Annotated in this window: 55 protein-coding genes and 1 pseudogene (2 of these 56 only partly in view); 27 read left to right on the plus strand and 29 right to left on the minus strand. The window is 65.2% G+C overall.

Features of this window, described 5'->3' with window-relative positions:
• The 3 genes from KHP16_RS21600 to KHP16_RS21610 form a co-directional block, all read right to left on the minus strand.
• Window positions 1-2519: the 5' portion of an ABC transporter transmembrane domain-containing protein gene (locus KHP16_RS21600; protein ID WP_115954481.1), read on the minus strand. The gene continues 223 nt to the left of window position 1, outside the view; 2519 of the gene's 2742 nt are visible here — the first part of the coding sequence; it begins with the start codon at window positions 2517-2519; its stop codon lies beyond the left edge, outside the window.
• Between the two features lie 132 nt (window positions 2520-2651).
• Entirely contained in the window at window positions 2652-3329 is a 678-nt protein-coding gene (locus KHP16_RS21605) for a recombinase family protein (protein WP_167468488.1), read from the minus strand.
• A gap of 496 nt (window positions 3330-3825) precedes the next feature.
• Entirely contained in the window at window positions 3826-7905 is a 4080-nt protein-coding gene (locus KHP16_RS21610; RefSeq protein WP_211961097.1) for a CheR family methyltransferase, read from the minus strand.
• A gap of 223 nt (window positions 7906-8128) precedes the next feature.
• On the opposite strand from KHP16_RS21610, the gene KHP16_RS21615 reads away from it, so the two are divergent.
• Entirely contained in the window at window positions 8129-8386 is a 258-nt protein-coding gene (locus KHP16_RS21615) for a hypothetical protein (RefSeq protein ID WP_109583875.1), read from the plus strand.
• Between the two features lie 11 nt (window positions 8387-8397).
• Here the strand turns inward: KHP16_RS21615 and KHP16_RS21620 are convergent, their stop codons facing one another.
• From KHP16_RS21620 to KHP16_RS21635, 4 genes are all read right to left on the minus strand, one after another.
• Window positions 8398-8634: a hypothetical protein gene (locus tag KHP16_RS21620; protein WP_211961098.1), complete on the minus strand. Its 237-nt coding sequence runs from the start codon at window positions 8632-8634 to the stop codon at window positions 8398-8400.
• Window positions 8635-8756: 122 nt separating this feature from the next.
• Window positions 8757-9758 carry a chemotaxis protein CheB gene (locus KHP16_RS21625; protein ID WP_211961099.1) on the minus strand — a complete coding sequence of 334 codons (1002 nt, stop codon included), beginning with the start codon at window positions 9756-9758 and terminating at the stop codon, window positions 8757-8759.
• Window positions 9759-9822: 64 nt separating this feature from the next.
• Window positions 9823-10029, minus strand: a complete 207-nt coding sequence (locus KHP16_RS21630; protein ID WP_146208453.1) for a hypothetical protein — start codon at window positions 10027-10029, stop codon at window positions 9823-9825.
• A gap of 71 nt (window positions 10030-10100) precedes the next feature.
• On the minus strand, window positions 10101-10808 hold the full coding sequence (locus tag KHP16_RS21635; protein ID WP_211961100.1) for a GntR family transcriptional regulator: 708 nt from the start codon (window positions 10806-10808) through the stop codon (window positions 10101-10103).
• A 210-nt stretch (window positions 10809-11018) separates the two neighbouring features.
• On the opposite strand from KHP16_RS21635, the gene KHP16_RS21640 reads away from it, so the two are divergent.
• From KHP16_RS21640 to KHP16_RS21660, 5 genes are all read left to right on the plus strand, one after another.
• The gene (locus tag KHP16_RS21640; protein ID WP_115954244.1) at window positions 11019-12317 is read left to right on the plus strand and encodes an MFS transporter; all 1299 of its coding nucleotides are present in this window, start codon (window positions 11019-11021) and stop codon (window positions 12315-12317) included.
• A 13-nt stretch (window positions 12318-12330) separates the two neighbouring features.
• A complete protein-coding gene (locus KHP16_RS21645; RefSeq protein WP_115954243.1) occupies window positions 12331-13524 on the plus strand; it encodes a serine hydrolase domain-containing protein in 1194 nt (397 codons plus the stop codon).
• Window positions 13525-13590: 66 nt separating this feature from the next.
• Window positions 13591-14319 carry a maleate cis-trans isomerase family protein gene (locus KHP16_RS21650; protein WP_211961101.1) on the plus strand — a complete coding sequence of 243 codons (729 nt, stop codon included), beginning with the start codon at window positions 13591-13593 and terminating at the stop codon, window positions 14317-14319.
• Window positions 14320-14337: 18 nt separating this feature from the next.
• Window positions 14338-15768, plus strand: a complete 1431-nt coding sequence (hydA, locus tag KHP16_RS21655; RefSeq protein WP_211961102.1) for a dihydropyrimidinase — start codon at window positions 14338-14340, stop codon at window positions 15766-15768.
• A 3-nt stretch (window positions 15769-15771) separates the two neighbouring features.
• Entirely contained in the window at window positions 15772-16530 is a 759-nt protein-coding gene (locus tag KHP16_RS21660) for an aspartate/glutamate racemase family protein (protein ID WP_109583868.1), read from the plus strand.
• Between the two features lie 43 nt (window positions 16531-16573).
• Here KHP16_RS21660 and KHP16_RS21665 read toward each other — a convergent pair whose 3' ends face one another.
• The gene (locus KHP16_RS21665; protein ID WP_109583867.1) at window positions 16574-16810 is read right to left on the minus strand and encodes a hypothetical protein; all 237 of its coding nucleotides are present in this window, start codon (window positions 16808-16810) and stop codon (window positions 16574-16576) included.
• Between the two features lie 189 nt (window positions 16811-16999).
• Here KHP16_RS21665 and KHP16_RS21670 point away from each other — a divergent pair, with 189 nt between their 5' ends.
• Window positions 17000-18382, plus strand: a complete 1383-nt coding sequence (locus KHP16_RS21670) for an NAD-dependent succinate-semialdehyde dehydrogenase (protein ID WP_211961103.1) — start codon at window positions 17000-17002, stop codon at window positions 18380-18382.
• Between the two features lie 28 nt (window positions 18383-18410).
• Here the strand turns inward: KHP16_RS21670 and KHP16_RS21675 are convergent, their stop codons facing one another.
• Window positions 18411-19706: an FAD-dependent oxidoreductase gene (locus tag KHP16_RS21675; protein ID WP_211961104.1), complete on the minus strand. Its 1296-nt coding sequence runs from the start codon at window positions 19704-19706 to the stop codon at window positions 18411-18413.
• Window positions 19707-19809: 103 nt separating this feature from the next.
• Here KHP16_RS21675 and KHP16_RS21680 point away from each other — a divergent pair, with 103 nt between their 5' ends.
• Window positions 19810-20451, plus strand: coding sequence for a helix-turn-helix domain-containing protein (locus tag KHP16_RS21680; protein WP_211961105.1), 642 nt, complete (start codon window positions 19810-19812; stop codon window positions 20449-20451).
• Between the two features lie 30 nt (window positions 20452-20481).
• Here KHP16_RS21680 and KHP16_RS21685 read toward each other — a convergent pair whose 3' ends face one another.
• Together KHP16_RS21685 and KHP16_RS21690 are read right to left on the minus strand one after the other, a co-directional pair.
• Window positions 20482-20742 (minus strand): hypothetical protein, encoded by a 261-nt coding sequence (locus tag KHP16_RS21685; protein ID WP_244835940.1) that lies wholly within the window; start codon window positions 20740-20742, stop codon window positions 20482-20484.
• Window positions 20743-20752: 10 nt separating this feature from the next.
• Entirely contained in the window at window positions 20753-21022 is a 270-nt protein-coding gene (locus KHP16_RS21690; RefSeq protein WP_109583865.1) for a GTP cyclohydrolase, read from the minus strand.
• 90 nt (window positions 21023-21112) lie between these two features.
• Here KHP16_RS21690 and KHP16_RS21695 point away from each other — a divergent pair, with 90 nt between their 5' ends.
• Window positions 21113-21565, plus strand: coding sequence for a YaiI/YqxD family protein (locus tag KHP16_RS21695; protein WP_109583864.1), 453 nt, complete (start codon window positions 21113-21115; stop codon window positions 21563-21565).
• A 25-nt stretch (window positions 21566-21590) separates the two neighbouring features.
• Here the strand turns inward: KHP16_RS21695 and KHP16_RS21700 are convergent, their stop codons facing one another.
• From KHP16_RS21700 to argC, 7 genes are all read right to left on the minus strand, one after another.
• Window positions 21591-21878 (minus strand): hypothetical protein, encoded by a 288-nt coding sequence (locus KHP16_RS21700; protein ID WP_109584393.1) that lies wholly within the window; start codon window positions 21876-21878, stop codon window positions 21591-21593.
• Window positions 21879-21967: 89 nt separating this feature from the next.
• On the minus strand, window positions 21968-22399 hold the full coding sequence (locus KHP16_RS21705) for a hypothetical protein (RefSeq protein WP_179594162.1): 432 nt from the start codon (window positions 22397-22399) through the stop codon (window positions 21968-21970).
• 121 nt (window positions 22400-22520) lie between these two features.
• Window positions 22521-23168 carry a DUF6988 family protein gene (locus KHP16_RS21710; protein WP_211961106.1) on the minus strand — a complete coding sequence of 216 codons (648 nt, stop codon included), beginning with the start codon at window positions 23166-23168 and terminating at the stop codon, window positions 22521-22523.
• 119 nt (window positions 23169-23287) lie between these two features.
• Window positions 23288-23701 carry a Fic family protein gene (locus tag KHP16_RS21715; protein WP_244214742.1) on the minus strand — a complete coding sequence of 138 codons (414 nt, stop codon included), beginning with the start codon at window positions 23699-23701 and terminating at the stop codon, window positions 23288-23290.
• A 128-nt stretch (window positions 23702-23829) separates the two neighbouring features.
• On the minus strand, window positions 23830-24738 hold the full coding sequence (locus tag KHP16_RS21720) for a hypothetical protein (protein ID WP_211961107.1): 909 nt from the start codon (window positions 24736-24738) through the stop codon (window positions 23830-23832).
• A gap of 291 nt (window positions 24739-25029) precedes the next feature.
• Window positions 25030-25266: a hypothetical protein gene (locus KHP16_RS21725; protein WP_147452858.1), complete on the minus strand. Its 237-nt coding sequence runs from the start codon at window positions 25264-25266 to the stop codon at window positions 25030-25032.
• A gap of 74 nt (window positions 25267-25340) precedes the next feature.
• Complete coding sequence (gene argC, locus KHP16_RS21730) at window positions 25341-26315, minus strand: N-acetyl-gamma-glutamyl-phosphate reductase (protein ID WP_211961108.1); 975 nt, start codon at window positions 26313-26315, stop codon at window positions 25341-25343.
• 144 nt (window positions 26316-26459) lie between these two features.
• On the opposite strand from argC, the gene KHP16_RS21735 reads away from it, so the two are divergent.
• Window positions 26460-27344: a LysR family transcriptional regulator gene (locus KHP16_RS21735; protein ID WP_115954233.1), complete on the plus strand. Its 885-nt coding sequence runs from the start codon at window positions 26460-26462 to the stop codon at window positions 27342-27344.
• A gap of 4 nt (window positions 27345-27348) precedes the next feature.
• Here KHP16_RS21735 and KHP16_RS21740 read toward each other — a convergent pair whose 3' ends face one another.
• Window positions 27349-27876 (minus strand): metal-dependent hydrolase, encoded by a 528-nt coding sequence (locus KHP16_RS21740; protein WP_211961109.1) that lies wholly within the window; start codon window positions 27874-27876, stop codon window positions 27349-27351.
• Between the two features lie 113 nt (window positions 27877-27989).
• Window positions 27990-28979, minus strand: coding sequence for a Bug family tripartite tricarboxylate transporter substrate binding protein (locus KHP16_RS21745; protein WP_211961110.1), 990 nt, complete (start codon window positions 28977-28979; stop codon window positions 27990-27992).
• Window positions 28980-29328: 349 nt separating this feature from the next.
• On the opposite strand from KHP16_RS21745, the gene KHP16_RS21750 reads away from it, so the two are divergent.
• Complete coding sequence (locus KHP16_RS21750; RefSeq protein WP_211961111.1) at window positions 29329-31176, plus strand: CocE/NonD family hydrolase; 1848 nt, start codon at window positions 29329-29331, stop codon at window positions 31174-31176.
• Between the two features lie 71 nt (window positions 31177-31247).
• Window positions 31248-32195, plus strand: coding sequence for a LysR substrate-binding domain-containing protein (locus KHP16_RS21755; RefSeq protein ID WP_211961112.1), 948 nt, complete (start codon window positions 31248-31250; stop codon window positions 32193-32195).
• On the opposite strand, the gene KHP16_RS21760 is transcribed toward KHP16_RS21755, so the two are convergent.
• Window positions 32192-33019, minus strand: a complete 828-nt coding sequence (locus KHP16_RS21760) for a FadR/GntR family transcriptional regulator (RefSeq protein WP_115954232.1) — start codon at window positions 33017-33019, stop codon at window positions 32192-32194. The two genes, KHP16_RS21755 and KHP16_RS21760, sit on opposite strands and share 4 nt — an antisense overlap.
• A 118-nt stretch (window positions 33020-33137) precedes the next feature.
• Here KHP16_RS21760 and KHP16_RS21765 point away from each other — a divergent pair, with 118 nt between their 5' ends.
• The 4 genes from KHP16_RS21765 (at window position 33138) to KHP16_RS21780 (ending at window position 37711) form a co-directional block, all read left to right on the plus strand.
• Complete coding sequence (locus KHP16_RS21765; protein WP_244835941.1) at window positions 33138-34157, plus strand: 2-hydroxyacid dehydrogenase; 1020 nt, start codon at window positions 33138-33140, stop codon at window positions 34155-34157.
• An 84-nt stretch (window positions 34158-34241) separates the two neighbouring features.
• The gene (locus KHP16_RS21770) at window positions 34242-35702 is read left to right on the plus strand and encodes an NAD-dependent succinate-semialdehyde dehydrogenase (RefSeq protein ID WP_115954231.1); all 1461 of its coding nucleotides are present in this window, start codon (window positions 34242-34244) and stop codon (window positions 35700-35702) included.
• A 34-nt stretch (window positions 35703-35736) separates the two neighbouring features.
• The gene (locus KHP16_RS21775) at window positions 35737-36618 is read left to right on the plus strand and encodes an NAD(P)-dependent oxidoreductase (protein WP_208648281.1); all 882 of its coding nucleotides are present in this window, start codon (window positions 35737-35739) and stop codon (window positions 36616-36618) included.
• Window positions 36619-36634: 16 nt separating this feature from the next.
• Window positions 36635-37711 (plus strand): tartrate dehydrogenase, encoded by a 1077-nt coding sequence (locus tag KHP16_RS21780; protein ID WP_121492317.1) that lies wholly within the window; start codon window positions 36635-36637, stop codon window positions 37709-37711.
• Window positions 37712-37831: 120 nt separating this feature from the next.
• Here the strand turns inward: KHP16_RS21780 and KHP16_RS21785 are convergent, their stop codons facing one another.
• Window positions 37832-38278 (minus strand): carboxymuconolactone decarboxylase family protein, encoded by a 447-nt coding sequence (locus tag KHP16_RS21785; protein ID WP_109583853.1) that lies wholly within the window; start codon window positions 38276-38278, stop codon window positions 37832-37834.
• Window positions 38279-38544: 266 nt separating this feature from the next.
• Here KHP16_RS21785 and KHP16_RS21790 point away from each other — a divergent pair, with 266 nt between their 5' ends.
• The 5 genes and pseudogenes from KHP16_RS21790 to KHP16_RS21810 all read left to right on the plus strand — a co-directional run bounded on the left by KHP16_RS21790 (window position 38545) and on the right by KHP16_RS21810 (window position 42974).
• A complete protein-coding gene (locus tag KHP16_RS21790; RefSeq protein ID WP_244214740.1) occupies window positions 38545-38907 on the plus strand; it encodes a hypothetical protein in 363 nt (120 codons plus the stop codon).
• A 118-nt stretch (window positions 38908-39025) separates the two neighbouring features.
• Window positions 39026-39598 (plus strand): annotated as a pseudogene (locus KHP16_RS21795) (J domain-containing protein).
• A gap of 96 nt (window positions 39599-39694) precedes the next feature.
• Window positions 39695-41209 (plus strand): MFS transporter, encoded by a 1515-nt coding sequence (locus tag KHP16_RS21800; RefSeq protein WP_244835942.1) that lies wholly within the window; start codon window positions 39695-39697, stop codon window positions 41207-41209.
• Window positions 41210-41288: 79 nt separating this feature from the next.
• Window positions 41289-41771, plus strand: a complete 483-nt coding sequence (locus tag KHP16_RS21805; RefSeq protein WP_211961113.1) for a hypothetical protein — start codon at window positions 41289-41291, stop codon at window positions 41769-41771.
• Window positions 41772-41837: 66 nt separating this feature from the next.
• The gene (locus KHP16_RS21810) at window positions 41838-42974 is read left to right on the plus strand and encodes a 3-deoxy-7-phosphoheptulonate synthase (protein ID WP_109583848.1); all 1137 of its coding nucleotides are present in this window, start codon (window positions 41838-41840) and stop codon (window positions 42972-42974) included.
• Window positions 42975-43042: 68 nt separating this feature from the next.
• On the opposite strand, the gene KHP16_RS21815 is transcribed toward KHP16_RS21810, so the two are convergent.
• The 4 genes from KHP16_RS21815 to KHP16_RS21830 all read right to left on the minus strand — a co-directional run bounded on the left by KHP16_RS21815 (window position 43043) and on the right by KHP16_RS21830 (window position 48973).
• Window positions 43043-43993, minus strand: coding sequence for an AraC family transcriptional regulator (locus KHP16_RS21815; RefSeq protein WP_109583847.1), 951 nt, complete (start codon window positions 43991-43993; stop codon window positions 43043-43045).
• A gap of 137 nt (window positions 43994-44130) precedes the next feature.
• Entirely contained in the window at window positions 44131-46128 is a 1998-nt protein-coding gene (locus KHP16_RS21820; protein WP_109583846.1) for a PhoX family protein, read from the minus strand.
• A 383-nt stretch (window positions 46129-46511) separates the two neighbouring features.
• Window positions 46512-48398 (minus strand): PhoX family protein, encoded by a 1887-nt coding sequence (locus tag KHP16_RS21825; RefSeq protein ID WP_121492311.1) that lies wholly within the window; start codon window positions 48396-48398, stop codon window positions 46512-46514.
• 125 nt (window positions 48399-48523) lie between these two features.
• Complete coding sequence (locus KHP16_RS21830; RefSeq protein ID WP_109583844.1) at window positions 48524-48973, minus strand: MarR family winged helix-turn-helix transcriptional regulator; 450 nt, start codon at window positions 48971-48973, stop codon at window positions 48524-48526.
• Window positions 48974-49114: 141 nt separating this feature from the next.
• On the opposite strand from KHP16_RS21830, the gene KHP16_RS21835 reads away from it, so the two are divergent.
• On the plus strand, window positions 49115-49903 hold the full coding sequence (locus KHP16_RS21835; RefSeq protein ID WP_109583843.1) for an alpha/beta fold hydrolase: 789 nt from the start codon (window positions 49115-49117) through the stop codon (window positions 49901-49903).
• A 72-nt stretch (window positions 49904-49975) separates the two neighbouring features.
• On the opposite strand, the gene KHP16_RS21840 is transcribed toward KHP16_RS21835, so the two are convergent.
• Entirely contained in the window at window positions 49976-50437 is a 462-nt protein-coding gene (locus KHP16_RS21840) for an Lrp/AsnC family transcriptional regulator (RefSeq protein ID WP_109583842.1), read from the minus strand.
• 632 nt (window positions 50438-51069) lie between these two features.
• Here KHP16_RS21840 and KHP16_RS21845 point away from each other — a divergent pair.
• The 4 genes from KHP16_RS21845 (at window position 51070) to KHP16_RS21860 (ending at window position 54415) form a co-directional block, all read left to right on the plus strand.
• Window positions 51070-52497, plus strand: coding sequence for an L-lactate MFS transporter (locus KHP16_RS21845; protein WP_109583841.1), 1428 nt, complete (start codon window positions 51070-51072; stop codon window positions 52495-52497).
• 39 nt (window positions 52498-52536) lie between these two features.
• Window positions 52537-52659, plus strand: a complete 123-nt coding sequence (locus KHP16_RS21850; RefSeq protein ID WP_109583840.1) for an MFS transporter small subunit — start codon at window positions 52537-52539, stop codon at window positions 52657-52659.
• A gap of 126 nt (window positions 52660-52785) precedes the next feature.
• Window positions 52786-53577, plus strand: a complete 792-nt coding sequence (locus KHP16_RS21855) for an SDR family NAD(P)-dependent oxidoreductase (RefSeq protein WP_115954220.1) — start codon at window positions 52786-52788, stop codon at window positions 53575-53577.
• Between the two features lie 10 nt (window positions 53578-53587).
• Window positions 53588-54415, plus strand: coding sequence for a cytochrome c (locus KHP16_RS21860; protein WP_244835943.1), 828 nt, complete (start codon window positions 53588-53590; stop codon window positions 54413-54415).
• Window positions 54416-54421: 6 nt separating this feature from the next.
• Here KHP16_RS21860 and KHP16_RS21865 read toward each other — a convergent pair whose 3' ends face one another.
• The gene (locus KHP16_RS21865) at window positions 54422-55540 is read right to left on the minus strand and encodes a succinylglutamate desuccinylase/aspartoacylase family protein (protein WP_211961114.1); all 1119 of its coding nucleotides are present in this window, start codon (window positions 55538-55540) and stop codon (window positions 54422-54424) included.
• Between the two features lie 81 nt (window positions 55541-55621).
• Between KHP16_RS21865 and KHP16_RS21870 the strand changes: the two genes are divergently transcribed.
• The gene (locus KHP16_RS21870; protein ID WP_211961177.1) at window positions 55622-56047 is read left to right on the plus strand and encodes an Lrp/AsnC family transcriptional regulator; all 426 of its coding nucleotides are present in this window, start codon (window positions 55622-55624) and stop codon (window positions 56045-56047) included.
• 17 nt (window positions 56048-56064) lie between these two features.
• Here the strand turns inward: KHP16_RS21870 and KHP16_RS21875 are convergent, their stop codons facing one another.
• Window positions 56065-56487: the end of a GntR family transcriptional regulator gene (locus KHP16_RS21875; protein ID WP_109584390.1), read on the minus strand. It continues 519 nt past the right edge of the window; 423 of the gene's 942 nt are visible here — the last part of the coding sequence; the start codon falls outside the window, past its right edge — the gene reads right to left on this strand; it ends in the stop codon at window positions 56065-56067.

Genomic DNA, 56487 nt, shown 5'->3' on the forward strand with positions numbered 1-56487 from the left:
TCGTCGTCGAGGGCGATGTCGCAGATCAGCGCGTCGGGCCACTCGTTGATGGATGTGCGTTCCAGCGCTTCGCGCAAGGTCTGCCCGCGCGCGAACGCGGCCACGCGCGCGCCGAGGTCTTCCAGTGCCTCGGTAAGGACTTCCCGCGTCGGCGCGTCGTCGTCGAGCACCATCACGTATAGCCCGCTCAATGCATTGGGTTCGATCGGCACGATTTCCGCATGGTTGCTCGCTGGCGCGGACTCCGCCAGGGATTCCCGCACTGGCCGCAGCGGCATCGTCACGTGCCAGGACTCCGTACCCTGCGACGCGTCCACCCGCGTGCCGAGCGTCACGCCCGACTCCGCGAGCCATCCACCCAGCCGCTGGACCGTGGTGGCTGACGTCGCCTGCCCCGCTTCCGACATCGGCGCGATCAGCGTCAGGGCGGCATCGCCATTAGACCGCTCCAGCCGCAGCTCCACGCGCCCGCCCGGCGCGGCGGCGCCGATCGCCAGCTCGCACAGTTCCCATATCGCCTTCTGCAACACGCCGGGGTCGCCTGTCACGCGCAGCTCCGCTTCGCCCAGCACGGTGAACAGATGCACGCCATGGGCGGCGATGTTCTCGCGCAGGCCATCGACCACGCTCGCGACAATGGTTTCCAGCCGCACGGGCTGCAGGGCGAGGCGTTCCTCCGTGCGCTCGAGCTCGCGCTGCTGCTGTTGCAGCCGCCACATCTGCGCATACACGCCACCGCGCGCCAGCAGCGTCTGGTGGGTACCCATCTCCACCACGCGTCCGTGCTCCATCACGAGTATGTGATCGGCATCGACTACTGTCGATAACCGGTGCGCGATGATCAGCGCGGTGCGCCCTCTCGCCACGGCCGACAGTTCCTGCTGGATCGCGCGTTCGGCACGCGTATCGAGCGCCGACGTCGCCTCGTCGAACACCACGATCTGCGGCTTCTTGAGTAGCGCCCGCGCGATGGCCACCCGCTGGCGCTCGCCGCCGGAGAGCCGGACTCCGCGCTCGCCGACGGGCGTGTCGTAACCTTCGGGCAGGCGGTCGATAAACGCGTCGAGCTGCGCGGCGCGGGCCGCGGCGACCACGTCCGCGCGCGTGGCGCCGGCGCAGCCATAGGCGATGTTGTACGCGATCGTATCGTTGAACAGGATCGTATCCTGCGGCACGATACCGATCGCCTCGCGCAGGCTCGCCTGCGTGACGAGCCGCAGGTCCTGGCCGTCGATCGCGATACTGCCCGAGTCCGGCTGATACAGCCGGAACAGCAGCCTTGCAAGCGTCGACTTTCCCGAGCCGCTGCCGCCGACCACGGCAATCGTCTGACCGGCGCCGACACGGAAGCTCACATCCCATAACGTCTGGCGGCTTGGGTCATAGCTGAAGTTCACATGCTCGAAGGCGACCTCGCCGCCCCGCACGTGCAACGGGCGCGCCCCGGGCGCGTCGTCATCTTCCCCGGCCCGGCCTTTGGCATCGAGCAAGTCGAACAGCCGCTCGACATTCGTCATGGCGTCGTTGGACTCACGGAAGATGAAGCCCAGCGTATTGAGCGGCAGTACCACCTGGATCACGTAAGCGTTGATGAGCACCAGATCGCCGACCGTCAGCGTGCCCTGCACCACACGCTGGACGCCCAGCAGCATCACCGCCGCAACGCCGAGCGCAATGCAGACGCTCTGCCCGATATGCAATGTGGAGAGCGCATATTGATTCTCGACGCTGACCCCCACCCACCGCTCCAGCAGCGTGCCGAGCCGCCGGGTCTCGAACGACTCGCGCGCGAAGTACTTCACGGTGTCGTAATTGAGCAGGCTATCGACAATGCGGCTGTTCGTCTGCGCCTCGACGGCATTGACCTTGCGCTGCACGCGCATCCGCCGCTGCGTGAAGATGTACGTGTAGCCCGTGTACAAGGCGAATACCACGAGGATGATCGCGGCGAATTGTCCGCCATAGGCGGCGATCATGATGATCAGCACGGATGCGATCTCGAGCAGCGTCGGCACGATGGTGAAGACCGCGACGCCCAGCAGGAAGCCGATGGCCGCCGTCCCCTTCTCGAGATCGCGGATCACGCCACCGGTCTCCCGCCGCGAGTGAAAACGCGCGCCCAGGCTATGCAGGTGCGCGAACGTGCGTCCCATGAAGGCGGCCACGGTACTTTGCGCGACATGCGCGAAGACCACATCCCGTAGCTCATTGAACGCATTGCCAAGCAGGCGCAGCACGGCATACGCAAGCACCAGGAATACCGGCATGGTCGCCACGAGATGGACCAGCGGACCCATGCGCGCGCCGCTGTTGGGTCCCGTCAACGACTGCGTCGCCGTCACCTCGTCCACGATCAGCTTGAGCACGAGTGGGACGGCAACCGTCGCGGCCTTGGCCAGCAGCAACAGCGCGATGGCCGCGCCTACGCGCAGACGGTACTGCCATGCGGTGCGCCAGAGTTCGGCGGCGATTCGCTTGACATCGGGGCGACGGCCTTCGGCGGGCTGCGGACTGGACATCGGCGTCAGGAATATTTGCAGCATCGCGTAAAACCGCGTTACGCATGTTGCCTGCTGCACAGGGATCGGAATGCGGGTCAGTGTGACCCGCGCGTTCCGTCCGCCGACGCGAATGTCATGCCAGCGAGTGCGTTACCTGCGGTCTCCGGCGTCGCGAATGCGCATGATCGTCTGCCGCGATACGGAGAACCTTCGCGCGAGTTCGCTGACGGAGGTGCCCCGCTGCAACGCTTCCCGGATGACAACGTGCGAATTCGCTTCGACCGAAGGCCGACGGCCGAGCCGCCGCCCCAGACCGGCGGCCATGGCGGCACTCTCCTTCATCCGGGTACTCCGCGACTGGCGTTCGAGGCGGCTGATAGCGCGCAACGCCAGCGAGGCTTCCGTATCGGCCGCCGTAAGGTCGCAGTCGCCCAGCTCCATGCATCGGAGATGCACACCGAGCGCGCGGAGGCGATCGATCGTGGCCAGCACGTCGTTGACGTTGCGGCCCACGCTCGACAGGCGCAGCGTGACGATGGTGTCGCCCGCGCGCACGCGCTGAAGCATGCGGCGCAATTCCGGGCGGTCGAGCGCCGCCACCATGGGTCCGCTTTGCTCCCACCACGCCCGGCCGAGGTCCAGCACCATGCCTGCCTGGTCAAATGCGCGAATTTCAGATTCGAACTGGACAAAATCTGCCGCGTCGTTGGTATAGATGAACGTCGCTGACATCGCTCCATCCCAAGTTGAATTGGCCGTTTCAGACGTGTCCAGAATATTACTATTATCGACGTCATCTCGGCATGGCACCACACTGGCAAAGTCCATACCATCATTTCCGGGACGACTGTTCCCACGCAGGTCGCGAGACGACAGACACGGACGAGGAGATGCGGCCATGACGGTTCAACACTATTGCGGACATGAAGTGCAGGGCTTTGCGCGCCTGTTTGCGGATAACACTTTCCAGGCCATGGGATGTGTCATGCGGGACGGCGATACCCTTGCCACCTCGGGGCCATTGGGCCTTTTTCATACGCGCGAGCGTGCGCTGGCCGAAGGACTGGCGTGGGGCAAGGTGTGGGTGGATCAGCATCGGCCCGCACCAAAGCCACTGCTCCCCACCGCCGCGCCAAAGCGAGCGCCGCCTGGCAAGCCACCCGCGGGGTCTTCCGGACATGTCCGCTGAGGGCGCGTTTCGAACGGCAGTCCCTCCGAAAGCGCGCACTACCATCGAATTCTGACGGCGTTTCCCTGCGTCGTTCAGACTAGAGTGCTTACGATTACCCGCCCCCGTGGCGGGTTTTTTTTCAACCTCTTGTCTTTATCCGGTCTGTGACTGCTGTTTCAGTTTCGCGACCGTCGTTAGCAACGCATCAAGCATGATCGGCTTGGACAGATGAGCATCGAAGCCCGCGCGCAGCGCGGCATCGATGTCTTCCTGACGGCCGAAGCCGCTCATCGCCACCGCATGGATACCGGCGAGATGCCCGCGGTCGCGCACCGCGCGCAACAGCTGATACCCATCCATGCCAGGCATGCCGAGGTCCGAGAGCAGCAGATCGGGCCGCTGCTTCTCCATCGCGGAGAGCGCTGCGTCGCCGCTCATCGCGGCGTCCACTTGCGCGCCCTCGGATTCCAGCAGCAGCCGGAAGGTCTCGACCGTCATGGCATCGTCATCGACGAGCATGACCCGCATGCCGTCAAGCAGCGACCCCGGGACCGAAACGGACTCCGTGCCGCCGATACGCGCGGTGCCGCGCGGCAACTCGACAGTGAAGGTGGCGCCTTTCCCTGGCCCGTCGGACGCCGCGCGTACCGAACCGCCCTGCAGCGTCACGAGTTCCTTGACCAGCGACAGGCCAATACCGAGACCGCCCGTCCGGCGTCCCGCGGAAAACCCTCCCTGATGGAACATGTCGAAGATGAACGGTAATGTCTGCGCGTCGATGCCGGCGCCTGTGTCGCTTACGGTCAGGCGCGCGAGGGCGTTCTCGGTCTCGACCTTCACCGTGATCTCTCCGCTGGCCTCGGTAAACTTCGCCGCATTGCTCAGCAGATTCCACACCACCTGTTCCAGGCGCGTCAGGTCCCCATGCACCCAGACAGGCTCGGCCGGCACCGTGCAATGCAATGCCAGACCTCGTGCACCCGCGTCCTGCGCCATCGCTTCGCAGACGCGGCCGACCACCGCCGCGAGGTCCACCATCTCGCGCACGATCGAAAGCTTGCCTGTTCGTACGCGCGACATGTCGAGCAGGTCGTCGATGATCTGCGCCTGGCTCATCACGGTGCGGCGGATGGTGTTGGTCGCCCGTTCGATCACGGGATTGCGGCGCGCCTCCGCGGAGCGCGCAATCAGTTCGCTGCTCGCGCTGATGAGATTCAGCGGATGCTTGAGTTCATGGGAGACAACCGCGAGGAACTCGTCGCGGCGGAATTGCTCCTGCTGCCATTTGACGTGGTCCGCGCGCGGCGCACCGGCCGGCAACACTTCGTCCAGATCCCGCGCGATCTTGGCGAAGCCGATCACGCCGCTCTGGTCCAGGCGGGACAACACGCCGCTGGAACGAAAACGCTTGCCATCGCGGCGCACATGCCACCGGTCTTCCTCGACGCGGCCGTACTTGCGCGCCTGCGCCATCTCCTGTGCCGGCACGCCGCGCTCGCGATCTTCGGGCGTGAACAGCACATCGGCCGTATTACCGAGCATCTCGTGTTCCGTGTAGCCGAAGATGCGGCTCGCGCCGATGTTCCAGCTGGTGACGCGGCCATCGTCGTCGAACGTGATGATGGCGTAGTCGCGCGTGCTTTCCGCCACGATATTCATACGGCGTTCGCCTTCGCGCAGGCGCTCTTCCGCGGCACGCCGCGACGTGATGTCGATAAACGAGAGCACCGCGCCGTCGATGCGGTCTTCGGTGGTGCGATACGGCAGAAAGCGCGCCAGGTACCAACGTCCGTCGGTGCTGCGCAGCTCCCGCTCGATCAACCGCAGCGAATCGAACGCCTCGGCCGCATCGTCGGCGAGCTTGTCGTACTCGAGCCGGTGCGTGATATCGAGCAGCGATCGGCCGATGTCCGACGGAATGATGCTGAACACTTCCGTCGCGCGCGGCGTGTAGCGCTTGATGCGAATGCTGCGGTCGACGAAGATCGTGCCGATGTCGTTGGCCGTAATCAGGTTCTGCAGATCGTCATTGATCTTGCTCGTCTCCTCGACCTTCGACTTGAGCTCCGCGTTGACCGTGGTCAGTTCTTCATTGATCGATTGCAGCTCTTCCTTGCTCGTTTCCAGTTCCTCGGTCGCGGATCGCAGTTCCTCGTTGATCGCCTGCAGCTCCTCGTTCGACGCCTTGAGTTCCTCGGTCGACGTCTCCGAATGCTCGACAGTCGCCTGCAGCTGCTCCTTGGTTCGCTGGAGTTCGTTCTCGAGCTGGCTCACCAGCGGATCTCGCGGCGTCTTCTGGGTCCCGTCGCTGCTCGCGCTCATGCTGTCCTCGACCTCGTCGAACAGGATCAGCACGAAATCGGAGTTGGCCTCCGCGTCATGCACGGGCCGCGCGATCATGTTGACGAAGAACCGGCGGCCGTCCCTTGTCAGTTCGACGCGGCGTGCCTCCACGCTGTGATTGCTCTGCAGCGCCTGAAAAATGGCCGTCCGCAGTTCCAGACGCAATTCGGGCCGCACGGCGGCGATGATGTTGTGCGAGGGCACGCCCCCCGCATATTGCAGGAAGCGGCCAGCGCGGTCCGACAGGTGGACGATGTCGGATTCCCGGCTGACAAGCACGCTCGGTGGCGCGTATTGCTCCACCACGCGCTGATGCAGGTCGCCGAACGAGAATTTGCGCTTGCCGCTTGGCGGCGGCAAAGCCACGGGCATGCGCGCGTTCGTCATGCCGGCGGCCGCCAGCGGCATCGGCGTATCCGACCGGACGGCGACATTCGCGCGGTAGATGCGCGCCTTCTTGTCGACGACGGAGAACAGGTTGCTGACACTGTCGGCCGCTTCGGAACTGCCGAGAAAAAGATAGCCGCCCGGCCTCAGCGCGAAATGGAACGTGCGGAGGATATCGATCTGCGCCTCGCGATCGAGATAAATCAGCAGATTGCGGCAGCAAACCATGTCCAGCCGCGAGAACGGCGGGTCGCTGAGCACGTTGTGGATCGCGAACAGCACGTGCTCGCGTAGTTCTTTCTTGACGCGGTAGTGCGCCGCGTCCTTCATCAGGAACTGACGCATGCGGCCCGCGCTCACGTCCGCGAGGATCGACTCCGGGTAGAGTCCCGAACGTGCATGGGCGATGGCGCGTTCGTCGATATCCGTGGCGAATACCTGGAACGGTATCGTCTCCGCGCCGCCCTCGGAGGCTTCCTGGAGCAGCATGGCGATCGAGTATGCCTCTTCGCCCGTCGCGCAGCCCGCGGACCAGACGCGGATCGGCTCGTTCGGCGCACGGCCTTCCAGCAGTTGGGGCATCACATCCGCCTCCAACACGTCGAACGCTTCTCGGTCGCGGAAGAAGTTCGTCACGCTGATCAGCATGTCCTGCAACAGCAGCGGCGTTTCCTCCGGGTGCGACTGCAGATAGTCGCGATACTCGTGCAAATCCGTCAGCCCGCTCACCTGCAGACGCCGCTCGATCCGCCGGAGGATAGTCGCGCGCTTGTATTGCCTGAAATCGTGCGAGGTCCGCGTGCGCAGCAGCACCATGATCTCGCGCAGCACGCGCTCGATACTTTCGGCCTGTTCGACTTCCCCCTTTTCCGGCTCCGGCATGCCGGGCAGCTGGATGCGGCTCGCCGTGACCCACAGGTCCATCAGCCGCTGCGGCATCTCCGACACTGGCAGGACCAGATCCACCATGTCCGTGTTGATGGCCGCGCGCGGCATGCTCGCGAAGGCGGCCTCGTCGGGCTGCTGCGCGATCGTGATGCCGCCGAGTTCCTTGATGCGCGTCATGCCGACCGAGCCGTCCGAACCGGCTCCGGACATGATGATGGACACCGCGCGCTCACGGTGTGCCTCCGCCAGCGAGCGGAAGAACAGGTCGATGGCCGCGCGGCGGTCGTCATGTGTCTGCGCCGGCGCGACGCGCAGGAGACCGTCCACCATGGTCAGCACCATGGCTGGCGCGATCACGTAGACATGATTGCTTTCGATGGCACTGGCGTCCGTCACGGCCACCACCGGCATGCTGGTCACGCCGGCCAGCACGTCGGGCAATCCGCTGGCATGGTCGGGCGACAGGTGCAGGACGACCACATACGCCGCCCCAGTGCGGGAAGGCAGGGATTCAAAGAAGCTCTTCAATGCTTCGATGCCTCCAGCGGAGGCCCCGATGCCCACGACGGGAAAATTCAACTGGCTGGGAATGGCTGTGGGACGCGAGCGTGCCATCGGCGATCTGAATTTGGAAGACGTTGGCGGCATGATACTCCGTCCCTTCCGTCATTCCACTCCATGACTGCCCCAAGTCGCTTCTTACGAAACAACGTGCAATCGTGACAATCGTTGCAAATCTGGCAGATCACACCGTCCGGATCGCCGCTTCGCCGGTGAGCGGTTACGCAGGAACGAATGATGCGGAAGACGGGTGCGGATTTTCTACTGGAGCAGCACCATGAAGCGCACATCGTCCGACCTGGCGGCATTGCGCCGCGAGACCGTACTCGCCAGAAATCTCGCGCCACTGGACCGGCGCATCGAGACCCTGCGCGACGACATACGCCGACAACTCCGCAGCGCGCGCGGGCTGAAGGCCGGGGGTGCCCCGCCCGACGAGTACTCGCGCGTGCTGGCGCTGCTCTGCCGCACACTGGGGGCCGAGCGGCGGTTTCGAAATGCCCTGCGGCTCGCGCTGCTAACGACCGCACGCTGAGGGCGTGGCGTTCAGCTCCTGTCGCGCGCAAAAAGGTCGCGCGAAAATAGCTCCTGGCGCCTGATGCGCAGCACGTCGAGCGAGCGCTGAATGGCTCGCCGTTCCGCCGTGCGGTCGTCCCCTCCGTCCATCGCAGTGGCCGCCGCCGTTGCCAACGCGCCGGATTCGCATCGCCGTAGCTCCGCTTCCTTCTCTGCGATATACCGGTCCAGAACGACAAGGTCTCTGAGAATCTTTCCCTGTGCCATAGCTTTCCTCTGTCCGATGTCTCCGTTCATTCAATATAACGGTGCAATCGGGCGCAAAACGCCGGAAGACGGGCCGGGTGCATCTCCGCAATGCGGCCATTCCGGACAGGGCGCGACGATGTTCACTCGCTCGGGATTGCTGCCGCGGCGCGCAATAATTCCACGAGTTTCTCGTTCTCCACAATGGTCAGCTGCTCCCGTTCGGCATCGGCATGCTGACCCGCCCGCCGTGCCCACGCCAGCCGCTCGCGCGCAAGGATGATGCGCTCGTGGACCGCGCGAATCGTGCCCCAGATGGCATCGTCGGCGGACTGTGCATTGGCGTCTTCGAGGGACAGCGACGTGAACGCATGTCCGGTGTGACACCGATAACGCAGGGGCTGATCGTCGCGCAGGCGCCAGAGTGCGCCATGGCAACTGGGACATGTCAGCGCGGCGCGTTCGCCAATCTCGTCGAGTGCCGCGGGTTCCGCGAGCCCACCTTCCGATATGGCGGCCTCGCGATCCAGATCGGGCCGGTTCCCCGGCATACGCTTTGCCATGATGGTCTCCTCACGCGTGGGAGCGCCCTCTATCGCAGCGCGAAGCATGTCGGGCAATGCTTCCCGCGTGGCGACAGCATCGACGCCGACCGCCGCCATCGCGCAACGCGGCATCGACGGCGCCTCGCAATCGTCGGGGTCTTGCACGACGACATAGCCGCCCCGCGCGCCCACGGCCGCGAGTCCGGCGGCGCCGTCGTCGAGATCGCCGGTCAGCACCACACCGACCACACGCTCGCGGTATTCGCGCGCCGCCGAACGAAAGAGCGGATCGGCGGCCGGCCGCGAGAAATTCTCCGCGGCGGTGTCGAGCAGGCAAAGCGTGTTGCCACGCACGACCATATGGCGGTCCGGCGGCGCCACGTAAATGTTGCCGCGCTGCAGCGATTCGCCATGCGCGGGATGGAAAGCGGGAATGCGTCCCCAGCTGGTGAGGAGGTCTGGCAGGATGCTGGGATGCCTGCCCACATGCATCACGATGAGCAGGATGACGCGCGGGTCCGGGTCAAGTCGTTCGACCAGAACCCGCAGTACAGGCACTGCGCCCCGGGATGCCGCGATGACGACGATGTCTCTGAGCATGCGCTCTCCAGTTTTCACAAAGGAGAGCAAGTTCCAAGCCGAGCCCGCCGCGGCGATGCGTCATTCAACCGCTAACGTGCGGCTTGTCGGATTGATCCCGGTTACCTTGCTCGTCTCGCGGTGACGATTGCTCGTTCATGATCTCGTTAGACGTGGGCTTGCCTTTGCCCGGCGCGCCGTCGGCGTCGGCCTCCGCGGCAGGGTTCTGCCCCCGCTCCGATTGCGTAGGCTTGGGAGCGGGATGGCGAATACTGGATTCCGAATGCTTCATGGCGTTCCCCTTTCGAAAGTGGCATGCGATGCGGGGAAACGCAAACCCTGTGCCCGCTTCCCTATGCCCACCTATCGGGCCGCCACATTCGGCTCGGCCAGCGATGCTTCCACGACGCGCAACACTTCGCGCGCGGTGTTCTCCGAATGCTCGCGCAGAATCCGCGCGAGCCGGGGCCGGCCCGGCTCGCGCAATGCGTCCACGATCGCCTCGTGCTCCTCGTGCGATTCCTGCCAGCGCAGCATGTCCGCGTTGGCCGCGCCGCGCGCGCGATGCACCTTGCTCATCAGCGTCGCATAGATGCCCGACAGCACCGCGTTGGCCGCGCTGTCAACAATGAGCTGATGAATCTCCTGATTGATCCGGAAGTAGTCGGTGCGCTTGCCCGCCGCATGCGCGTCGATCATCGCCTGATGACGGCGTTCGATCTTCGCCAGCGCCCCATCGCTCATGCGCTGGGCGACCAGCTCGCCCGCATGCGCCTCCAGTCCGTGCAGCGTTTCGAACGTGGCACGCAGTTCATCGAGGTCCAGCGGCGCCACGCGGTAGCCGATGTACTGCCGATGCAACACCAGCCCTTCCGATACCAGGATCTTGAGCGCTTCGCGCAGCGGCGTCTTGGAAACGTCGAACGCCTCGCAGAACGCCTTCTCGTCGATGCGCACGCCCGGCGGCAGTTCGCCCTCCTGAATCATGGTGCGCATGCGCGCCGCGATTTCGGCGGACATGCCCAGCGTGCGAAGGCGGGCGGTTTTGGGGAGAGCTTGTGTCACGGACATCACCAGATGGGGGAATCTGCACCAGATGGGAGACTAACATAACCATCTTGGTGTTTACACTATGGCGTACTAATACCTATATAAATCAACGGCTTCTGATCGTTGTAATTACAGATTACGTATCCTATACTCCGTTCCTGTTGCGCGACACCGCTGTAGACCCCCATCACTTGCCACGACAACGCAGGACCCAAGGAGCAGGAGACCCCCATGCCATCCACCAGTCAGGCCGCCACGATGACGGCCGCGCGCAGCAGCGTCCGATGGAAGATTTTCCTGATGATGCTATTCCTCATCGCGATCAACTACATCGACCGCGCCTCGCTGTCGGTGGCCATGCCACTGATCGCCAGGGAGTTCGACCTCAGCCCAACGATGCAGGGGCTCATCCTCAGCTCGTTCTTCTGGACCTACGCATTGATGCAGGTGCCCGGCGGCATGCTCGCCGACAAGTACAAGCCGCGCATCGTGATTGCCTGCGCGACAGTGTTCTGGGGCGCGTTTCAGGCGTTGGCCGCGGCCTGCACGACGGCGACGACGCTTCTGCTTACGCGTCTGGGCCTCGGCGCCGCGGAAGCGCCGATCTATCCGGCGGGCGGCAAGCTCAACGCGATCTGGATGACGCAGAACGAGCGCGGCCGCGGGGCGACGCTGCTCGATGGCGGCGCGCCGCTGGGCGCTGCGCTTGGCGCCATCATCATTACGTGGCTGATTACCGCGCTCGGCTCGTGGCGCCTCGCGTTTATCGTGGCGGGTGTGGGTACCGTCGTCGCGGGCATCGTGGCGTGGCGCTACATCCGCAACTCGCCGCGCCAACATGCCGGCGTCAATGAACTGGAAGCGCGCTATATCGAAGAGGCGCAGGCCAGCGAGCACCGCGCGGAGCCGGCCAATCTGTCGGGCCGTTCGCTGGACTTCTTCAAGTACCGCTCGGTCTGGTGCATGGCCATCGGCTGGATGTGCTTCAACACCGTGTTCTACGGCCTGCTCACTTGGATGCCCAACTACCTGAACAAGGTGCACGGCTTCGATATCAAGGCCATGGGCGGCGCGAGCTTCATCATTTTCTTCTGCGGCTTCGTCGGCGAACTGATCGGCGGGTGGATCGCGGACAAGTGGAAGGAAGCCGGCGGACGGCCCAACGTCGTCATGCGCACGCTGTTCGGCATCGCGGCCGTGGTGGCCACGGTCTCGATCTTCTCCGTGGCCTATGTGACCGACCCCGTGGTCGTGGTCGCCCTGCTCTCTTCCACGCTGTTCTTCCTGCGCTGGTGCGGCCTGTTCTGGTGCATTCCGTCCATCCTGGGCACGCGCAACAAGATCGGCTTCCTCGGCGGCGTGATGAACCTCGGCGGCAATATCGGCGGCATCAGCGTGCCGATCATCGTCGGCATGATCGTGCAGTTCACGGGTTCGTACTTTCTGGCGCTGATGTTCTTCGCCGCGGCCGGCGTGGGGCTGTTGCTGTCGTCCACCGCCATCGACTACGAGACCAAGCTTCCGGTCTGAGTGAGGAGCCCTCATGAAAACGAACACCTTCACGCTCATCGCCATCGCCGCCGTGCTGGCGACCGGTATGCGCACTGCACAGGCGGCGCCGTACGCCGACATTCCCACCGCGCAGCCCGAAGCCGTCGGCGTGGACTCCACGCGGCTGGTCGCGCTGTCCGAATGGATTCGCCGCGACAAGCTCGACGTGCGCAGCCTTCTCGTCATCAAGGATGGCAAGCTCGTGTTCGAGCGTTACAGCGACGGACTCGGCCGCGACTACAACCACGAGCTGTATTCGGTCACCAAGTTCATCAGCGCGCTGCTCGTCGGCACGCTGGTCGGCGATGGCAAGCTCGCCGCCACCGACGCCCCCGCCGCGCGGCTTGCCACCGCCCGCCCCGACCTCGCCGCGTCCCTCGCGGACAAGCAGCAGATCCAGTTGAAGCACCTGATGTCGATGGCCAGCGGGCTCTCGTACAAGCTCGTCGAGGGCACCGACACGCTGTACTACGGCGTGCCGGACCGCCTCAAGGTCGCCGCAACCGCAAGCGTGCGCGCCGCGCCTGGCACCGAGTTCGACTACATCGACGTGAATCCGGTGCTGGTCGGCGCCACGATCAGCCAGGTCACCGGATTGCCCGAGCAGCAGTATGCCGCGAGGCGGCTGTTCGAGCCGCTTGGCATGTCGCACTACCGCTGGGATGGCGCGGACGGCAAGGGCGCCGTGTCGGGCGGATGGGGCCTGCGCCTGCGGTCCATCGACATGGCGCGGCTGGGGATGCTGATGCTCGATCAGGGCCGCTGGAACGGGCAGCAGATCGTGCCCGCGTCGTGGGTGGCGCAGATGACCACGCCGTCCGGCCCCGCGCGCGACTATGGCTACTACTGCTGGGTGAACAACATCGTCCAGAGCGAGCGCGAATTCAGCGCGATGGGCTACAAGGGCCAGTTCATCACCGTGCTCCCGAAGCAGAACGCGGTCATCGTGATGAACAGCATCATGTCCACGCAAGGCGGCCTGCGCGATGCGAAGTACCTCGACCTGTATCGCCAGATGGTCAACGACTACATATTGCCCGCACTGCAGCCCGCGCTGCAGGCGGGCCCGGCGGTCAGGCCCGACGCGGCGCGCCAGGCGGCGCTGAAGCGGGAGCTCGAGCTCGCGCGCGGCAGTCACGGCGTGCCGGGCACCCAGCTCGCCTTCAACGACAAACCCGAGCGGTAAGCGCCCGGCACCTACCCCGAGGCACCGCGTCCAGACGGTGCCCGACCACTCCTGAGAATCCCACCCATGAACAAGCAGATTCGCCTTGGCATGCTGACGCCCTCTTCCAATACCGCGCTGGAGCCCATTACCAGCGCCATGGTGAGCGGCCTGCCCAACGTCAGCGCGCATTTTTCGCGCTTCACCGTCACCGAGATCTCGCTGCGCGACCAGGCATTGGGTCAGTTCGACCTCGACAAGATCCTGACGGCCGCCCGCCTGCTGGCGGACGCGCGCGTCGACGTCATTGCGTGGAACGGCACGTCGTCCGGCTGGCTGGGGTTCGACAGGGATCGCGCGCTGTGCAAGCAGATCACGGAAGCGACGGGCATTCCCGCCACCACCTCGGTGCTCGCCCTCAACGAGATTCTCGAGAAGACCGGCGCCCGCCGGTTCGGGCTGGCCACACCGTACCTCGACGACGTGCAGCAGCGCATCGTCGCCAACTACCAGCGCAGCGGCTTCGACTGCACGGCCGAGCGTCATCTCGGCCTGCACGTGAACTACAGCTTTGCCGAAGTGAAAGAAGACACCATCCGCCAGATGGTGCGCGAGCTGGCCACGCAAAACGTACAGGCCATCACCACGTTCTGCACGAACCTGCATGCGGCGCATCTGGCCGAGGCGCTCGAAGCCGAGACCGGCATCCCGATGTACGACACCATCTCCACCGTCGTATGGAGTGCGCTGCGGCTGGCGGGTGTCGATACGCGCGCGCTGCAGGGCTGGGGCCGCCTGTTTCGCGACGTCGTGTAACACCCCGGAGAGACGATCATGTCCGCAGACAACAACCTCGACCTCGTGATCCGTCATGCCGACGTGGTCACGGCATCCGACCGCTTTCGCTGCGACATCGGCGTGCGGGGCGGCAAGATCGTGGCGCTAGGCCATGGCCTGGCCAGCGCGCGGCAGGAAGTCGATGCCAGCGGCCTGCTCGCGCTTCCGGGCGGCGTCGACGGCCATTGCCATCTGGACCAGCCGATGCCCGATGGCCTGCGCATGGCCGACGATTTCTTCACCGGCACGCGCGCCGCGGCCTGCGGCGGCACCACGACCGTGATCCCCTTCGCGGCGCAGGAGAAAGGCCACTCCCTCAAGGCGGCGGTGGCCGACTACCACCGACGGGCGGACGGCCGCGCGGTCATCGACTACGCGTTCCACCTGATCGTGGCCGATCCCACCCCCGCCGTCCTGCACGACGAACTGCCTGCGCTGATCCGGCAGGGCTACAGTTCGTTCAAGGTCTACATGACCTACGACGACCTCAAGTTGTCCGATCGGCAGATGCTCGAAGTGCTCGACGTCGCGCGGCAGCACGGCGCGCTGGTGATGGTGCATGCGGAGAACGCCGACTGCATCTCGTGGCTCACCGACCGGCTGGTCGGCGAAGGCCGCATCGCGCCGCGCTTTCACGGCCTGGCGCGGCCAGCGGTCGTCGAGCGCGAGGCGACGCATCGCGCGATCTCGTTCGCGGAGCTCGTCGATGTGCCGATCCTGATCGTGCATGTGTCGGGCAAGGAAGCGATCGAACAGATCCGCTGGGCACAAGGGCGTGGCCTGAAGATCCTCGCGGAGACCTGCCCGCAGTACCTGTACCTCACCGCGGAAGACATGGGCCTGCCCGGCGAAGATGGCAGCGAGGGGGGCTACGAGGGCGCCAAATGCGTGTGCAGCCCGCCGCCCCGCGACCCGGAGAATCAGGCCGCGGTGTGGCGCGCGCTGACCAATGGCGTGTTCAGCGTGTTCTCGTCGGACCATGCGCCGTTTCGCTTCGACGATCCGCATGGCAAGAAGCCCGGCGGCAAGGAGCAGCCGTTCCACCACATTCCCAATGGCGTGCCGGGCATCGAGACGCGACTGCCGTTGCTGTTCGATGGCGTGCGGCGCGGCCTGCTGTCACTGCACCAGTTCGTGGAACTGACGTCGTACCGGCCGGCGCGTCTCTATGGTCTGTATCCGCGCAAGGGCACCATCGCGATTGGCGCCGATGCCGACATCGTGCTCTGGGACCCGACGCGCAAGGTGCGCATCGCCAATAGCAACCTCCATCATGCGGTGGACTACACGCCGTACGAAGGCATGGAAGTCACAGGCTGGCCGATGACGACCTTCTCGCGCGGAGAGATGATCGTGCGCAACGGCGAGTATCTCGAACCCTCCGCGGGCCGGGGCAAGTTCCTCGAAGCCGGACTTCCGGAGCTCTGAGCCATGAACCTTCTGATCGTCAATCCGAACATCAGCGCATCGGTGACGGACCTGATCCACACCGAGGCGCGGCGGACCGCGTCACCCGACACCCGCATCACGATGGCGACCGCGAGCTTCGGGGTGGCCTACATCGAGACGCGCTTCGAAGCGCTGGTCGGCGGCTATGCCACCGCGTGCGCGGCCGCCGAGCATGCGGGCACGTTCGACGGGCTCATCGTCGCCGCGTTCGGCGACCCCGGGCTCGCGGGCCTGAAGGAACTGTTCGATGTGCCTGTGGTGGGCATGACGGAGGCGGCGCTGGCGAGCGCATGCCTGCTCGGGCAACGGTTCTCGATCATCGCCATCTCGCACCGCATCGAGGCGTGGTATCGGGAATGCGTGGCGGCCAATGGCCTGACCTCGCGGCTGGCGAGCGTCCGTTCGTTGCAGACGCCGCTGCGCGATATCGGCAGCGTGCAGCAGGATCACGCCGCCCGTCTGGAGGCGCTCAGCCTGGAGGCGGTGCGGGAGGACGGCGCCGACGTCATCATCGTCGCGGGCGCACCGCTGGCCGGTCTTGCGCGGTCGCTACAGGGCAGCATTCCCGTGCCGGTCGTGGATGGCGTGAGCAGTGCGGTGCGCCATTGCGAGTCGCTGGTCGCGCTGCAGCCGGGCACCGCGCGGGAAGGTAGCTTCGCCCGGCCGCCACAGAAGCCGAATGCCGGCTTGCCCGCGGCGCTGGCGGGCCTGCTGGAAGCGTCGGCCGGCAGCAAGCCCTGACATTGCGGCACCGGTTGTCGGCAACGGTTGCCGGCAGCGGTCGTCAGCGCGCCAGCCGCTCCGCCTGCATCAGCTCCACGCGCAGGTCTTCGAGCTTCATCCGGAGCTCCGGCGGTGTGGATTCGTCCACCTGCCGCATCGCGTCGTCCAGCACGGCCGCCAGCCGCGGCGCGATGACGCGCCAGTCGGCCACCCGCATCACGGCTTCGAGCACGGCAACCCGCGCGCGCAGGGGCAGTTCCTGACCAACAGACGTGTCGGGGGGCGATTCTGGGTCCATGGTTCGCAAAAGTGGGGGCGCAATCCGCACACACATTAAAACCCGAGGCTTACCGGATTCTTACAGGGCCCCCTCATAGAAATAGGCAATAACAATAGATTCCTCGCCATGGTCTGCCCGGCGAGCCAGTCCTACCATCGATTCTCGTCATCGCAACCGCGATGCATGCATTCGAACAAAGGACTGGACATGACGATCAAAGTAACGAACCCCGCCGATGGCTCGCTGGCTGGCGAGGCGCCCGACATGACGCTGGCCGAGGTCAAGGCTGCCGTGGACCGAACCTGCAACGCCTTCCCGATGTGGTCGCGCAAGCTTGCCCGGGAGCGGGGTGAACTCCTGCGCAGATGGTTCGAACTGATTCGCGACGACAAACGCGTCTTCGCGGAGATCATGGTCAGGGAAAACGGCAAGTGCCTCGCCGACGCGATGGGCGAGATCGACTATGGTCTGGGTTTCATCGAGTGGTACGCCGAGGAAGCCAGGCGCGTGTATGGCGACACCATCCCCACCCACGCGGACAATGCGCGGGTACTGGTGACGAAAGAGCCCGCGGGACCGACGGCTGCGATCACTCCGTGGAACTTTCCGTTCATGATGATCACGCGCAAGATCGCCACCGCGCTGGCGGCCGGCTGCACGATGGTCATCAAGCCCTCCGAACTGACGCCGCTGACGGCCTACAAGCTGCTCGAGTACGCGCGGCGGGCCGGTATTCCCGAAGGTGTCTTCGAGATGGTGACGGGCAATCCGAAGGAGATCGGGGAAGTGTTCACGGGCGACTCGCGGATCCGAAAGCTCTCGTTCACCGGCTCCACCGCCGTGGGCAAGCTGCTGGCCACCGCGTGCGGCAACGATCTGAAGAAGATGACGCTGGAGCTGGGCGGCAACGCGCCGTTCATCGTGTTCGACGATGCAAGCTTCGAGGACGCGGTCGCCGCTCTGGTATCCGCGAAGCTCCGCAATTCCGGCCAGGTATGCATTTCTCCCAATCGCGTCTTCGTTCAGGACGGCATCCATGACCGCTTCGTGGAAGCCGTGGCGGAGCGCGTGGCGGAGATTCGCGTGGACCAGGGGTTTCAGGACGCCTTCGTGGTCGGGCCGCTGATCAATCGGGCCGGGCTCGACAAGGTCGCCGCGCTCGTCGAGGAGGCGAAGCAGGCAGGCGCCCGCGTTGTGCTGGGTGGCAAGCCGCATGCGAAGGGCGGCCTGTTCTATGAGCCGACCATCCTCGCGGATCTCGACGACGCGATGACGGTGGCCAGGACCGAGATCTTCGGGCCCGTGTTTCCGATCTATCGCTTCAGGACGGAAGACGAAGTCGTGCGGCGCGCGAACGACAGCGAGTATGGCCTCGTCGCCTACGCGTTCACGCGCGATCTGGGCCGCGCGTTCCGGCTGTCGAAGAACATCGAAGCCGGCATGGTGATCCTGAACACGGGTTCGGTGGGCACGGCGTCGGTACCGTTCGGCGGGATCAAGCATTCCGGCTACGGCCGTGAAGGCAGCTACTACGGGATCGAGGAATACGTCGAGGTCCGATACGTGCTGATGGGCGGGCTGGACAGGTAAGGCCCGGGCGAGCGCGTCCTTGCGTTACCTACGTCACCGCGATACGGTCGCTTGCCACGGCACGCCCGCGGCGGCCGAGCAGACCGTAGCGATCCCACCGGAAAGGTTCCAGATCGATGGCCGGTTCCCGGCCGAGGACGAGGTCGCTCACGATGCGCGCCGAGCCGCATGCCATGGTCCAGCCCATCGCGCCATGGCCGCAGTTCAGCCACAGGTTCGCATGCCGGGACGCGCCCAGGAACGGCAGGTTATCGGGCGTCATCGGCCGCTGGCCCACCCACTTGGCTGGCGCGTCCCCACGAATCTCCGGGTACACGTCGTGCGCGAAGGCCTCCAGCGCGCGGAACCGTGCCGCGATTTTCGCCGGGCCGGGCACCCCGATGTCGGCGAAGCCCGTGAATCGCACGGTCTCTTCGCCGAACGCAGCCCATGCAATCTTGTGTGGAATCGAGACCGCGCCCACGCTCGGCCGCGCCGCGCGTTCGCCGCGATACGAGATCGAATACCCCGTGACCGGAAAGATGGGCAGCGAGTCGCCTAGCGACGCGAGTAGCTGCCGTGAGGACAGGCCCGCGGCCACGACGACCGCGTCGGCCTTATAGTGGCCCTTGTCCGTCTTCACACCAGAGATGGCCGCGCCCCTGACGTCGAACCCGCGCACCCGCTCTCCAAAATGCGCCCGCACACCGCGCCGCATAGCCTCCTCCAGTGCCGCCGCCGTATAGCGTGCGGCGTCGCCCGTTCCGTCGTTCGGACAGAACACGCCGCGCGCGAACTTTACGGCCGCCCTGGCCAGCATCGGTTCGCGCAGCAGGAGCGCGTCGTGGTCCAGACGCTCGAAAGGTTCTCCGGCTGCTCTGAGCAGCGCCTCATCGTAGGGACCGGGCTGCTGGTTTTCGCCATACAGGTACAGGATGCCGGCATGCCGCCCGCCATAGGCCTCGACGGGCACGACGCCCTCGCCGAATAGCAGGTTGCGCGAGTAGGCCGCGAGGTCCAGCGCGGCGGTGGAGTTGGCGATCCACCTGTCGCGCGTGCTTTCCCGCGCGAAGAGCCCGGCCCAGCGCAGCAGCGAGGGCGTCCATGGCGGACAGATGCCGATGCCGTCGCCGAGGCCAAGCAGGGACTGGATGGCGACGCGCGCCATGCCGGGTTCGGCCCAGCTAAAGCAATGGCCCGGCGATATCAGTCCCGCATTCGCGAAGCTCGCCCCCGAGGCCGCGCCCGGTGCCGCATCCACGATGTCTACCGTGGCGCCCTCCCGAGCCAGTGTCAGGGCAGTGACCACGCCGGCGATGCCGGCCCCTACAACGACGATGTGCATCCCGCAATCCTTCCTTGGGCAGTGGATGCGAGTATATTTATTTTTTGCGTTTACGCAAATTTTTGTGGGATCTCTGAGAGAATCCTTGCCTCGGGAGATTGCCATGAAGACCAAGACCACTCGCCGCCATGAAGGGGCCGATCTGCTGGATCCGGCAACGCTCGGCATGCGGCTGCGCACCGCCCGCAAGCAGCTCGGATGGACGCTGATGCAGGTGGCGGAGCGCTCGAACGTTTCCATCACCACGATTTCGCGCGCCGAGCGCGGCCAACTGGCGCTCGGCTACGAGAACGTCGCGGCGCTGGCGCATGCGTTACAGCTGGACATCGGCACGCTCTTCTCCGAGGCCTACGCCTCGCCGGCGCCTCAGGCCGGTCCCGTCGTGACGCGCGCCGGTGAAGGCGTTCGCTATCGCGGGGCCGCCTTCACGTACGAATTCCTGGCTACTTCCGCCCCCGGCAAACCCATCAACCCCGTGCTCGGCACCGTTCACGCACGTGCGGTGACTGGACCGAAGGATTTCGCCAGACATGCGGGCGTGGAGTTCGTGTACGTTCTCTCGGGAGAGATCGAAGTCCATTTCGAGCAGGGCGAGGTCGTGCGCCTGGCGCGTGGCGACTCGTTGTACTTCGACAGCCGCATCGGGCATGCGTACATCACGCTAAGCCGCCAACTGGCCAGGATCATCGGCGTCATCACGACGGAAAGCCCCCACATGGCGCTGGCGAAGCAAGGACCGGATTGACCTTCGCCGGTGCTGGCCGTCATCGGCTTGTCATCGCAGGCCGTGGAGGATATCGATGGCCGATCGGCCGTAGAACAGCGCGGCCTGCTCCGCGGCCTCCTTGGTGAAGTAATCCTCGTCATCGTCCGAGGATTCTCCGAATAGCCTGTCGTCGCGCAGCGGCGAGAAGCAGATTGCCATCCGGTAGTTCCATTTGGGCCCGGGCAAATTCGTCCCGATGCCAGCTTCCGGCGACTCGAACGCGAAGGCATGGATGTACATGCCGCGATAGTCCCGGCAGAACCAGCTCATGATCATTGGCCTACTTCGCCTTTACGAAGGTGGACATGCCGTCGATTGCGGCGCGGGCCGATGACAGGGCCAGCGCGATGGCGTCATGCGGCGCGCCCGCGGCATGCTGGATCATCCCGGGCAGTTGCCTGCGCGAGCCCATGCCCTCGCTGACTTGCGTGATCGTCACGGTTGCGAGAAAGCGAAGCGGAATCGGGTCGCCTGCCGGGAGGGCGTCCGGTGCCTGACGCACCCGCGCCGATACCCGGAAGCCCTTGTAGATCGCGTTGTTCTGAGACATGTTGGTCTCCTGTGGTGAGCGGGCATACGCGGTATGCCGACGGGTCCGAGCATGGTAGTGTTGCGGCTCTCGTACCCTGGAAGTTCCTCAATGCAGATACTGGTCGACGCAGACGCCTGCCCCGTCGTCATCAAGGACATGTTGTACCGTGCCGCGCAGCGTGCGGAGGTGAACGTCACGCTCGTGGCGAATCAGTACCTGCGTACACCGCCGTCGCGGTTCATCAAGGCGTTGCAGGTACCGTCCGGCTTCGATGAGGCCGACAAGCGCATCGTCGACATGGCGGAGGCCGGAGATCTCGTGATTACCGCCGATATCCCGCTCGCCGCGGCGGCGCTCGAAAAAGGGGCACAGGTACTCGACCCGCGCGGTGTGTGGTTCAGCCGCGAAAACATTCAGGAGCGGTTGACCATGCGCGACGTTATGGATCAGCTCCGTGCCTCGGGCATCGATACCGGCGGTCCGCCGCCGTTCTCGCCCCAGGATGGCAAGGCATTCGCCGGTCAGCTGGACCGGTTCCTCGCCCAGCAGGCCAGGCGATAACGCATCGATCGCGGATAGCCGCCGATCAAACGCCGGCCATCGACTCGCCCGGCACCCGTCCGCCGATGATGTCCAGCCCGCGCTGTACCGCCGCGCGCTTGGCCACGCCCAGGCTTTCCCAGTTCTGCTCCGGTAGCTTGAACACGCGGCCGTTCGCGCCCGACGGCGTTTCGCCCTCGCGGCAGATCACCACCGAGGCGCTATAGGTGCGATCCGGCTTGCGTTCGTTCCATTCACGTGCGGGTGCGTCGAACTTATACACCAGCGGATAAATGTCAAAGCCATTGGCGCGCGTTGCTGGATAGTTGTCCATCATTTCCCCCACTTTTTGTAGAACCTCGTCCACTGTACGCCTGTTCTGTGACGCTGCTGAGGTTTATTTTCGACGGGAGTTGAAGCGTCTTATCGGCGCATCCGCACGAAATCCGCAAACGAGACGAGCTTGCGCTTCTCGTTGGAGAGGGTCTTTCGATCGGCTTTGGCGCGCGCGGGCTGTCCGCGCTCGAACTTTGCGGCCGCGCGGGCGTCCTCGCGCGCATGGGTCTGGTCGGACTTGAGCGCCGCCTTCTGGCGCTCCGCCTCGAGCCGCGCCGCCGCGCGTTCTTCGCGGGCGATATCCTGCGCCACGGACAGAATCTCGGCCTTGAGCAGATCGCGGCGCTGGCGCGCGGCCAGGCGGGCCGCCTGCAACTGTTCTTTTCGCTGGCGCAGCCAGTCCTTGCGGTTGACGGGCGCGGGCCTCGCCTCCTGCGGCACGCTCAGGCGCAACGCCCGGCTGGTCGCTACCTTTTCCGCCCGCAGTGTGCCTCGCGCTTTCTGCTTTGCATCGCTCACGCTGGATCACTCCCGACCGCACTCCGGTGACGCGTTCCCATCACCGGCGAAAGTCCTCGAAACGGTAACCATACCATAGGACTTCCACGCGGACGGCCGGGTATTCCGGGCATGCCCGGGCTCAGCCAGCCGATGGCATGCTATCGACGGGCCGACAATCGACGGGCAGGCAATCCACAAAAGCGCCCCGCAGGGATTGCACCGCCTGCATGGCGGCTGACGGATCGGCCGAAATCAGCGCGGCCATCTGCGCCGCATGGCAGACGAGCCCATTCGCGCAACGCACCAGCGCCTCGAGCTGTTCATTCGCGGCCCCCTGCCCCAACCGCGCCATGGGGCGCATTCCGCCCTGCGTCAGCACGCCAATGGCACCCAGGCCCTGCAAGCGATAAGCGTCAAGATGCTCGACGATGTCCCGGCTACGCGGATCCTCGAGCTGCAGCAAGGCCTCGATCATATCCGCCAACGCCGGCGAATCGCCGGTCTCCACGTCCGCCGCATGAAACTGCCGCACCCACCGCTCGTCCGCGGCCTCCAGCAGCCAGACGCACCGCATCAAACTTTCGAACTGCGGCCGAAACAATGCCATCGCGGCGTTGGGCATGCCGATGGTCAATAACGCCACGGCACCGGCCGCATGCTCGACGGACATCAACGCACACTGATAAGCGGCCAGCGTGCGTGGGTGATCGGCAGGCACCGCCCCCTTCATACAAGCCACGGCCGCCCCATGCAACGCCGCCGAGCGCGAAAGAATTTCCATGGACATGCTAAGAGGCCTCGCGGAATAGAGGCCCGCATTCTATCGCTATCGGGGGGAATGCCCGCCGCACACAAACCCGCTTACCGCAACGAAGCTTTCACCGCACTGCCGCGCGACTGCGTCGCTCAGCCTTGCAAGCTTTTACTGCCATCGAGATTAAGCAGTTGATACTGCGCGGGAGATTCCTCCATGGCGTTCGTCGTTCGCAGGGCGGCAATGAGGGCGTCCATGTCCGTGTAGTCGAACTGTGAGCACCATCGCGCCATCATCGCCAGGCAGCGAGCGAAAGCCTCCGGTTCATTGGACCGGGTCAGCTTGCGAACGCAGTCCACATACTGCGGATGAAAGAGCGTCGGCACGATGATGCGATGCAGTCCGACTCGCGACAGTTCGGCGTTCATCACGAGTCGAGACAACCTACCGTTGCCATCGTCGAACGGGTGAACTTCCGACACGAGAAACGCATAGAACACCGCGCGCGCGAAACCCTCGGGCACCGACAACGCGATCTTCGATCCCGCCTCGAGGGTGCCGCGCACGTGCGAAGGCCGCACGAATGCGGTTGTGCCAGCGTAAATTCTGTTCAGTCTTGACGCGGCCCGGATTCGCCTCCGGCCTGCTCCCGAGCATCGCGGTATGCCATTGCTCCAAACCGGGCAAGAAGTCTTCACCGGCGACAGGCGGACTGTTCCGAAACGGAGGCGTCAGCGCGAGACGAAACACCCCGAGGACGTCGTGTGAATCCTTCGGTCGCGAACTTTGTCCCTTCGACATAGTTCGAGAAGTAGGACTCGACAAAGCAGAAATTGTGGCGGGGAACACCAGATGGCACGCCCTCCTCGAAGCGCGGGAAGGGATGGATGCGCAGATGGGAGGCGAGCGCGTCGAATCGCATCATGCGCTCGGCGTCGACCGGCATTCCTTTGGCGATGAGAATGCCTTCCTGCGTTTTGAGCGTTCCCTGTTTATGCGTGCCGAGCAGGGCGGCGACAAGCTCGCGCAAAGATGCTGCCTCGCCCTGAAGCCCCAATGCAGATGCAATGATCGCCGCCTCGTCGCGAATCCTATTGAGCGCCTTTTCGCCGGAGGCGTTCAGGGTCATGACAAGATACCGCTCCACCGCGTCGGCGCCTGCCTTCCGGGCAAGCTTCATCCCGAGGTTTTCCAGCAGGAAGCGTGTGTGCCCGGCGTAGTGAAGCCCTGTGTTGCTCATGGGTACATCACCCGCCAGCGGCCCGCATCCGGGTACGATTTCTACGGTCAGCCCCGGCAATCTGACCTTGCGGCGGCCCAGCGTGGGGTGGGAGACGTACACCATGCCGTCGATCGGGCGTCCGCTCATGGCGCTCGCATGCGAGATCACCCCACCCGGGGCAATAACGCCAGCGACGCGCGCCCAATTCGCACTCACCCGTCGAGCGACATCGTCGGGGCCTCCCGCCGCTGCGACGTAGAGCCCCTTGAAGATCCGCTGCAATTGGCCATCTTTCGCGCGCCGCTCGATGTGTCTCCGCTGTGCGGGCGTGAGGGCCGCGGTAACAATGATGTCGTCCGTCGTTTCGCCGAGATGCTCCATGAGCCTTGCCGATGTCGTTTACAGCGACATTCTAGTTCCGATTCTCCTTGCTTTGTCGTTTAGAGAAACATCTATGAGTCCTTTTGTCGTTTAGGCTCACAAAGATATTAATGAATCACTCAGACTAGTCTGACGTGCCCGCGCTGCGGGCCCATACTTCGCCGATGTCGTCTAGCGTCGCATCGGTGACGCCTGTAAGGGCGAAATGTCGTTTTCGCTAACAAGTAAAACGGAGTTTGTCGTTTTCCCTCACGAATGCCGCGCAGCGCCACTCCATCGCACGGCCCTGCCTTATCCCGGCAGTTTCATCGACACCTTGGCCGGCGCGGGTTCCGGCTCGTTCAGCAGCTTGTCGATATCGCGGATGGTGAGATAAGCCTCGAGGACCGCCTTCTCCCGGGCGATATCCCGTCCGCCCACGACGCGTTTCCGCGCATCAGCCGAAAGGGATTCCTCTTGATGCAGATCGACGATATGTATTGCGTTGGCCATGATGGTTCTCCTCGGGTCGGTGTTGGAGGCGAGCATTGCTCGCTCATCCCATCGCATAGCGCGTGCCAACCCAAATAAGCCACGCATATCGAACATATCGCCGATATCCGTCAGTGCGCGGCCAACACCGAGTCGTCGTGGTGTTGGTTCGCCGTAGACAGTGAGCCGCCAAGCATCAGGTCGAGGTTCTGCACCGCCGCGCCCGACGCGCCCTTGCCGAGGTTGTCGAACACCGCCGCCAGCACGACCTGCCCATGCTGGTCGTTGGCGAACACGCTGAGCCGCAGGTCGTTGGTGCCGTTGAGCGCCTGCGGGTCGAGCGTCGCCGCGCCCCCGTCCTGAAGCGGCGTCACGCTGACATGCTTCGAGCCCGCGTAATGCCGCGCCAGACAAGCCCGAAGCGTGCGGCCATCCGTACCTGGCGCGAGCAGCCGCAGGTCCAGCGGAATCGTCAGCACGATGCCCTGACGGTATGCGCCGATCGACGGCAGGAAGATCGGCCGATGCGACAGTCCGGCGAGCTGCTGGATTTCCGGCGTGTGCTTGTGCGCAAGTTCGAGCCCATACATGTGATACGCCGGCGCGCTCGCGGCATCGGGGCCCTCGAACTGCTCTACGCCGGCCCGGCCGCTACCGGAGTAGCCCGACACCGCGTGGATGCTGATCGGGTGATGATCGGGAATCAGTCCCGCCTCGATCAGCGGACGGAGCAGCGCGATGGCGCCGGTCGGATAGCAGCCGGGATTCGTCACGCGATGCGCGTGCGCGATCCGCTCGGGCTGCCCGCGCGTCATCTCGGGAAAGCCATACGTCCACTCCGGATGCGTCCGATGCGCCGAGCTCGCATCGATCACGCGCACGGCCGGGTTCACGATCGCGGCCACCGATTCGCGCGCGGCCGCGTCGGGCAGGCACAGGATCGCGATGTCGCAGGCATTGATCGCCTCCGCGCGGCGGCGCGGGTCCTTGCGTTCGTCCGCCGGCAGTGTCAAGAGGGTCAGGTCGGTCCGGTCGCGCAACCGGTCGTGAATCTGCAAACCGGTGGTGCCTTGGTCGCCGTCGATGAAGACAATGGGAGAGCGCATGCGTGAGGACTCCATGGAATGGGGAATGGGAGCACTGGGAGAACGAGCCCTCATCTTCCATCCGGAAGTAGAATAGGAAAAGTTGAATTTAATAACGCTATCGTTCAGCGACGCTGAACGTCGAGGATCCGCCGAGGAGATACGATGCGAGAGATCAGCCTGGACCGCCTGCGCACGCTGGTCGCCATCGCCGACCGCGGCTCGTTCGCCGACGCCGCGCGCGCCCTGCACCTTGCGCCGCCCACGGTAAGCCTCCACATCAGCGAACTCGAGGCGCGCATCGGCGCCCCGCTGCTCTCACGCAAGCGCGGACAGGTGCGACCCTCGGCCATTGGCGAAGTCCTCGTCGAGCGAGCGCGCCGCCTGCTGGCCGATGCCGAGCAGACGCTCGACGATATCCAGCGGCAGGTGCAAGGGCTGGAAGGTCGCGTGCGGCTCGGCGCGTCCACGGGCGTGATCGCGCATCTGCTGCCGCAGGCGCTGGAAGTCTTGCGCAAGGACCATCCCGCCATCGACATCCAGATTGCAATTCTCACGTCGCAGGAAGCGCTGTCTCGTCTCGCCGACGGCACGCTCGACGTCGGACTCATCGCGCTCCCCCAGCCGCCCGTGGCCGGTCTCGTCATCAAGCCCTGGCGCCGCGACCCGGTGATGGCATTCGTGCCGGCCGACTGGAAATCCCCGGCACGGGTGACACCGGCTTGGCTCGCCGCGCAACCGCTGATCCTCAACGATGCGACGACGCGCCTCTCGCGCCTGACTTCCGAGTGGTTCGCGGCAGCCGGCCATCATCCGGCGCCGCGCATTCAGCTGAACTACAACGACGCGATCAAGAGCCTGGTGGCGGCCGGCTATGGCGCCGCGCTATTGCCGCACGAGGCCACGACGCCGCTACCGGACAAGCGCGTGATCATGCGGCCGCTACGGCCCGCATTATGGCGCCGCCTGGGTGTCGCCCACCGCGCGGGATACGTCGAGCGTGCGACGCAGCATGTGCTCGACGTGTTGTGGGAGTTGCGGCTGGCGTAGGACCCTATCGGAAGACCGGGAATCCCGCCCTCAGGTGATGCAGCAACTCGACGCTGAGGCGCCCTTGCATCCACAGATCGGCCGACACCGCGCCAGCAATCAGCCATGACGCCGCGACGATAAACCAGTCGCAACGCCCGCTGTTCCACCAGTTCAGCGAATGCCGCCCGGCGATCCACGGCACACCCAGCGGATTTGGCCAGTCCGCCAGCAGATGCATGAGCCCGCCGCAGGCAAATCCAAACAACGGCGCGGCCATCGCATGCGTCCCGAGCGCGTGATACGCGCCGATCAGCAGCGCGATCCATCCGATGCCCCAATGCGTCAGCGTCCGATGCGTAATCCACAACCGCCGCGACCGCGACCACCAGGCGACCTCCATCCAGTCCGGAGCGGTACTGCCGAACAACGCCGCGACGAATCCCAACGCGTTGGCCCAGTGCCACCCGGCCCCACCGTGCTTCGCGACCACAGCCGCATAGATGACCGCCGCCGCCCAGCCGGTGGCATGGTGTGCTTTGCTCGAAGCCATTTGATGAACCGCGCGCGTCCGCTAGGAATGGAAGGAGCGCGATGGTGGCAGAGGTTAAGCGTAAAAGCCATCGCCGTTACGCTGAATTACCTCTTGGCGACCGAGTCATCGCCTCAGGAACTCTGAATCCCGCGCTTGCGGATGAAGTCGCCCCACACGTTGGAGTCGTTGATCGCGCGCTGCTTCATCGCTTCCGACGTACCGACGATCGGGTACAGATAGAGCGATGCCAGTCGCGCCTTGATCTGCGGATCCGCCAGTGCAGCCTGCACCGCGGCGTTCAGCTTGCTCACCGTCTTCGCATCCATGCCCGCCGGGCCGACCAGCGACCACCAGCCTGGCATGACGGGCACGTCGATACCGGCTTCCTTCAGCGTCGGGACGTTCGGCAGTTCCTTCGCGCGCGTCTGGCCGATGACGGCCAGCGGCACCACGGTGCCCGCCGCAATCTGCGGCAGCGCCGTGCCAAGCACGCTCGCCATCGCATCCACCTCGCCGGCCACCACACCCGTCAGGGCCGGACCCGACCCCTTGTAGGCGACGTGCGTCAGCTTGAGGCCGAGCTTGTCCGCGATGATCTCCATGGCCAGATGCGTGCTGTTGCCGACGCCGGCGCTGCTGAACGGCAGTCCGCCGTTCTTCTCCTTCGCCTTGTCGATGAAGCCCTTCACCGACGTGATGCCGCTGGCCTTGCTGGCGATCAGCACGAACGGCGTGTCCACCACGGGCGAGATGAACGTGTAATCCTTCTGCGGGTTATACGGCAGCGACGCATACAGATGCGGATTGAAGCTGATCTGCGAGACGCCCGTGAGCAGCAGCGTATAGCCGTCCGCCGCGGACTTCGCCACGGTGCTCATCGCCACGATGCCGTTCGCGCCGGGACGGTTGTCGACGACGATCGATTGTCCGAGCTCCTGCGATACCTTCTCGCTGAGCAGCCGCGCCACGACGTCGCTGCCGGAACCGGCCGACTGCGGGACGATGAGGCGAATCGGTCGGGAAGGATACGCGTCCTGCGCGTAGGCAGCGCCATGGCACAGCAAGGCCGTGGCAGCGGCCGTGACCGCGAATGCGAAGGCGATAAAGCGGCGTCGGTACATCGAACGTTCTCCCATCGAAACTGAATTCATCACGAAATGCTCATCAGGATGGTATGGATGTCCGCCCTCAGAGACCAATATGGATTGTCGATGCGAACATAGGCCAGGCCTATGCCCCGACCGCGCCGCGCGTGAGCGCCCGTCACTGGGGCACGCGCGCACTATTGCAATGCGGCATGCACAGAGGTGACACAGGGGCAGCACAAAGAAGGCACCACGGCGACATAGCGACGGCGCATTCGGGGCGGCCCATAGGTGCGGCCTATGTTCGAATCGGAATTTCATCTTTCCGTCCGGCATCGCAGGCTTCGTACCATAGGCGGCATCACCGACGCTCTACCTGAAGCTCATGTCCGATCAAGATATCCGGGGTAACGCCTGGAAGACCGCGCCCTCCGCCTATCTGGCGACGCGTCACGCCGAATTTTCCGTTCCGCCGCGGCCCGCCTCCTGCTACCTGCCGATGCGAGATGGATGCCGTCTCGCCGCCGATATCTATCTGCCACAGCCGCTGGCCGGCACGGTCGCGCCCGAACGTTTCCCGACGGTCGTCATCTTCACGCCGTACTATCGGCGGTTTCGGCTGACGGCGGCGGGCGCCGAGCCGAGTCCCAATGCCGCCAAGTACCGCGATGCCTTCGTGCCGAAGGGCTATGCCGTGGTCGTCGTCGACGTACGTGGCACGGGCGCCAGCTTCGGCACGCGCGACACGCTGCGTTCGCCCTCGGAGCGGGACGACTACCACGAGGTCGCCGAATGGATCGCGAACCAGACGTGGTCGAATGGAAAGATCGGCTGCACGGGCATCTCCTATCTGGGTGCCGCGGCATGCTTTCTCGCCAGTACCGGCCACCCCGCGGTGAAGGCCATCGCGCCGCTGTTCTCCGTCTCCGATATCTATAGCGAGCAACTCTATATCGGCGGCATGTTGTCCAAGGTGTGGGTCGAGGCCTATGACGAACTGATGCTCGCGCTGGATCAGGACCGCCGCGAGCTGGTAGCCGGGTTCCCCTACTTCAACGATCCGCGCTTCGCCGGGCCGGAACGCGTGGATGAGGACGCGGAGGGCGTGCTGCTGGCCGAAGCCATCGCGGAACACCGCAACAATTTCACGCTGGCCGATCTGGCGCCGGAGTTCGCCTTTCGCGATGCCGCGGCGTTCCATGACCCGTCGCTGGACTCCGGCAGCTGCAGTCCCTATCGCTACCTTGACGGGATCAAACCCGATGTCGCCGTGTATTCGATCTCGGGCTGGTATGACGGCGGCGGCTACGCGAATGGCGCGATCACGCGGTTCCTCTCGCTGCCTGACAATGACAACCGCCTGCTGCTCGGACCGTGGGATCACGGCGCGCGAACGAACGTGTCGCCATGGCGGGAAAAGCCCGCGTCGGAATTTCCGCTGCTCGGCGAGGTCCTGCGCTTCTTCGATGAACATTTGCTCGGCCTCGACACCGGCCTGAAGGACGAGGCGCGCGTCCACTATCACAGCATCCACGACGACCAGTGGCATGCGGCCGAAACATGGCCGCCCGCGCGGAACACCGAACGCCTGTATCTCGCCGCCGGCGACGGCCTCTCGCCGCAAGCCGCGCCGGCGGCCAGCGACATCGCGTTCCAGGTCAGCTTCGACTGGTCCACGGGCCGCAAGACGCGATACGAGCGCCTCGGCGCCGCGAACATCGAGGATTACTACGCGGATTGGGCCGGGCACGAAGCGCGGCTGCCGCACTTCGATTCGGCGCGCGTCAGCGCGCCCCTGGCGATCGCGGGCCATGTCGTTGCGCATTTGACCGTCGCCGCCTCGCAGCCGGATGCCGCGGTCTATGCCTATCTTTCCGAAGTCGAGGCGGACGGTACCGTGCGCTATATCACCGAAGGCTTGCTTCGCGCATCGCATCGAAAGTCGGAACCCTGTCCGCCTGAATATCGGACGACGTGGCCGTACCGGGCACACCGGCGCGCGGACGCGGAACGGCTCGTGCCGGGCCAGGCGGTGACGCTCGACTTTGCGCTGCTGCCCGTGGCGTGGACGCTGGCTGCCGGCAGCAAGCTGCGCGTGTCTCTTGCGGGGGGCGATCGCGGCCACTTCCCACAGGTACCGCATGGGCGCCCGCCGGTGCTGACCTTCACGCTGGGCGGAAAGGACGGCTGCTATATCGACATCCCCATTGCGGACACCGCGGCAGGACGCTAGGGCATTCAGCGATGCCCGTCCGGCACGCGAGATGCTAGTGTCGGGCCTCGACTCCCTTGCTGTATCCCCCCATGGACTTCCGTCAGCTTCGTTATTTCTCCCGTATCGTCGAGCTCGAAAGCATTACCGCGGCCGCGGAGGCCTTGCATATCGCTCAGCCGTCGCTTAGCCAGCACGTCGCGAACCTCGAAGCCGAGCTCGATGCCAAGTTGCTCGAGCGCGGCCCCTTCGGCGCGCGCCCCACAGAGACCGGCAAGATTCTCTACCGCCATGCCAAGATGGTCCTCCGGCAAATGGAAGAAGCCCATGCGGCTGTGCGTCATGGCCGTGACGTACCCTCTGGGCATGTGCGCGTCGGCCTGCCGACCAGCACGTCGCGGGTCCTCGCCGTGCCGCTGCTCCGATACGTCGCGGACAACGTCCCCGACGTGACCGTGGAAATCGTTGAAGGCAGCAGCGCCGATCTTGCGGAACTCGTTGCCATGCAGAAACTGGACATCTGCATCTCGATGGATTCTCAGCAACGGCCCAACATGCATCTGCTGCCGCTGCTCGATGAAGACCTCATGGCCGTCGGGCCCGGCTCATCGACGAACGAATCGCCGCTCACGCTGGCGGACGTGGCACAGCTTCCGCTCCTGCTGCCCAGCTTTCCGAATTCCGTGCGCGTGCTGACGGATCGCGCGTTTATCGCGGCGGGGCTCGATCTGACGCTGGTGGCGGAAACGAGCGCGGTGTCGGTATTACTGTCCGCCGTGAGCGCCGGCATGGGCTGGACGATCCTGCCATGGAGCGCGCTGGCCAACGAGCCGCCCGGCGCCTACACCTGTCTTCCGATCTCGGACTCTTCCCTGTCGCGCCGCGTTTTTCTTTGCGTGGCGGGTTCGGCGCGGCTCAGCCTGGCATGCCGGACCATCGAAGCCGCGATGCTGCGACTGATCGTGGCGTCGATCGACACGCAGGCATGGCGCGGGGTCCACGCGCTCAGCAATCTCGCGCTGCTTCCCGCCGAAGGCTAACCACCCCGCCTCAACACCGTCGCCAGATCCGCGCCCGCCAGCCGCTGGGCCGCCGTGCGGCTGTCGCCCGTCCAGAAGTCCCGTTCCGCCGTGGAGATGCGCGCTTCGGTGTTGCGCATATGCAGAAATGCCGCTTCGCGCGCGCGGGGGGCGTCCTGGGCGTCGATGGCGGCGCAGATTTCCGCGTGTTCCATGCGGACCTGCGCCGTGAGGTCGCTGCGGCGGGATTCATTGCCGCGGGTCAGGCGGATGGCGTCGCGCAGGGATCGGGTCAGCATGCCGAGTAACTCCGTGTAGTGCGGGTTGCCCGTCGCGCGGGAGACGGCGATGTGGAACGCGAGGTCTTCCTCGACGCCGTCGCCGCCCGCGTCCACCGCGCGGTCGATCGCCGCGAGGGCATCACGGATGTCGGCCATTTGCGCGTCCGTTCGCCGTACCGCCGCCAATGCCGCCATCTCCGCCTCGATGCCGCGGCGCAGTTCGAGGATACGGATGACGCCCACGGCCGGGTCGCTATGGCCATTGCCGCGGCCTAATCGGAAGACCTCCGCGCTGGCCGGATCGAGTACCACCGTGCCACTGCCCTGGCGGCTCTCCACGAGCCCTTCCGACTTCAGCCGCGAGATGGCCTCGCGGATCACCGTCCGGCTGACGCCGAACTGTTCCGTCATGAACTTCTCCGTCGGCAGGCGCGCATTGACCGGGTAGATCCCTTTGCGGATCTGCCCGGACAAGAACTCCGTGACCCGGTCGGCCAGCGTGGGTTCGAAGCCGCCGCGGCTGCCGGCCGGTTCGTCCCTGATGTCCTGTAATCGCTGCTCCATGGGTGCTCGAGTGCTGATGGCGGATGTCCGGAATCATAGCACCCCAAATAAATTTGCTTGACACATTGATACGATGAATTTGTAATACAACCTAGTTTCCAGCCTGGAGAAGATGTCGATGCCGCCGGAAAGCCACAACGATTACGACACCGAGACGTTGGAGAAAGCCTTCGTCTGCCGGCGCATGCCGCCGGACGTGGAGGCCGCCATGGCGGCGCGATTCCGCGTGGATCGGAACGAGAGCGACGCGCTGCTGAGCCCGGCGGCCATTGCCGAGCGGGCGCGGGACGTCAGCGTGCTGTTCGTGACCGCCACCGAGCGCATCGATGGCGAACTGCTGCGCAACCTGTCGCCAGCGCTGAAGACGGTGGCCACGCTGTCGGTCGGCCATGACCATATCGACCTCGCCACCGCCCGCGAGCTCGGGATCGACGTCCTCCATACCCCCGATGTCCTCAGCGACGCCTGCGCGGAGGTCGCGATGATGCTGCTGCTCAACGCGGCACGGCGCGGTTACGAAGCGGATCGCATGGTGCGCGGCGGTCAATGGCCGGGCTGGGCGCCGACGCAGCTGCTTGGCAAGGGCCTCGTCGGCAAGCGGCTCGGTATCTTTGGCATGGGCCGCATCGGGCGGGCGATCGCGACACGGGCGCGCGCGTTCGGGATGCGGATCCACTATCACAATCGCTCGCGTCTACCCGCGGAGCTGGAGGACGGTGCGATCTACCATGCCACGCTCGCAGACCTGTGCGTGCACAGCGACATGCTGATGGTCGCGGCGCCGGGCGCACCGCAACTCAAGGGCGCGCTGGACGCCGCGCATATTGCCGCGCTACCGCGCGGCGCGGTCGTGGCGAATATCTCGCGCGGCGACATCGTCAGCGACGACGCGCTTATCGCGGCCTTGCAGTCCGGCCACGTCTTTGCCGCGGGACTCGACGTGTTCGCCAATGAGCCGAACCTCGACCCGCGCTACCGTCAGCTCGACAACGTCTTCCTGAGCCCGCACATCGGCAGCGCGACCGAGGAAACCCGCAACGCCATGGGCTGGCTGCTGCTCGACGGGCTGGCCGCCCTGCGCCGTGGCGAACGCCCGGCCAACCTGATATCTGCCGAGGCGAACGCCCGGCCAACCTGATATCTGCCGTGGCGAACGCCCAACCAACCTGATTTCCTGACCTTCCCTCCCCAACGCCAACACATCCAACGCGGAGTCGCTTTCATGCAGATTCAGAACGCTTCCTTGTTTCGCCAGCAGTGCCACGTCAACGGTCAATGGGTAGATGCCACCGATGGCGAGGTGGTGCCGGTCACGAACCCCGCCACCGGCAAGTCGATCGGTTCCGTGCCGCGCATGACGGCGGCGGATGTCGAGAAGGCGATCGCCGCCGCGGAGCAAGCGCTGCCCGCATGGCGCGCCACGAGTGCCCGCGACCGCAGCAAGCTGCTGCGCCGGTGGTACGACCTGTGCATGGCCAATCAGGAAGACCTTGCCACCATCCTGACGCTCGAGCAGGGCAAGCCGCTGAAGGAATCGCGCGGTGAGATCGCATACGGTTCGGGCTTTCTCGAGTGGTTCTCGGAAGAAGCCCGCCGGATCTATGGCGACGTGATTCCCGCGCCGTCGTCGGACCGGCGGATCGTCGTGATCAAGCAGCCGGTGGGCGTGGTGGCCGCGATTACGCCATGGAACTTCCCGAACGCGATGATCACGCGCAAGGCCGGTGCCGCGCTGGCCGCAGGTTGCACCATCGTGATCAAGCCGGCATCCGCCACGCCGTTCTCGGCCCTGGCGCTGGCCGCGCTGGCCAAAGAGGCGGGAATTCCCGATGGCGTGCTCAACGTCGTGACGGGCTCCGCGTCCGTCGTCGGCAACGTGCTGACCAAAAGCCCCGTGGTGCGCAAGCTGTCGTTCACGGGCTCGACCGAGGTCGGCAAGACCCTGCTCGAACAGTGCGCGGGCACCGTGAAGAAGGTGTCGATGGAGCTCGGCGGCAATGCGCCGTTCCTGATCTTCGACGACGCCGACCTCGACGCCGCGGTCGCGGGCGTCATGGCCTCCAAGTTCCGCAATGCCGGTCAGACCTGCGTCTGCGCAAACCGCATCTTCGTGCAGGACGGCGTCTATGACGCCTTTGCCGAGAAGCTGCGCGTCGCCGTGGAGGCGCAGAAGGTGGGCGACGGCATGTCGCCGGGCGTCGACCTCGGCCCGCTGATCGATGACGCCGCGGTGGACAAGGTGCGCGAGCACATCGACGACGCGGTGGCGCTGGGCGCGCGCGTGTTCACGGGCGGCAGCGCACACGCACTGGGCGGCCGCTTCTTTACGCCAACCATCCTGACCGACGTCTCGCCGAAGGCGAAGCTCATGAACGAGGAGACCTTCGGCCCCGTCGCGCCGCTGATCCACTTCAAGACCGAGTCGGAAGGCGTTGCGATGGCGAACGACACGCCCTTTGGACTGGCCGCCTACTTCTATACGACCGATTACGCGCGCTCGTGGCGTGTGGCGGAAGCGCTCGAATGCGGCATCGTCGGCCTGAACGAGGGCCTGATCTCCACGGAGGTGGCGCCGTTCGGCGGGGTCAAGGAATCGGGGATCGGACGGGAAGGCTCGAAGTACGGCATCGAGGACTATATCGAGGTCAAATACATCTGCGCCGGCGGATTGGCGGCCCGGTAACCTTGCATCCATCAACGCAACAGGAGACAGCATGATGAAGACCGTAGGCATGATCGGCATCGGCATGATGGGCCATGGGATAGCGTCCAACATCGTCAGGCATGGCTATCCGCTCGTGGTACTCGAGCATCCGGGCAATCAGCCGCTGGACACGCTGCTGGCCGCCGGCGCCAGCAAGACCGCGACGATTCCCGATCTGGCGGCGCGGGCAGACATCGTGATCCTCTGCGTGACGGGAACGCCCGAGGTCGAAGACGTGCTCTTCAGTCCCAACGGGCTGCTGAGCGCGCTGCGGCCGGGCACGATCGTGATCGACTGCTCGACGGCGATTCCCTCCTCGACCGAGCGCATTGCCGCCGCGGTGCAGAAGGCTGGCGGCAAGTTCCTCGATGCGCCGATGACGCGCACCCCCAAGGAGGCCGCGGAAGGCCGGTTGAACCTGATCGTGGGAGGCGACGCGGCGCTCTACGCGGAATGCGAGCCGCTATTGCAGCGCTTTGCGGAAAACATCACGTTCGCGGGGCCTGTGGGCTCGGGCCACCGGCTGAAGCTGTTGCACAACTTCGTATCGCTGGGTTTCTCGGCGGTCCTTGCGGAGGCCGCCGCCTGCGCGGCGCGCGGCGGGGTGGATCCTGAGGTGCTCATCGATGTGCTGGCCAAGGGTGGCGGCGCGGGCGTGATCCTCGAGCGGCTGCGTCCGTTCATCGAGCGTGGCGATGGCTCGGGCTTCCGCTTCACCATCTCCAACGCGTTGAAGGACATGACGTACTACGACACGATGGCACGCGAGATCGGCGCGAGCCACACCACTTCGACGGCTATCCGCGAGACGTACGCGGGCGCCTATGTGCAGCGCGCGACGGGAACCGTTCCCGAGCTCGTCGCCCTGTTGTCGCAACCGCCCGCCGCCCACTGACCTCCGCACCCTCATCATGATCACCAACCAGCAATACAAGATCGCCGTCATTCCCGGCGATGGCATCGGCAATGAAGTCGTCCCCGAGGGGATTCGTGTCCTGAAGGCCGTCAGCGAACGGTTCGGCTTCCAGCTGTCGTTCACGACGTACGACTGGAGTTGCGCGCGCTATCACGCGCAGGGCAGCATGATGCCGGCGGACGGCATCGAGCGCCTGCGCGATTCGGACGCGATCTTTCTTGGCGCGGTGGGCTTCCCCGGCGTGCCCGATCACGTCTCGCTGTGGAACTTGCTGATTCCGATCCGCCGCGAGTTCGACCAGTACGTCAACCTGCGGCCCGTGCGGCTGCTGCCGGGCGTGCCCTGCCCACTCGCCAACAAGAAGCCCGGCGACATCGACTTCTGGATCGTGCGCGAGAACACGGAGGGCGAGTACTCGCAGGTCGGCGGACGCATGTTCGCGGGCACCGAGCACGAGTTCGTGACACAGGAGGCCATCTTCACGCGGCGCGGGACCGATCGGATCATGCGTTACGCCTTCGAGCTGGCACGCAAGCTCGGGCGCGATCACGTCACCTCGGCCACGAAGTCCAACGGCATTTTCCATTCGATGCCCTATTGGGATGAACGCTTCGCGGCGATCGGCGCCGAGTATCCGGGCATTCGCACGGACCAGTACCACATCGATATCCTCGCGGCGCGATTCGCGATGTCGCCCGAGCGGTTCGATGTGGTGGTGGGGTCCAATCTGTTCGGCGACATCCTGTCGGATCTCGGTCCGGGCATCACGGGAACCATCGCCGTGGCGCCGAGCGCCAACATCAACCCCGAGCGCAAGTATCCGTCGATGTTCGAGCCGGTACATGGCTCGGCACCCGATATCGCGGGCAAAGGCATCGCCAACCCGATCGGCCAGATCTGGTCGGCGGCCATGATGCTCGACCACCTCGGCCAACCGGAAGCGGCCGCAGCAGTCATGCGAGCGATCGAAACGGTGCTCGGACACACCGACCGCATCCATACGCCCGACCTCGGCGGCACCGCCACGACACAGGACATGGGCGCCGCCATCGCCCGCGCGATCCAGACCTGAGCCGAGGGGCGTCCTCTCAGGGGCGGGCGGATATCCGAGCGACCGTCCCGGCAATAGGCAGCGGGAGCTTACGCGACGCGGGCATCCTCAAGACGCCCCCCTACGCCATCGCGTCGGCGGTTATGCCTTCGCGGCCACGGGCAGCCGGAACGGTACGCCCAGCCGGTTGAAGGCGTTCATCGCCGCGATGGTGATCGTCAGGTCGACGAGTTCCTTTGGCGAGAACGCGGCCGATGCGGCCGCGTAGGCTGCGTCGGAAGCATGGGTCTCGCTGACGCGGGTCACCTCTTCCGCCCAGGCCAGGGCCGCGCGCTCCTGATCCGAGAACAGGTGGGGCGCCTCCTCCCACACCGGTACCAGCGTGATCTTGTCGATCGACATCGTCTTGCGCAGGTCGCGGCTATGCAGGTCGATGCAATAGGCGCAGCCATTGATCTGCGACACGCGCAGGAACACCAGATGCACGAGCTCCTCGGGCAGGCTCGTGTCCCTGGTCACGTAGTGATGAATGCCGAACAGCGCCTTGGCGCCCTCGGGGGCGATTTCTCTCCAGTTCAAGCGGGTCATGTCGGGTCCTTTCCTGTTGCCGTAAGTCGTTGATGACAGGGACGAAGATACGCGGACGATGGCCTAGCCGACAGGCACAAAAACGGAAGCTTCGACTGGGCCATGACATTGCGGCACAAACGCGAGACAAACGCGAGACAAACGCGAAACCATGTCGGCCGTGCGCGGACAGAGCCGGTTACGCGCCCATGCGAAAATCCGCCTGTGCCCGACCCTGTCCACTCAGACCGATGAAGACCTTTCCGCTTTCCCTCGCCGCATTGACGATGGCAATCGTCTCCGTGACCGGATGCTCGGACCGTAACGCGTCCGCCGACAAGCAAGCCGGCAACGCTCCGGTTTCCGCCAGCGCGCCGCGTACCGACGAATGGCTCGGCAAGTGGACAGGGCCGGAAGGGACGTACCTCGAACTGGCCGGCGGCCACGGCAAGTACGACGTCACGGTGCAGAACCTCGACGGTCCGCGGAAGTTCGAGGGCAGATATTCCGACGGCGGCATCGCATTCGAGCGCGACGGGGCCAGAGAAGTCATTCGCGCCACCCATGGCGCCGAGACCGGCATGAAATGGCTCGCCGACAAGAAGAACTGCCTGACGGTGCGCACGGGCGAAGGCTATTGCAGGGACTGAGCGCGCGAGGGGACTAAGCGCGCGAGAAATTGTACGCCCGTGGTATGCGCGCGGCATGCGAGCGTGGCATGCGAGCGTGCTAGGATGACCGCTTCCCATCCCCCAACGTCCCGCTTCCATGACCACGCTCTACGCGACGCTTGGCGTGCAGCCAGATGCCACGCTCGACGAGATCAAGCGCGCCTATCGCCGCGCGGCGATGAAGTGGCATCCGGACCGGAATCCCGGGCGCGAAGACTAGGCGCACACGGCGTTCCAGCAGGTGCGCGACGCCTATTCCATCCTGTCCGATGCCGAACAACGCCAGGTCTACGACGACGTCTTCGAACGCGAGATGCGGCGCTGGGAGGCCGAGCATGCCGCCGAGGAGGCGCGGGAGCGCGAGGCGCAGGAAGCCGAGCGGCGGCTCGCGCAGGCGCACTACGAGAAGATGGTCGCCGTTGCGATGCGCTTCGCCGACGAGGGGCACGGGCGCGATGTGCTGTACGGCGTCCTGCTGGGGCGCGAGTGCGAGGCCGGGCTGGCGGGGCGGATCGCCGATAGCGTGTGGGCGTTGCAGCAGTCGCGGAGGACGGTCGAGGAGGTTCCCGACACGGCGGCTGCCCAGGACCCCGACTCCGCGCGAGAGCCAGCAACCTCTCCGCTCGGCGCGTTCGAGCACTTCTGGCACGGGCTGTTCCGGTTCCGCTAACCGTTCCAGTGCCGGTTCCACTGCCGGTCCCACAGCCGGTTTCACTTGTCTCGCGCCACCGCAGCCTCCCCCACACCGCACCGTTCAGGAGCAAGCTTGGCCGCCCCCCGCCCCGACCTCCCTCCCCGCCTCCCTGCCTCGACGCCTCAGCAATCCCTCGCGGCGCACGGTACACCCTGCGATGCGCTCGTCATCCGCGCACAACCCGCCGCATCGGACCGCACATGCCTGCACAAGCGCATGGCGCTGGCCGCGACGATTCTCGGCTCGAGCATGGCCTTTATCGACGGCTCCGTGGTGAATGTCGCCCTGCCCGCCATGCAGCACGAACTCGCCGCAAGCGTTGCGGAGATGCAGTGGATCGTCAACGCGTATCTGCTGTTTCTCGGCGCCCTGGCCCTCGTCGGCGGCGCGATGGGCGACAAGCTGGGCCGCCGCACCGTGTTCGTCGCTGGCATTACGATCTTCACCGTCGCATCGATCGCCTGCGGACTGGCGCCCAACGCGACGCTCCTGATCGTCGCCCGCGCGGTGCAGGGCATCGGCGCCGCCTTCTTCGTGCCAGGCAGTCTCGCCATCATCGGTGCCGTATTCGAAGGCGAGGCACGCGGCCGGGCAATCGGCACATGGTCGGCCGTAGGCGCCATCACTTCCGCGGTGGGGCCGGTCGTGGGCGGCTGGCTCGTCGATGCATGGTCGTGGCGCGCCATTTTCCTGCTCAATGTGCCGCTCGCCGTCGCGACGATCGCCCTCGCGATGTCGTCGGTGCCGAACAGCCAGAAGCCCGGCGCGCCGCCACGCCTCGACTGGCCCGGCGCGGCGGCCGCCACGGCGGGACTCGCCGCCCTGGCCTATGGGCTGACCGAGGCGGCCGCCAAGGGCTTCGCGCATCCGATGGTCTACGGCCTGACCGCCATGGGACTCGTCTTCCTCGCGTGGTTCGTGCGCATCGAGGCCCACAGCGCGCACCCGATGATGCCCCTCGGCGTGTTCCGTTCGCGCGACTTTACGGGCGCCAACCTCGTCACGCTGCTGCTGTACTTCGGTCTTGGCGGCATCCTCTTCTTCCTGCCCTATACGCTCATCCGCGCGGATGGCTATACCGCGACCGAGGCGGGCATGGCGCTGCTGCCGGTGCCGATCATCATCGGCCTGCTGTCGCGTTATACGGGTGGGCTGACGGCACGCTTCGGCGCGAGGCTGCTGCTGACCGCAGGGCCATTCGTCGCGGGACTGGGATTCGCGATGCTCGCGTTTCCATTCGCGCGCGACAGTTACGTGTTGGGTTTCTTTCCCGCCCTCGCGGTGCTCGGACTCGGCATGACGATCACCGTCGCACCGCTTACGGCGACGGTCATGGGATCGGTCTCCACGGACCATGCGGGCGTGGCGGCCGGCATCAACAATGCCGTGGCCCGCGTCGCCGGCCTGCTGGCGATCGCGGTGCTGGGCATCGTCTTCGTCTGGTCGTATCAGGCCGCGCTGTCGGCACCCGCCGCGACGGAAGCGCGTGCCATTGCGGCCGGCCTGCGCGCGGTGTCGCTCGTGTGCGCGCTTTGCGCGTTCGCCGGGGCTGGACTGGCGCTGGCGACCATCCGCGGTCGCGCGTAACGGGCCGCCTTGCGGCATGCCCTTGCGTTTTCTACGCTTGCAGGGTTACTCACCGGGCCCCGCGAAAAGGAGCGCCAAGATGCAATCAGATCCTGAGATCGTCAACGGCGCGTCGTCGCCCGATCCATGGCAAGCGTGGCTGGCATGGGCGCTGCTGCACAACGAGCGCTCGCCGTGGAGCGGCGATGTGACGCAATGGATTCGCGCGTGGGGCGAGGCCGTGGGGCAAGTCGGGCTGTTCAACATCAACTACGCCGGCTCGTCGGACCCGCAGGCGGAGCGGCGCATCACGGGACGGTATAGTTACGGGCGCCAGCTCGGACGCCTGATGGATGTGCTTGTGCCCTTTCTGGAAAAACACGAGGCCGAGTTCCGGAACGACGATGGCGGCCGTGCGCTCGACGACTTCCTCGAGATGGCCCGCGAGATCGCGGCGGTGAAGAAGACGACCGTCGATGATCTGCTGGATCATGCGTGGAAATGGCGCAAGGACGCGGATTTCCGGGCGAAGCTGCAGGCGTTGCGGCAGGGGCTGGACGAGCTCGAGAAGAACGCCAGATAGGTTGAGACGCAAGACAATCCGGCTAACATGCGTCCGGACGACAGCACAAAAGATCAAACCACTCCGATGAACCACCCACAACAACACCCCCAGCCTGCTTCCGACGAAGACCGCAAGCTGTCCTCCGATCGCACCAGCGTGACCGACGACGCGCACGTGGAAGACATCATTCCGCTGCCGCCGCCCGAACACCTGATCCGCTTTTTCCCGATCCGCGGCACGCCCGTGGAATCGCTCGTCACGCAGACGCGCCAGCGCATCGCGCGCATCCTGCATGGGAGCGACGACCGCCTGCTGGTGATCATGGGCCCCTGCTCCATTCACGATCCGGCGGCAGCGCTCGAGTACGCGCGGCGACTGCTCGCGCAGCGCGAGCGGTATGCCGGCACGCTGGAGATCGTGATGCGCGTGTACTTCGAGAAGCCGCGCACGACCACGGGCTGGAAGGGGCTGATCAACGATCCGTATCTCGACGAGAGCTATCGCATCGACGAGGGCCTGCGCATTGCGCGCAGCCTGCTGCTGGACATCAATCGGCTGGGCCTGCCCGCAGCGGGCGAGTTTCTCGACGTGATTTCGCCGCAGTACATCGGCGACCTGATCTCGTGGGGCGCGATCGGCGCGCGCACGACGGAAAGTCAGATCCACCGCGAACTGGCCTCGGGCGTCTCCGCGCCCATCGGCTTCAAGAACGGCACCGATGGCAACATCAAGATCGCCATCGACGCCATCCAGGCCGCGTCGCGCCCGCACCATTTCCTGGGCGTCCACAAGAACGGCCAGGTCGCGACGGTGCATACCAAGGGCAACCCGGACTGCCACGTCATCCTCCGCGGCGGCAAAGCGCCGAACTACGACGTGGACTCCGTCGCCAACGCCTGCCGCGAACTGGAAACCGCGGGCCTCGGCAAGACCCTGATGGTCGACTGCAGCCACGCCAACAGCAGCAAGCAGCACCAGCGCCAGATCGACGTGGCAAAAGACGTGGCGCAACAGGTCAGCGGCGGCAGCCCATCCATCTTCGGCGTCATGGTCGAAAGCAACCTGCTCGCCGGCGCTCAGAAATTCACGCCCGGCCAACATGACCCGCACGGCCTGACATACGGCCAGAGCATCACCGATGCATGCATCGGCTGGGACGATTCGGCAGCCGTGCTGGAAGTACTGAGCGCGGCCGTGCAGGCGCGGCGGGCGAAGAAATAACCGCTCATGTGTCCAAGCGCTTGCCTCACCCAATGGCAACGCACCTCGACATTGTCATCGAGTCGATCTCAATGCGACGACACGTACATCGCGTCGTCGAACGCCTCCGGGATGGCAAACCCCTCTCGCATGCGCTTCGCTTCTGCCGCGGGGGTCATGCCGAATAGCCGCTTGAACTCGCGGCTGAACTGGGAGGCGCTGGTATAGCCGACGGCCGCGCTGGCGGCTTCCGCTGTCAGTTCTTGTCGCACCATCAGCAGCCTTGCCTGATGCAGCCGCGTGGACTTGACGTACTGCATCGGGGAAACGTGCGTGACGGCCTTGAAGTGGCTGTGGAAGCTGGGGACGCTCATGCCCGCTTCGCCGGCCAGTTGCGTCACGTCCAGCGGCTGCGCGTACTCCGCGTGGATGCGCCGCAGCGATTTGCCGATGCGGCCGAACTGGCCCTTCATGGCCAGCGCCTGCCGCATGGCCCCGCCCTGCGCGCCCGTCAGCACGCGGAAATACAGTTCGCGCAGCAGGCCCGGGCCCAGTATCGCGGCCTCCAGCGGCTGGGAGATGGCTTCGAGGAAGCGCAGGACGGACGCCTGCATGGCGCCGTCCATCGGCGTGGACATCATGCTCTGTGGCGGTTGTTCGCGCGCGGGCGCGTCTTCGCGGTCGATGGCCGTGGCGAGTTCCGCGGCCATCGCGAAATCGAGGTGCAGGTACAGCGCGAGCAGCGGACGCTGGGGCGTCGCGTCGGTTTCCATGCTGAACGGCACCGGCACCGATACGGCGAGGTAGTGGTCCTGATCGTACAGATAGAGCCGATCGCCGAAATAGCCTCGCTTCCGGCCCTGGCACACGATGACGATACCAGGGTCATAGAGCACCGGCGTGCGCGACAGCGCGCGGTTCGAGCGCAGGATGCGGACGCTCGGCAGCGCCGTCAGGTTGTAGCCTTCGTCCGGCGCCATCGCGCGCAGCAGCGAGAGGGTGCGCTGGCGTGCATCGGGAGAACGGTCCTTCTCGCTCATAGATTTGTGCAAGGCCGATAGCGATATTCGGCGTATTTCGAGCCAGACAGCAGACTACCATGCATTTCTCCACGCCCCATACGTCAAAAAAAACCGCGGCTCGAAGGCCGCGGTTTTCAGCGCCTGGCGGGAGCGACTCAGACCTTGCTGGTCTTCACGCTCGTCGCATCGGCCGTCAGGTAACCCACGGCGGCACCGAAACGATCCTTGTAGTTCGCGCGGATCAGCGGATCCAGCGTGGATTGCACCTTGGCATGCAGGCTGCTCCAGTCCCCGGCGTGCTGGAAGTTGCTCATGATGTAGGTCCAGCCGTTGATTTCGTCCACGGCGTGCAGGCCCGTCGCTTCCGCGCCCGAAGGCATGGACACCAGGCGCGTCAGCTTCTTCGTGTCGACGTTGTACGCCCACAGGAAGTTGTTGACGTGCTGGCCCGAGTCTTCGCCGATGAACAGCGTGCGCAGCTTCTCGGAGAACTTGAGGTTGTCCGGGTTGCCGATCGTTTCCGGGTCCGCCGTGTTGCCCAGCGCATCGGCGGCGATGTCCTTGCCGACGATCAGCGCGCTGGTCTGCACCGGCACCCACTCGCTGTTGATGGCGGCGCCGCTGGTGTCCTTCTGGCCGCCGGCGAGCTTGTGCTGCATCACGCCACCGGCGTTCAGCGCGGCCGGCACGCCGATGTTGCTCTGCGCGTTCCAGCCCTTGGCATTGTTGATCACCATCGAATCGACGATGTTCTGCAGCGCCGAGTAGGCAACCTTGTCCTTGATGTTGACGGTCGTACCTTCCATCTTGGTGAAGCCCATGCTGCCGCCCATCAGGTAGGCGTAGCGGTGAGTTTCGAGGAATGCCGCCACGCGCTCCTTGCCCGGAACGATCTTGACCCACTGCGCCACGCCACCCGAGAAGATCTTCGTGTAGCTCGTGTCCGACGGGTCGGCCCACTTGACGTCCATGATGTCGGTCGGGCGGTGCGACTTGGCCATCGCCTCCACTTCCGCGCTCGTGGCGTGGCCCAGCTTGACCCACGTCAGCGGCGCCGGTGCGGCGGCCGGATCGATCGAGAAGCCCGCGCCAACCTTGGCCACATACAGCGTACCGGCGGAGAGGTCCTTCTCCTTGTCGGCCACGAACATGAACAGGCCGCTGTTGGTCGCGTCGTCACCCATCAGCACCGTGCGGTTGTCCGGCATGACTTGCACGAGCTCGTGCGAAATGCGGCCCAGGCAGTAGTGCTTCTTGATGGAGCCCGTGCCATCCGCGTTCACCGTGACTTCCGGCAGGTGGCCGTAGAGGTACGGGTTCAGCGGAATCGAAGCGTTGCCATACAGGTTCTTGGCGAACGCGGCGTACTGCGTGAGGTTGCTCGTCGAGGTCGTGAATGCGTCCGGCTCGTACTCTTCGCTCGACAGGTGCGTGTTCCACGGCGACAGGCTCGCGCCGCAGGTAATCCACAGGCCGTTGGCGCTCGACGTATCCACGTTGTGGTACTTCACGAGGGTCAGCTTGCCGGTGGCCGGGTTCTGGTCGAGCGTGAGCACGGCGATCGGCGACGGCAGGCAGCCGTACGTGCTGGCACCGGCCTGGTCACGCGTCGTGTATTCGAACTGCACCACCGCGAACACGGTGTTGCCCGTCACGCCCGCAACCTTCGCCCCGTCGATCTTGAGCAGCGACGTACCGTCCGGCGAGTCCGAGTAGAACTGGCGCTCCTTGCCGGCCACCGAAGCGTCGATGATCGGCTGGTTGTTGATGTCGACGTAACCGCCCGCCAGAATCTGGCCGCCGGCGCCGTTCGGCACCATGTCGCCCGTCACGAAGAACGGCTGGTAGGCCAGCTTGTAGGTCTGGCTCGACCCGTCGCTGAAGTTCACCTTCAGGCTCGACCCCACGGTCGTGGTCGCCATGGCGGCCGGATTCGACAGCGTCGGCGCCGGCATGGCCGTGAATTCGGCGGTCGTGAAGGTCGCGGCGGGCGTCGTGGCCGGAGGCGTGCCGGCCGGCGTGGACGCTACGTCGTCGCCATCACCACCGCAACCCGCGAGCAACGAAGTGGAAACGAAACCAAGCGGCAGCATCGGCGCGCCGGCGAGGAGCTTGAGTGCCTTGCGGCGGGAAGCGTCTGGCTTATCGAACATGCTTGTCTTTCTCGTATGTTGTGAAGTGAGGACGACCGAAACATCCATCAGGCCGACGCGGATGCTAAGAAGCTTTTGTGACAGGAAGTTGAACCCGAGTGGATTTCAAGACATCCGACATTCCGGCGTCCGGCTCCTCCGCCTCGCGCCACACACGAAAACCGCAAAAAAAAAAAACCGCGACGCATGGTCGCGGTGACGAATATGCCGAGGCGGACGACACCCACATGTCGCCCGCCAGCCCTTGCCTGGGGCCGTCGGCGGGATGGCAGAGGTGTTTGCCACACCGAAATATTACGGCGTATTAATGACGGTCCCGTGACATCGTGTCGTGACAACGCATCACGTAAAAATAGCGTATATGGCAACCGTCCGCAGGGCGATCAGGCACCGATGGGCTTCCCCTGCTTGTGGCGGATGACCACCGTCGAGGAGCGCGACGGCAGCACCGGATCGGGCCAGTTGCCATTGGGCTGACCCGTTCCCGTCGGATGCTGGATGTTGATGAAGAACGTGGTCAGGTCGGGCGTGTAGGCGATGCCGGTGATCTCGCAGCCGACCGGACCGACGAGGAAACGCTTGACCTCGCGCGTCACCTGATCAACGTAGTGCATCGAGTTGGCGCCGAAGATGCTGGTGACGCTGGAGCCCGTGCCAGCATCGGTCTGCACCCACAGGCGGCCCTTCGGATCCACGCGTATGCCATCGGGACTCGAGAACGTCGCGCCCTTCATGTTGCCCTTGAGGTTCGCGGCCGCGATCGACGGATCGCCCGCCAGCAGCAGCAATTCCCACTTGAAGGTCGTGGCCAGCGGCGAATCGCCCTGCTCGTGCCAGCGCACGATATGGCCATGCGAGTTGTTCACGCGCGGGTTGGCGGCATCCACCACCTGACGGCCGCCATTGTTGGTCAGCGTGCAGTAGATCGTGCGATCGACCCCCACCGTGATCCATTCCGGGCGATCCATCAGCGTGCCGCCGGCCACGCGCGCGGCGGCCTTCGTGTTGATGAGCACGTCGGCCTGCGTGTTGAAGTCGATGCTGACCGGAGTCTGCGGGCCCTGCGTCGTGTTGCCCGGATCGGTCGCGCCCGCGACGAGGCCGTTGATGCCCTGCGTGAGTTCGATCCAGTCGCCCGAACCATCGGCGTTGAAGCGCGCCACGTAGAGCTTGCCGTTGTCGAGCAGGCTGGCGTTGTTCAGACGATTGGTCGCATCGAACGCCACGCTCGGAATGAACTTGTAGATGCAGCCCGGCGTGCCGTCGTCGCCCATGTAGAACGCGACGCGATTCGAGGCATCGGTCATGAACGCGGTGTTTTCATGGTCGAAGCGGCCCATCGCGGTGCGCTTGACGGGCAAGCCCGGAAGCTCCTGCTGCGGATCGATCTCGACCACCCAGCCGTAGCCGTTGTCGGGCTGCGTCGGATCGAGGTAGTTGTCCGTGGTTTCCTCGCACGTCAGGTACGTGCCCCACGGCGTATGGCCGCTCGAGCAGTTGTTCAGCGTGCCGACCACCGTCGCGCCGACCACGCTCGCCGCCGGACCGGAGACGCGATAGATCGTGTTGCCCGTGTAGCGCTTGTTGTAGAGCGAGTTGCGCTTGACCTGCCATTTGCCGGCGACCAGTTCGATCTCGATGACGGACACGCCCACCGACGACAGCGCGATGCGCTTCTGCTCCGGCGTCGCGGTCGCGGCATTGTACGTGCCGCCCGGAAACAGGATCAGGTTGTCCATCGCCTCGTGGTTCATCACGAGCAGGCCGCCCTTCTGCGGGTCGACGCCCGGCAGCGTGAAGTAGTGCATGCCGTCGTGATTACCGCCGGCCTGCTGTTCGGTTTCCATCGAACTCTGGAAAGCGCCCTTGTAACCGGCGGCACCCGCCGTGACCGGGTCGCCCGCGGAGAAGAGCACTTCCATGGAATACGTGTCCGGCACGAGCACGGTGTTCGGCGTGAGCTTGGACTCGAGCGGCTTGAAGTTGATGCTGTAGTCGAGCGGCTGCGCGGGCGTCGGACCCGGGGCCGGCGCCGGCGTGGGAGCGGGCGCCGGTGCCGGCGCCGGGGCGGGATCGTCGTCGCCACCACAGGCGGCAAGCAGTCCGCCGCTGCCGAATGCGGACAGCAGCGAAAGTCCGAGGCTGCCACGCAGCACCTTGCGGCGCTCGGGGTTCGCGGCAACGATCTCTTCGAGGCTCTGGCCCGGAACCGTGACGACGCCTTCCGCTTCGCGGCGCGGGGCGCGAAGCTTGTCCGTGATGTACGACATGGATGTCTTCTCCTTGTGGGGTCGATGCAATACCGGCCCCGATACTAGGGACATCACATGTCGGTTTCGTTACAACATGACTGCTAAATGAGTCATATGAAACAGGGCGAAGACTGACGTTGACACTAACGCTGGCCTTGCAGATGGCCTCGCAAGACTTCCATTCCATCGAGCAGCTGGCCCACCTGCTCCTCGGTGAGATCGCAGGCGCGCTCGAACGCCGCATCGACCTTGCGCGCTTTCTCGCGCATGGCCTGCCCCGCTGGCGTGAGGCGCAGCGACAGGCTGCGTTCGTCGCCGGGCGTGCGCTGGCGCGTGACGAGGCCCGCGGACTCGAGCCGCTTGAGCAGCGGCGTCATCGAGCCTGAATCCTGGCCGAGCCGCGCGGCAAGATCCTTCACGGCGATGCCGTCCTGTTCCCAGAGCACCACCATCGCGAGGTATTGCGGGTACGTCAGGCCGGTTTCCTCGAGCAGCGGCTTGTAGGTCTGGGTCATCGCCAGCGAGGTCGAGTAAATCAGGAAGCAGAGGCGCTGGTCGACTGGGCGCAGCTTCGGGGGGGACTTGGTTGTCATGGGCGGAATGCGGCAATGTTGACGAAGCATAGTGCACGCAAATATTTTGTGCAATAACTATTGACGCGCTAATTGTTAGTGCACTAATCTTCGTCCGTCGCACGCTTGTCGCACCCCTCTTCAAACCCGGAAAGGATCATCATGGACCGCATCGCCAGCTTCTATCGCACCACCACCATCGCCCTCGTCGGCGCCGTAGCCGCCACCGCGTTCTCGCTGGCCGCCCGCCCGGCGGAAGCCGCGGAGCCGGCCAACGGCAAGACCATCGTGCTGGTGCACGGCGCGTTCGCCGACGGCTCCAGCTGGAACAAGGTCATCCCGACGCTGCAGCAACGCGGCTACAAGGTCGTGGCCGTGCAGAACCCGCTGACTTCGCTGGCCGACGACGTGGCCGCGACCAACCGCGTGATCGATGCCCAGAAGGGTGACGTCGTGCTGGTGGGCCACTCGTGGGGCGGCGTGGTGATTACCGAGGCCGGCAACAACCCGAAGGTGAAATCGCTCGTGTACGTGGCCGCCTTCGCGCCGGAAGCCGGGCAATCGGTCGCCGACGCCGGCAAGTCGTACGCACCGGCCCCGGGCCTGAAGAACCTCGTGGCCGACAGCGGCGGCTTCCTGACGCTGACGGACGCCGACTTCAAGACATACTTCGCACCGGACGTGTCGTCCGCCGAGGTCAAGCTGATGGCCGCGACGCAGGGCCCGGTGCAGTCGAAGGTGTTTGCCGAGAAGATTGGCGACAGCGCGGCCTGGAAGACCAAACCGTCGTGGTTCGTGCTGGCGCAGAAGGACCAGATGATCCTGCCGCAACAGCAGGCCGACGATGCGAAGAAGATCCAGGCGACCGTGGTCAGGGTGAACGCCAGCCACGTCCCGATGGTCTCGCAGCCGAAGGCCGTTGCGGACGCCATTCTCGCGGCCGCGAAGTAAAAACGAGGTAAAATCCCGCGCGCTTCCGGTGCCGATTGGAGCAAAGCTCCACGGCACCGGAGCGGAACGCCGTCAGAGGAGCGGCAACCCGCTATGGCGCTTGACCTCGCGCAGACTCAGTACCGACTCCACCGCCGTGACACCGGGCAACGTCCGGATGACATCGCGCACGAACACGCCGTAGTCGTCGAGGTCGCGCGCGACCACGGTGAGCATGTAGTCGGCGGTGCCGGTTACGTTGTGGCAGGCAACGATGCGCGGAATGCCCTGCACCTCGCGTTCGAAGCGCTCCGACAACTCCCGGTCGTGCGCCCCGAACCGGACCTGCGTGAAGGCCATCAGCCCAAGGTCCAGCGCCTTGCGCGAGAGCGTGGCGCGATACCCCTCGATGAAGCCATCGGCCTCCAGGCGCCGCAACCGGCGCGCGCACGGCGTTTCACTCAGACCGACCGAGTCGGCCAGACTCGCGTTGGTGATGCGGCCGTCCGCCTGCACGGCCAGCAGGATCTCTCGATCGATGCGGTCAAGGTCCATCCTGACAATACCCCTCGTATGTTTTGCCGAAAGGGTAGCGCATCGGTCGCTCGCCGCCATGCCATAAATCGACGGTCCCCACTTCTTTCCAATACGTTCGGCGCCAGTCTGTTGCAGAAAGCAGACGACTTGCACCGATTTAATTGGTGTATATCCGCGCTGAACCGGCGACATTCAGTTGAAACTGGAATATGTCATTCTTTTCCTATTGAAGTCGCCAATGCCTAGCGCTAAGGTTCGACCAAAATATTTTTCAGGTGGATATATGCAAAACAAAGCATATATCCACCGACCCGTTACGGGAAGACAATGAAAACAAGCAAGACAGGTCAGGGCGCCCCCGCCATGACCGCAGACACCGACACCCTCTCTCGCCCGGCCTGCCTGTCCACGGCCCACGCGCGTCGCCCCTCCCTGCCCAGTTTTTCGCGTCGCAATCGTCCGTAGCAATCGGCGTTCTTGTAGCAAACGCCGCAACGGCAGGCGCGCACGCGCGTTCGCCGGCGCGGCATCGTTGGGCAGTACGGCCACGGCGTGACGGGGTCAATCCGGCGAGGGTATCTCAGACTACCCGGCCGGACACGCCAGGTCCTGGCCGTACTGTCCCGGATCCTTGTCTGGAGATTTACATCATGAGCAGTGTCATGAATGATGGCGGCAGCGTGGCTTACGGCCAGGCACCGTTTTTTTCAAAAGAGGCGACTTACGCCAAACCGGGTTTCTCCCGGTGGATGGTGCCGCCCGCCGCCCTCGCCGTGCACCTGTGCATTGGTCAGGCCTATGCGTTTTCGGTGTTCAATGGCCCGCTGTCGAAGGCCATCGGCATTACCGAGGCAGCGCCCGATGACTGGAAGCTGACCACGCTGGGCTGGATTTTCTCCCTCGCGATTTTCTTCCTCGGCATTTCCGCTGCGTTCGCCGGCAAGTGGCTTGAGCGCGTCGGTCCGCGCATGACCATGTTCACGGCGGCATGCTGCTTCGGCAGCGGCTTCCTGATCTCCTCGCTGGGCGTGTACCTGCACCAGATCTGGCTGCTGTACCTCGGCTACGGCGTGCTCGGCGGCATCGGGCTCGGCCTGGGCTACGTGTCGCCCGTGTCGACGCTGATCCGCTGGTTCCCGGACCGCCGCGGCATGGCGACGGGCATGGCCATCATGGGCTTCGGCGGCGGCGCGATGATCGCCGCGCCGCTGTCCGTGGCGCTGATGAACTACTTCAAGAGCGCGACCTCGGTCGGCGTGGCGCAGACCTTCCTGGTGCTGGGCGTGGCGTACTTCATCTCCATGACCATCGGCTCGCTGGCCATCCGCGTCCCGCCGCCCGGCTGGAAGCCGGCAGGCTGGACCCCGCCCCAGACCGTCAACAAGATGGTCTCGAAGAACCACGTGCATATCGACCAGGCCCTCAAGACGCCCCAGTTCTATCTGCTGTGGCTCGTGCTGTTCCTGAACGTGACGGCCGGCATCGGCATTCTGGGCCAGGCTTCGCTGATGATTCAGGAAAGCTTCAAGACCACCGTGAACGCGGCTTCCGCCGCCGGCTTCGTGGGTCTGCTGTCGCTGTTCAACATGGGCGGCCGCTTCATCTGGGCGTCGTCGTCGGACTTTCTGGGCCGCAAGAACACCTATTTCGTGTTCTTCGTGCTGGGCGCGATCCTGTACTGGCTGGTGCCTGAACTGGGCGCCTCGGGCAACATCGTGCTGTTCGTGCTGGCCTACTGCGTGATCATGTCGATGTACGGCGGCGGCTTCGCGACCATTCCGGCCTACCTCGCGGACATGTTCGGCACCGCTTACGTCGGTGGCATCCACGGCCGTCTGCTGACCGCCTGGGCCGCCGCCGGTATCGCCGGTCCCGTGATCGTGAACTACGTGCGCGAGTACCAGGTCTCGCAAGGCGTGGCTGCCGCGCAGGCGTACACGATGACCGTGCACATCATGGCGGGCGTGCTGGTGGTGGGCTTCATCTGCAACCTGCTGGTGTCGCGCGTCAACGAGAAGCATCACATGAGCGATGCGGAAGTGGCGCGCATGGGCGGCGCCGCCGGTCCCGCGCACTGATCCGCGCACCTCACCTTCGCATTCACGGAGAACATCGACATGGAAAACAAATCCGTCGAAACCAACAAAGGCCTGCTGGCGGCGTTCTGGCTGTATGTCACGATCCCGCTGTGCTGGGGCGTGTACAACACGATCCTGCAGGCGACCAAGCTGTTCCAGTAACACGCTGGTACCGCTCCTCACCGAAACAGCCGGCCTCGCGCCGGCTGTTTTGTTTTTCCACGGCGACGTTGCTTCCCGCACTGTGCGATCATCCCTTGCTCGAATGACCCACTTTCAGGAGTGCGCATGAAAATCGATCTCTCCGGCAAGACCGCCCTGGTGACGGGTTCCACTGCGGGCATCGGCCTCGCCACGGCGAAGGGGCTCGCGGCCTCTGGCGCGCGCGTCATCGTCAATGGCCGCAACGCGGCCGGCGTGGAGAAAGCGCATCAGGCGATTGCTTCGGCGGTGCCGGGCGCGCAGGTGGTCGGCTTTGCAGGCGATCTGTCGGATCCCGCGCAATGCGAGAAGATCGTCGCCGCGCATCCGGACGTCGATATCCTCGTCAACAACCTCGGCATCTTCGAGCTGAAGGACTTCTTCGAGATTCCGGACACCGAGTGGGAACGCTTCTTTCAGGTGAACGTGATGAGCGGCGTGCGGCTGTCGCGGGCCTATGCCAAAGGGATGGCCGAGCGCCAGTGGGGACGTATCGTGTTTATCGCGTCGGAGTCGGGGCTGAATATTCCCGTGGACATGATCCATTACGGCTTCACCAAGACCGCGCAGATCGCCATTGCGCGCGGGCTCGCCAAACGGCTGGCCGGTACGGGGGTCACCGTCAACTCGGTACTGCCGGGGCCCACGCTGACCGAAGGGGTCGCGGAAATGCTCAAGGACGATATCGCGCGCACGGGCAAGAGCCTGGAGGACGCTGGTCGCGATTTCGTGATGGCGCATCGCAGCACGTCCATCATTCAGCGCGCGGCGAATGTTGACGAGGTGGCGAACATGGTCGTGTACGCATGCTCGCCGCAGGCGTCGGCGACCACGGGGGCGTCCCTGCGGGTCGATGGCGGCGTGGTGGATTTGCTTTGAGCGGGCGGCCTTGATCTTGAATCGTATGATGAAGGTGCCCTTGCGATGGGCGATGACGGTGGCGGCGGGCGCGCTGGTTCTGGCTGGCGCGGCCAGCGCCGCCGAACTGCGGATCGATGCGGTCACGCTGACCACGGAGCAGCTGCTTGCGCGTCGCGACGTGAAGACGATTTCCGTGCCGGGCGATGTGTCCTACCGCCGCACGATGACCTATCGCGCGGTGCCGTTGCGGGCGTTGCCCGGGCTTGACCGGCTCGGAAACGATCAGGACTTGCAGATTGCGGCGACGGACGGGTACGTGACCAACCTGCCTCATGGGCTGGTCACGCGCAAGGGCGGCGCGGAGCCCTGGCTGGCGATTGAACCCCCGGGCAAGCCGTGGCCGCGGGCGGTGGATGGCAAGGCGACGGGGCCGTTCTATCTGGTATGGCTGCGGCCGGAAGCGTCGGGCGTGAGGAGCGAACAGTGGCCGTTCCAGATCGGCACGATCCGCACGGTGTCTTCGCGCGCGGGCAAGTGGCCGCAGATCGAGGTGGGGAGCGAGGTCCCTTCGGACTCCGTGATTCGCGTCGGGCAAAGCGTGGTGGCGACGCAATGCATGGTGTGCCACAAGCTCAATGGGGCGGGCGATGCGTCGCTGGGACCGGACCTCAACGTGCCGCGGAGCCCGACGGAGTATTTTCAGCCGGGCGTACTACGCGAGTTCATCCGCAATCCCCGCGCCATTCGCGCCTGGCCCGCGATGCAGATGCCCAGCTTTCCGCCATCGAACCTGAGCGACGCGGATCTGGATGCCGCGATTGCGTACCTGGGGTATATGGCGCAGCGACGCAAGTAGCCGCCATCAGGGACTCAGCAGTTTGCCCGTCCGGTACGCACGCGCACCCGATACCCGTCCGATCTGGTCGCCCGGTCTGACGAAACGGACCTCGCGGCCCATGTAGAAGACGCCTTCGGTGTGGCTCTCCATGGTGGTGCGCGTCCCGTCCACGGGATCCACGATGTCGAACAGCGCCTGCCCCGGCCGCACCGTCGCGCCGACCGGCGTGCGGTAGACGAGGATGCCCGCCACCGGGGCCACGAGTTGCTCGCTGCCCGCCAGTGGCGTCGCCGGTTGCAGCAGCGGCGGTAGGGGCGGAGCCTCGCCGTCGATGATCCCCACATACGTCAGGTACGCGATCAATGCCTCGGCATCCTGCCGCGCCAAAGCGTCCGTCACGTCCCGCTGCCCCCGGTGCTCCACCGTGACCGCCACGCTCCCGTGCGGAATCGGATGCCGTTCGCCGAAGGTCTGCTGGATCTGGTACCAGGTGTAGCTATGCGCCTCGTCGAAGGAGTCTGCGCCCGAGTCGAGCGCCAGCAGGCTGGCCGTCGCGCCCAGGTAGCGCGCGAGGGGTTCCACCTCTCGCCAGATCGCATCCCCCGTGTAGATATGCATCCCCGCCTCGCGCGAGCAGTGAAGGTCCAGCACGTAGTCGGCATCATGCGCCAGCAGCATCAGCGTCTGCTGCAGCGACGCGAACGCGGATGCAGGCTTCCGGGCCAGTAACGCGTCCTTCCAGGCCGCCCGCACGATCCGCAGGTTCTCTTGCCCGTTCTGCGTCAACCGGTCCGCAATCGCCGCGCTCACCTCCGTGGCCACCATCGGAAAGTCGCGATTGAAGTTCTTGCCGCTCGTGACCTCGAACCGCCCGATGAAATTCCCCAACACCCCCTGCGCCAGCCCGATCGGGTTCGCCGCCGACACCAGCACGACCTCGCCCCGCACGCGCCCCGCCTGCTCCAGCCCCAGCAACCGCTCTTTCAGCACCGTCGCCGTCAACATGGCGGGGATCTCGTCCGCATGCAGGCCTGCCTGCACATAGACCTTTCGACCGGCGCCCGGCTCGCCGAAGTGGTGACTGACGAGTTCGAAAGACACGCCGGCCGACGGCGACAACAGGGGATGGGTCTGGCGCTTCATGGCAAAATTGGTTATTGTGTTTACAAAATACTATCACCATCGTATCACCACGCTTGCATGCCGACAACCGCCTTTCCTCTCATGGACGACTTCGACCACCAGTTGCTCGCCCTGCTGCGGGCCAACGCGCGGGCCAGTGCCGCCCTGCTCGCCCATCGGCTGGGCGTCGCGCGCACGACCATCGCCAATCGCATCGCGCGGCTGGAAAAAGCCGGCGTGATCGTGGGCTACACCGTACAGGTACGGCCGGAGGCCCAGCGCGAGACGATCGCCGCGTGGATGAGTATTGCCGTGGAGGGAAACCAGGCGCGCGAGGTCATTGTGCGCCTGTTGGGAGAGCCCGGTGTCGCGGCGTTGCACGACACCAATGGGCGATGGGACCTGCTGGCCGAGGTCCGCGCGTCATCGCTCGACGGACTCGCGTCAGTCCTGGAACGCGTGCGGCTGATCCGCGGCATCAGCGCCACGGAGACGAGCATCCATCTGACGCGCTACAAGGCGTCCTGAAGCAGGATGCCGTTCACTCACGGCTCCCGCAAAGGAGCCCCCTGCACCGCCCCGGCGGGCGTCGGCGCCTTGAGCTTGCTGGCCACTTCCAGATGCTTGCGCATCAGTTCGGCCGCCCCCTCGCGGTTGCCCGATTCCAGCGCGGCCAGAATGCCCAGATGTTCGTGGCAACTGATCTCGACCCGCCCGCTGCCATGCTTCCAGTCGTAGTTCGATAGCCGCCGGATGCGGTTCAGCCGACGGATGGCATCGACATAGAAACGGTTGCCCGACGCCATGGCGAGCCCTTCATGGAACGCCGCATTGGTCTCGAAAAACGCGATCGGGGACGCCTCCGTCCACGGCTGCGTCAGGAACGCCGAATGCTGGATGCGCATGCGCGCGGCCCAGTCGGGCGGCAGGCGGAACGACGGTTCGAGCATCGCGGCCGGTTCGATCAC

This window comes from Cupriavidus plantarum (genome assembly GCF_905397285.1).
Taxonomy (GTDB): Bacteria; Pseudomonadota; Gammaproteobacteria; order Burkholderiales; family Burkholderiaceae; genus Cupriavidus; species Cupriavidus plantarum.

Coding starts and splice junctions, on each gene's coding strand:
- KHP16_RS21650 (WP_211961101.1), top strand. CDS start 13,591: ATGAACAAGCAGATTCGCCTTGGCATGCTGACGCCCTCTTCCAATACC.
- KHP16_RS21645 (WP_115954243.1), top strand. CDS start 12,331: ATGAAAACGAACACCTTCACGCTCATCGCCATCGCCGCCGTGCTGGCG.
- KHP16_RS21610 (WP_211961097.1), bottom strand. CDS start 7,905: ATGGCACGCTCGCGTCCCACAGCCATTCCCAGCCAGTTGAATTTTCCC.
- KHP16_RS21780 (WP_121492317.1), top strand. CDS start 36,635: ATGATCACCAACCAGCAATACAAGATCGCCGTCATTCCCGGCGATGGC.
- KHP16_RS21830 (WP_109583844.1), bottom strand. CDS start 48,973: ATGACAACCAAGTCCCCCCCGAAGCTGCGCCCAGTCGACCAGCGCCTC.
- KHP16_RS21740 (WP_211961109.1), bottom strand. CDS start 27,876: ATGGCTTCGAGCAAAGCACACCATGCCACCGGCTGGGCGGCGGCGGTC.
- KHP16_RS21805 (WP_211961113.1), top strand. CDS start 41,289: ATGCAATCAGATCCTGAGATCGTCAACGGCGCGTCGTCGCCCGATCCA.
- KHP16_RS21770 (WP_115954231.1), top strand. CDS start 34,242: ATGCAGATTCAGAACGCTTCCTTGTTTCGCCAGCAGTGCCACGTCAAC.
- KHP16_RS21750 (WP_211961111.1), top strand. CDS start 29,329: ATGTCCGATCAAGATATCCGGGGTAACGCCTGGAAGACCGCGCCCTCC.
- KHP16_RS21775 (WP_208648281.1), top strand. CDS start 35,737: ATGAAGACCGTAGGCATGATCGGCATCGGCATGATGGGCCATGGGATA.
- KHP16_RS21815 (WP_109583847.1), bottom strand. CDS start 43,993: ATGAGCGAGAAGGACCGTTCTCCCGATGCACGCCAGCGCACCCTCTCG.
- KHP16_RS21620 (WP_211961098.1), bottom strand. CDS start 8,634: ATGGCACAGGGAAAGATTCTCAGAGACCTTGTCGTTCTGGACCGGTAT.
- KHP16_RS21665 (WP_109583867.1), bottom strand. CDS start 16,810: ATGGACCCAGAATCGCCCCCCGACACGTCTGTTGGTCAGGAACTGCCC.
- KHP16_RS21630 (WP_146208453.1), bottom strand. CDS start 10,029: ATGAAGCATTCGGAATCCAGTATTCGCCATCCCGCTCCCAAGCCTACG.
- KHP16_RS21745 (WP_211961110.1), bottom strand. CDS start 28,979: ATGTACCGACGCCGCTTTATCGCCTTCGCATTCGCGGTCACGGCCGCT.
- KHP16_RS21625 (WP_211961099.1), bottom strand. CDS start 9,758: ATGCTCAGAGACATCGTCGTCATCGCGGCATCCCGGGGCGCAGTGCCT.
- KHP16_RS21700 (WP_109584393.1), bottom strand. CDS start 21,878: ATGGACAACTATCCAGCAACGCGCGCCAATGGCTTTGACATTTATCCG.
- KHP16_RS21680 (WP_211961105.1), top strand. CDS start 19,810: ATGAAGACCAAGACCACTCGCCGCCATGAAGGGGCCGATCTGCTGGAT.
- KHP16_RS21605 (WP_167468488.1), bottom strand. CDS start 3,329: ATGGACTTTGCCAGTGTGGTGCCATGCCGAGATGACGTCGATAATAGT.
- KHP16_RS21695 (WP_109583864.1), top strand. CDS start 21,113: ATGCAGATACTGGTCGACGCAGACGCCTGCCCCGTCGTCATCAAGGAC.
- KHP16_RS21845 (WP_109583841.1), top strand. CDS start 51,070: ATGAGCAGTGTCATGAATGATGGCGGCAGCGTGGCTTACGGCCAGGCA.
- KHP16_RS21760 (WP_115954232.1), bottom strand. CDS start 33,019: ATGGAGCAGCGATTACAGGACATCAGGGACGAACCGGCCGGCAGCCGC.
- KHP16_RS21810 (WP_109583848.1), top strand. CDS start 41,838: ATGAACCACCCACAACAACACCCCCAGCCTGCTTCCGACGAAGACCGC.
- KHP16_RS21865 (WP_211961114.1), bottom strand. CDS start 55,540: ATGAAGCGCCAGACCCATCCCCTGTTGTCGCCGTCGGCCGGCGTGTCT.
- KHP16_RS21720 (WP_211961107.1), bottom strand. CDS start 24,738: ATGGAGCATCTCGGCGAAACGACGGACGACATCATTGTTACCGCGGCC.
- KHP16_RS21615 (WP_109583875.1), top strand. CDS start 8,129: ATGAAGCGCACATCGTCCGACCTGGCGGCATTGCGCCGCGAGACCGTA.
- KHP16_RS21835 (WP_109583843.1), top strand. CDS start 49,115: ATGGACCGCATCGCCAGCTTCTATCGCACCACCACCATCGCCCTCGTC.
- KHP16_RS21670 (WP_211961103.1), top strand. CDS start 17,000: ATGACGATCAAAGTAACGAACCCCGCCGATGGCTCGCTGGCTGGCGAG.
- KHP16_RS21825 (WP_121492311.1), bottom strand. CDS start 48,398: ATGTCGTACATCACGGACAAGCTTCGCGCCCCGCGCCGCGAAGCGGAA.
- KHP16_RS21850 (WP_109583840.1), top strand. CDS start 52,537: ATGGAAAACAAATCCGTCGAAACCAACAAAGGCCTGCTGGCGGCGTTC.
- KHP16_RS21660 (WP_109583868.1), top strand. CDS start 15,772: ATGAACCTTCTGATCGTCAATCCGAACATCAGCGCATCGGTGACGGAC.
- KHP16_RS21870 (WP_211961177.1), top strand. CDS start 55,622: ATGGACGACTTCGACCACCAGTTGCTCGCCCTGCTGCGGGCCAACGCG.
- KHP16_RS21685 (WP_244835940.1), bottom strand. CDS start 20,742: ATGAGCTGGTTCTGCCGGGACTATCGCGGCATGTACATCCATGCCTTC.
- KHP16_RS21765 (WP_244835941.1), top strand. CDS start 33,138: ATGCCGCCGGAAAGCCACAACGATTACGACACCGAGACGTTGGAGAAA.
- KHP16_RS21785 (WP_109583853.1), bottom strand. CDS start 38,278: ATGACCCGCTTGAACTGGAGAGAAATCGCCCCCGAGGGCGCCAAGGCG.
- KHP16_RS21840 (WP_109583842.1), bottom strand. CDS start 50,437: ATGGACCTTGACCGCATCGATCGAGAGATCCTGCTGGCCGTGCAGGCG.
- KHP16_RS21755 (WP_211961112.1), top strand. CDS start 31,248: ATGGACTTCCGTCAGCTTCGTTATTTCTCCCGTATCGTCGAGCTCGAA.
- argC (WP_211961108.1), bottom strand. CDS start 26,315: ATGCGCTCTCCCATTGTCTTCATCGACGGCGACCAAGGCACCACCGGT.
- KHP16_RS21820 (WP_109583846.1), bottom strand. CDS start 46,128: ATGTTCGATAAGCCAGACGCTTCCCGCCGCAAGGCACTCAAGCTCCTC.
- KHP16_RS21790 (WP_244214740.1), top strand. CDS start 38,545: ATGGCAATCGTCTCCGTGACCGGATGCTCGGACCGTAACGCGTCCGCC.
- hydA (WP_211961102.1), top strand. CDS start 14,338: ATGTCCGCAGACAACAACCTCGACCTCGTGATCCGTCATGCCGACGTG.
- KHP16_RS21735 (WP_115954233.1), top strand. CDS start 26,460: ATGCGAGAGATCAGCCTGGACCGCCTGCGCACGCTGGTCGCCATCGCC.
- KHP16_RS21690 (WP_109583865.1), bottom strand. CDS start 21,022: ATGTCTCAGAACAACGCGATCTACAAGGGCTTCCGGGTATCGGCGCGG.
- KHP16_RS21635 (WP_211961100.1), bottom strand. CDS start 10,808: ATGTCCGTGACACAAGCTCTCCCCAAAACCGCCCGCCTTCGCACGCTG.
- KHP16_RS21855 (WP_115954220.1), top strand. CDS start 52,786: ATGAAAATCGATCTCTCCGGCAAGACCGCCCTGGTGACGGGTTCCACT.
- KHP16_RS21675 (WP_211961104.1), bottom strand. CDS start 19,706: ATGCACATCGTCGTTGTAGGGGCCGGCATCGCCGGCGTGGTCACTGCC.
- KHP16_RS21710 (WP_211961106.1), bottom strand. CDS start 23,168: ATGTCCATGGAAATTCTTTCGCGCTCGGCGGCGTTGCATGGGGCGGCC.
- KHP16_RS21725 (WP_147452858.1), bottom strand. CDS start 25,266: ATGCTCGCCTCCAACACCGACCCGAGGAGAACCATCATGGCCAACGCA.
- KHP16_RS21640 (WP_115954244.1), top strand. CDS start 11,019: ATGCCATCCACCAGTCAGGCCGCCACGATGACGGCCGCGCGCAGCAGC.